This is a genomic window from Streptomyces sp. NPDC015220 (assembly GCF_043079345.1).
Lineage (GTDB): Bacteria > Actinomycetota > Actinomycetes > Streptomycetales > Streptomycetaceae > Streptomyces.
The window spans coordinates 166,227-209,427 of record NZ_JBIBUK010000014.1; the positions used below are offsets into that span (position 1 = coordinate 166,227).

At 72.0% G+C, this 43,201-nt stretch carries 37 protein-coding genes, 4 pseudogenes and 1 riboswitch (1 of these 42 running past the window's edge); of the genes and pseudogenes, 16 read left to right on the top strand and 25 right to left on the bottom strand.

The features are described from left to right. The 3 genes from ACF061_RS25690 to ACF061_RS25700 all read right to left on the bottom strand — a co-directional run. Nucleotides 1-2,901 carry the 5' portion of an FAD-binding and (Fe-S)-binding domain-containing protein gene (locus tag ACF061_RS25690; RefSeq protein WP_392269320.1) on the bottom strand. Its footprint begins 177 nt before the window's first position, so the window shows 2,901 of its 3,078 coding nt (coding positions 1-2,901); it begins with the start codon at nucleotides 2,899-2,901; its stop codon lies beyond the left edge, outside the window. A gap of 323 nt (nucleotides 2,902-3,224) precedes the next feature. Then, on the bottom strand, nucleotides 3,225-3,905 hold the full coding sequence (locus ACF061_RS25695) for an ABC transporter ATP-binding protein (RefSeq protein ID WP_392269321.1): 681 nt from the start codon (nucleotides 3,903-3,905) through the stop codon (nucleotides 3,225-3,227). Then, nucleotides 3,902-5,014 (bottom strand): ABC transporter permease, encoded by a 1,113-nt coding sequence (locus ACF061_RS25700; RefSeq protein WP_392269322.1) that lies wholly within the window; start codon nucleotides 5,012-5,014, stop codon nucleotides 3,902-3,904. Before ACF061_RS25700 ends, ACF061_RS25695 begins: the two co-directional genes overlap by 4 nt. A gap of 451 nt (nucleotides 5,015-5,465) precedes the next feature. Between ACF061_RS25700 and ACF061_RS25705 the strand changes: the two genes are divergently transcribed. Then, nucleotides 5,466-6,071, top strand: a complete 606-nt coding sequence (locus ACF061_RS25705) for a TetR/AcrR family transcriptional regulator (protein ID WP_392269323.1) — start codon at nucleotides 5,466-5,468, stop codon at nucleotides 6,069-6,071. A 107-nt stretch (nucleotides 6,072-6,178) separates the two neighbouring features. On the opposite strand, the gene ACF061_RS25710 is transcribed toward ACF061_RS25705, so the two are convergent. The 4 genes from ACF061_RS25710 to ACF061_RS25725 all read right to left on the bottom strand — a co-directional run bounded on the left by ACF061_RS25710 (nucleotide 6,179) and on the right by ACF061_RS25725 (nucleotide 10,570). Further along, complete coding sequence (locus ACF061_RS25710; protein WP_392269324.1) at nucleotides 6,179-7,207, bottom strand: cytochrome c oxidase assembly protein; 1,029 nt, start codon at nucleotides 7,205-7,207, stop codon at nucleotides 6,179-6,181. Between the two features lie 207 nt (nucleotides 7,208-7,414). After that, complete coding sequence (locus ACF061_RS25715) at nucleotides 7,415-8,992, bottom strand: carbohydrate-binding protein (protein WP_392269325.1); 1,578 nt, start codon at nucleotides 8,990-8,992, stop codon at nucleotides 7,415-7,417. A gap of 372 nt (nucleotides 8,993-9,364) precedes the next feature. Continuing rightward, nucleotides 9,365-9,970 (bottom strand): TetR/AcrR family transcriptional regulator, encoded by a 606-nt coding sequence (locus ACF061_RS25720; protein ID WP_392269326.1) that lies wholly within the window; start codon nucleotides 9,968-9,970, stop codon nucleotides 9,365-9,367. Between the two features lie 18 nt (nucleotides 9,971-9,988). Continuing rightward, nucleotides 9,989-10,570 (bottom strand): sugar O-acetyltransferase, encoded by a 582-nt coding sequence (locus ACF061_RS25725; protein ID WP_392269327.1) that lies wholly within the window; start codon nucleotides 10,568-10,570, stop codon nucleotides 9,989-9,991. A 242-nt stretch (nucleotides 10,571-10,812) separates the two neighbouring features. Here ACF061_RS25725 and ACF061_RS25730 point away from each other — a divergent pair, with 242 nt between their 5' ends. Continuing rightward, on the top strand, nucleotides 10,813-11,559 hold the full coding sequence (locus tag ACF061_RS25730; RefSeq protein WP_392269328.1) for an FAD binding domain-containing protein: 747 nt from the start codon (nucleotides 10,813-10,815) through the stop codon (nucleotides 11,557-11,559). A gap of 220 nt (nucleotides 11,560-11,779) precedes the next feature. Here the strand turns inward: ACF061_RS25730 and ACF061_RS25735 are convergent, their stop codons facing one another. Continuing rightward, the gene (locus tag ACF061_RS25735) at nucleotides 11,780-12,370 is read right to left on the bottom strand and encodes a cysteine hydrolase family protein (RefSeq protein ID WP_392269329.1); all 591 of its coding nucleotides are present in this window, start codon (nucleotides 12,368-12,370) and stop codon (nucleotides 11,780-11,782) included. Nucleotides 12,371-12,517: 147 nt separating this feature from the next. Here ACF061_RS25735 and ACF061_RS25740 point away from each other — a divergent pair, with 147 nt between their 5' ends. Then, nucleotides 12,518-13,510 (top strand): GlxA family transcriptional regulator, encoded by a 993-nt coding sequence (locus ACF061_RS25740; protein ID WP_392269330.1) that lies wholly within the window; start codon nucleotides 12,518-12,520, stop codon nucleotides 13,508-13,510. A 70-nt stretch (nucleotides 13,511-13,580) separates the two neighbouring features. On the opposite strand, the gene ACF061_RS25745 is transcribed toward ACF061_RS25740, so the two are convergent. From ACF061_RS25745 to ACF061_RS25760, 4 genes are all read right to left on the bottom strand, one after another. Next, nucleotides 13,581-14,003 carry a PPOX class F420-dependent oxidoreductase gene (locus ACF061_RS25745; protein ID WP_392269331.1) on the bottom strand — a complete coding sequence of 141 codons (423 nt, stop codon included), beginning with the start codon at nucleotides 14,001-14,003 and terminating at the stop codon, nucleotides 13,581-13,583. A 161-nt stretch (nucleotides 14,004-14,164) separates the two neighbouring features. After that, a complete protein-coding gene (locus ACF061_RS25750; RefSeq protein WP_392269361.1) occupies nucleotides 14,165-14,686 on the bottom strand; it encodes a DoxX family protein in 522 nt (173 codons plus the stop codon). Nucleotides 14,687-15,424: 738 nt separating this feature from the next. Then, nucleotides 15,425-16,162 carry a helix-turn-helix transcriptional regulator gene (locus ACF061_RS25755; RefSeq protein ID WP_392269332.1) on the bottom strand — a complete coding sequence of 246 codons (738 nt, stop codon included), beginning with the start codon at nucleotides 16,160-16,162 and terminating at the stop codon, nucleotides 15,425-15,427. A gap of 156 nt (nucleotides 16,163-16,318) precedes the next feature. Beyond that, nucleotides 16,319-16,693: a 5-carboxymethyl-2-hydroxymuconate Delta-isomerase gene (locus tag ACF061_RS25760; protein ID WP_392269333.1), complete on the bottom strand. Its 375-nt coding sequence runs from the start codon at nucleotides 16,691-16,693 to the stop codon at nucleotides 16,319-16,321. A gap of 1,010 nt (nucleotides 16,694-17,703) precedes the next feature. On the opposite strand from ACF061_RS25760, the gene ACF061_RS25765 reads away from it, so the two are divergent. The 3 genes from ACF061_RS25765 to ACF061_RS25775 all read left to right on the top strand — a co-directional run bounded on the left by ACF061_RS25765 (nucleotide 17,704) and on the right by ACF061_RS25775 (nucleotide 20,935). Further along, nucleotides 17,704-18,426 carry a hypothetical protein gene (locus ACF061_RS25765; RefSeq protein ID WP_392269334.1) on the top strand — a complete coding sequence of 241 codons (723 nt, stop codon included), beginning with the start codon at nucleotides 17,704-17,706 and terminating at the stop codon, nucleotides 18,424-18,426. A 130-nt stretch (nucleotides 18,427-18,556) separates the two neighbouring features. After that, nucleotides 18,557-19,267: a class F sortase gene (locus tag ACF061_RS25770; RefSeq protein ID WP_392269335.1), complete on the top strand. Its 711-nt coding sequence runs from the start codon at nucleotides 18,557-18,559 to the stop codon at nucleotides 19,265-19,267. A gap of 1,083 nt (nucleotides 19,268-20,350) precedes the next feature. Next, the gene (locus ACF061_RS25775; RefSeq protein ID WP_392269336.1) at nucleotides 20,351-20,935 is read left to right on the top strand and encodes a histidine phosphatase family protein; all 585 of its coding nucleotides are present in this window, start codon (nucleotides 20,351-20,353) and stop codon (nucleotides 20,933-20,935) included. Between the two features lie 65 nt (nucleotides 20,936-21,000). Here ACF061_RS25775 and ACF061_RS25780 read toward each other — a convergent pair whose 3' ends face one another. Continuing rightward, on the bottom strand, nucleotides 21,001-21,681 hold the full coding sequence (locus ACF061_RS25780; protein WP_392269337.1) for a TetR/AcrR family transcriptional regulator: 681 nt from the start codon (nucleotides 21,679-21,681) through the stop codon (nucleotides 21,001-21,003). Between the two features lie 101 nt (nucleotides 21,682-21,782). Here ACF061_RS25780 and ACF061_RS25785 point away from each other — a divergent pair, with 101 nt between their 5' ends. Continuing rightward, a complete protein-coding gene (locus ACF061_RS25785) occupies nucleotides 21,783-22,748 on the top strand; it encodes an NAD(P)-dependent alcohol dehydrogenase (RefSeq protein WP_392269338.1) in 966 nt (321 codons plus the stop codon). 20 nt (nucleotides 22,749-22,768) lie between these two features. On the opposite strand, the gene ACF061_RS25790 is transcribed toward ACF061_RS25785, so the two are convergent. The 7 genes and pseudogenes from ACF061_RS25790 to ACF061_RS25820 all read right to left on the bottom strand — a co-directional run bounded on the left by ACF061_RS25790 (nucleotide 22,769) and on the right by ACF061_RS25820 (nucleotide 27,340). Next, the gene (locus ACF061_RS25790) at nucleotides 22,769-22,972 is read right to left on the bottom strand and encodes a hypothetical protein (protein WP_392269364.1); all 204 of its coding nucleotides are present in this window, start codon (nucleotides 22,970-22,972) and stop codon (nucleotides 22,769-22,771) included. After that, a pseudogene (locus tag ACF061_RS25795) lies at nucleotides 22,949-23,125 on the bottom strand (transposase); the annotation flags it as partial. The pseudogene ACF061_RS25795 and the gene ACF061_RS25790, both read right to left, overlap by 24 nt. 354 nt (nucleotides 23,126-23,479) lie before the next feature. Then, nucleotides 23,480-24,232 carry a CbtA family protein gene (locus ACF061_RS25800; RefSeq protein WP_392269339.1) on the bottom strand — a complete coding sequence of 251 codons (753 nt, stop codon included), beginning with the start codon at nucleotides 24,230-24,232 and terminating at the stop codon, nucleotides 23,480-23,482. A gap of 22 nt (nucleotides 24,233-24,254) precedes the next feature. After that, nucleotides 24,255-24,476, bottom strand: coding sequence for a CbtB-domain containing protein (locus ACF061_RS25805; RefSeq protein WP_392269340.1), 222 nt, complete (start codon nucleotides 24,474-24,476; stop codon nucleotides 24,255-24,257). 61 nt (nucleotides 24,477-24,537) lie between these two features. Next, a riboswitch (cobalamin riboswitch) is annotated at nucleotides 24,538-24,613 on the bottom strand. Nucleotides 24,614-24,723: 110 nt separating this feature from the next. After that, nucleotides 24,724-26,085 (bottom strand): Nramp family divalent metal transporter, encoded by a 1,362-nt coding sequence (locus tag ACF061_RS25810; RefSeq protein WP_392269341.1) that lies wholly within the window; start codon nucleotides 26,083-26,085, stop codon nucleotides 24,724-24,726. Continuing rightward, a complete protein-coding gene (locus ACF061_RS25815; RefSeq protein WP_392269342.1) occupies nucleotides 26,082-26,330 on the bottom strand; it encodes a hypothetical protein in 249 nt (82 codons plus the stop codon). The genes ACF061_RS25810 and ACF061_RS25815 overlap by 4 nt, the downstream gene beginning before the upstream one ends. A gap of 101 nt (nucleotides 26,331-26,431) precedes the next feature. Continuing rightward, nucleotides 26,432-27,340, bottom strand: a complete 909-nt coding sequence (locus ACF061_RS25820) for a manganese catalase family protein (protein ID WP_392269343.1) — start codon at nucleotides 27,338-27,340, stop codon at nucleotides 26,432-26,434. Nucleotides 27,341-27,792: 452 nt separating this feature from the next. Here ACF061_RS25820 and ACF061_RS25825 point away from each other — a divergent pair, with 452 nt between their 5' ends. From ACF061_RS25825 to ACF061_RS25840, 4 genes are all read left to right on the top strand, one after another. After that, nucleotides 27,793-28,509: a BTAD domain-containing putative transcriptional regulator gene (locus ACF061_RS25825; RefSeq protein WP_392269344.1), complete on the top strand. Its 717-nt coding sequence runs from the start codon at nucleotides 27,793-27,795 to the stop codon at nucleotides 28,507-28,509. Nucleotides 28,510-28,949: 440 nt separating this feature from the next. Beyond that, nucleotides 28,950-30,188, top strand: coding sequence for a GAF domain-containing protein (locus ACF061_RS25830; RefSeq protein ID WP_392269345.1), 1,239 nt, complete (start codon nucleotides 28,950-28,952; stop codon nucleotides 30,186-30,188). A gap of 305 nt (nucleotides 30,189-30,493) precedes the next feature. Further along, a complete protein-coding gene (locus ACF061_RS25835) occupies nucleotides 30,494-32,011 on the top strand; it encodes an aldehyde dehydrogenase family protein (RefSeq protein WP_392269346.1) in 1,518 nt (505 codons plus the stop codon). 359 nt (nucleotides 32,012-32,370) lie between these two features. Continuing rightward, complete coding sequence (locus ACF061_RS25840) at nucleotides 32,371-33,141, top strand: transposase (RefSeq protein ID WP_392269347.1); 771 nt, start codon at nucleotides 32,371-32,373, stop codon at nucleotides 33,139-33,141. Nucleotides 33,142-33,611: 470 nt separating this feature from the next. On the opposite strand, the gene ACF061_RS25845 is transcribed toward ACF061_RS25840, so the two are convergent. Continuing rightward, complete coding sequence (locus tag ACF061_RS25845; protein WP_392269348.1) at nucleotides 33,612-34,793, bottom strand: hypothetical protein; 1,182 nt, start codon at nucleotides 34,791-34,793, stop codon at nucleotides 33,612-33,614. A gap of 431 nt (nucleotides 34,794-35,224) precedes the next feature. Continuing rightward, a complete protein-coding gene (locus tag ACF061_RS25850) occupies nucleotides 35,225-35,470 on the bottom strand; it encodes a hypothetical protein (RefSeq protein WP_385427153.1) in 246 nt (81 codons plus the stop codon). Between the two features lie 702 nt (nucleotides 35,471-36,172). Here ACF061_RS25850 and ACF061_RS25855 point away from each other — a divergent pair. Continuing rightward, nucleotides 36,173-37,011 (top strand): annotated as a pseudogene (locus tag ACF061_RS25855) (SDR family oxidoreductase). Here ACF061_RS25855 and ACF061_RS25860 read toward each other — a convergent pair. Together ACF061_RS25860 and ACF061_RS25865 are read right to left on the bottom strand one after the other, a co-directional pair. Beyond that, nucleotides 37,003-37,569, bottom strand: a complete 567-nt coding sequence (locus ACF061_RS25860) for a transposase (RefSeq protein ID WP_392269362.1) — start codon at nucleotides 37,567-37,569, stop codon at nucleotides 37,003-37,005. The pseudogene ACF061_RS25855 and the gene ACF061_RS25860 sit on opposite strands and share 9 nt — an antisense overlap. Continuing rightward, nucleotides 37,485-38,024: a winged helix-turn-helix domain-containing protein gene (locus tag ACF061_RS25865; RefSeq protein WP_392269349.1), complete on the bottom strand. Its 540-nt coding sequence runs from the start codon at nucleotides 38,022-38,024 to the stop codon at nucleotides 37,485-37,487. Before ACF061_RS25865 ends, ACF061_RS25860 begins: the two co-directional genes overlap by 85 nt. A 257-nt stretch (nucleotides 38,025-38,281) precedes the next feature. Between ACF061_RS25865 and ACF061_RS25870 the strand changes: the two genes are divergently transcribed. Further along, nucleotides 38,282-38,770: a hypothetical protein gene (locus ACF061_RS25870; protein WP_392269350.1), complete on the top strand. Its 489-nt coding sequence runs from the start codon at nucleotides 38,282-38,284 to the stop codon at nucleotides 38,768-38,770. Between the two features lie 3 nt (nucleotides 38,771-38,773). After that, complete coding sequence (locus ACF061_RS25875; protein WP_392269365.1) at nucleotides 38,774-39,475, top strand: hypothetical protein; 702 nt, start codon at nucleotides 38,774-38,776, stop codon at nucleotides 39,473-39,475. Between the two features lie 441 nt (nucleotides 39,476-39,916). Here the strand turns inward: ACF061_RS25875 and ACF061_RS25880 are convergent. Next, nucleotides 39,917-40,150: pseudogene (locus ACF061_RS25880) on the bottom strand (SpaA isopeptide-forming pilin-related protein); the annotation flags it as partial. Nucleotides 40,151-40,245: 95 nt separating this feature from the next. On the opposite strand from ACF061_RS25880, the gene ACF061_RS25885 reads away from it, so the two are divergent. Continuing rightward, complete coding sequence (locus ACF061_RS25885; protein ID WP_392269363.1) at nucleotides 40,246-41,970, top strand: type I restriction endonuclease; 1,725 nt, start codon at nucleotides 40,246-40,248, stop codon at nucleotides 41,968-41,970. Nucleotides 41,971-42,010: 40 nt separating this feature from the next. Beyond that, nucleotides 42,011-43,201, top strand: a pseudogene (locus tag ACF061_RS25890) (hypothetical protein); the annotation flags it as partial.

A 43,201-nucleotide genomic window follows, 5' to 3' on the forward strand; every position in this document is an offset into this window, starting at 1 on the left:
CACCTCGGCCAGGTGCAGGGCCCGGCGGCCGGTGTCGCCCTGTTCGATCTGGGTGCGGCAGCTGAAGCCGTCGGCGAGCACCAGCGCGTCGGGGGCCGCCTCGCGGACGGCGGGCAGGACGCCCTGTTCCGCGACGGCCATGGAGACCTCGTGGTGGCCGCGTTCGAAGCCGAAGTTGCCGGCCAGGCCGCAGCAGCCCTCGTCCAGGACGTCGGCGTCGAGATGGGCCCGGCGCATCAGTTCCCGGTCGGCGTCGAACTTCATGACGGCGTGCTGGTGGCAGTGGGTCTGCACGGTCGCCTGCCGGGCGAGGCGCGGCGGCCGCCAGCCGTCGGGCGCGTGGTGCACCAGATGCTCGGCGAAGGTGCGGACCTGTCCGGCCAGCCGCTTGACGTCCTGGTCGGCGGGCATCAGCTCGGTCGCGTCGGACCGGAACACGGCGGTGCAGGAGGGTTCCAGACCGATGATCGGGGTGCTCGCGTCCAGGTAGGGCCGCAGTACGTCGAGGGTACGCCGCAGCACCTTCCGCGCGGTGCCGAGCTGCCCGGTGGAGATCCAGGTCAGGCCGCAGCACACGGGTTCGGTGGGGACGGCCACCCGGAAGCCGGCGTCCTCCAGGACCCGTACGGCCGACTTGGCGATGGACGGGTGGAAGTAGGTGCTGAACGTGTCGGGCCAGAGCACCACGGTCCGCGGGTCGGCCGGGTCCGGATCCTCGGTGTTCCGTGCCCGCCACCACTGCACGAAGGACTGCTCGGCGAAGACCGGCGCCTGCCGCTCCCCCGCCACGCCCGCGAGCGCCTTGCCCGCGCGGGCCAGGCCGGGCGCCCGGAGCAGGGTGTTGACCAGCGCCGGGGAGATCCGGGAGAGCCGGGCCCACAGCGGCAGCCAGCCCATGGAGTAGTGGGCGGGCGGGCGCGGCCGTCCCTCGTAGTGGTGGGAGAGGAACTCGGCCTTGTAGGTGGCCATGTCGACGTTGACGGGGCAGTCCGACTTGCAGCCCTTGCAGGCCAGGCACAGGTCGAGGGCGTCCTTGACCTCGGTGGAGCGCCAGCCGTCGGTGATCGTGGAGTCCGGGTGGCCGCCGAGCATCTCGAACAGCAGCCGGGCCCGGCCCCGGGTGGAGTGCTCCTCCTCCCGGGTGGCCCGGTAGGACGGGCACATCACGCCGCCTTCGTGGCTGCGGCAGTTGCCGATGCCGACGCAGCGCATCACCGCGCGGGTGAAGGAGTGATCGTCCTCCGGGTAGCCGAAGTGCGTCTCGGGCGTGGCCGGGCGCCAGTCGGCGCCGAGCCGCAGCTGTCCGTCGACCGGGTTGGGGTCGACGACCTTTCCCGGGTTCATCCGGTTGTCCGGGTCGAACAGCGCCTTCATTTCCCCGAACGCGGTGACGAGCCGCGGCCCGAACATGCGGACCAGCAGTTCGCCGCGGGACTGGCCGTCGCCGTGCTCGCCCGACAGGGAGCCGCCGTAGGAGGCGACGAGGTCCGCGGCGCGTTCCAGGAAGCGGCGGAAGTCGGCGACGCCCTCGGCGGTCTTCAGGCCGAAGGGGATCCGGGTGTGCACGCAGCCCTGCCCGAAGTGCCCGTACAGGGACGGGTGGTCGTAGTCGAACTCCTCGAACAGCTTCCTCAGGTCGCGCAGGTAGTCGCCGAGTCGTTCCGGCGGGACGGCGGAGTCCTCCCAGCCCTCCCAGGTCTCCCGGTCGTCCGGCGGGCGCGCGGTCACCCCGAGCCCGGCCTCGCGGGCCCTGAGCATCTTCTGCTCGCGTTCGGGGTTGTCGGAGAAGGCCACGCCGGGGTCCTCCTCGCCGCGGCCCAGCGCGCGCAGCAGGGCGTTCGCCTGCTCGTCCACCTCGTCCTGGCTGTCGCCGCTGAACTGGACCAGCAGCCAGCTGTCGCCCTCGGGCAGGACGGCGAGGGAGTCGAGGTAGGCGCCCTCCTCGCGCATGAGCTGCGCCATCCGTCCGTCCAGCGCCTCCAGCTGGCTGGGGTCGCAGTGCTCCAGCAGCCGGGAGACGTCGTCGCCGGCCCGGCAGATGTCGTCGTAGCCGAGGACCAGGATCGACTGGTGGGCGGGCACCGGCACCAGTTCGAGTTCGGCGCGCAGGACGGTCACCAGGGTGCCCTCGCTGCCGACCAGGGCGCGGGCGACGTCGAAGCCGTTCTCGGGGAGCAGCGAGTCGAGGTTGTAGCCGGAGACCCGGCGCGGGATCTTCGGGTAGCCGCGCCGGATGTCGGCCAGGTACTCGCCGGCGATGCGGTCCAGCCCGGCGTAGATCTCCGCCTTGCGGCCGCCCTCGGCGGCGATCCGGGCCCGCTCGGCCTCCGACGTCGGCCCGACCCACGTCCGCAGTCCGTCGTAGGTGAGGATCTCCAGCCGGCGCACGTTGTCGACGGTCTTGCCGTACGCCTGTGCGGACGCGCCGCAGGAGTTGTTGCCGATCATGCCGCCCAGCGCGCAGTGGCTGTGGGTGGAGGGCTTCGGCCCGAACTGCAGTTTGTGGTCGGACAGCCGGTCGTTGAGTTCGTCCAGGACGATGCCCGGTTCGACCACGCAGGTGCGGGCGTCGGGGTCCACGGAGACCAGGGCGTGGCAGTACTTGGTCCAGTCGATCACCACGGCCGTGTTGGTCGACTGCCCGGCGAGGCTGGTGCCGCCGCCGCGGGAGAGGACCGGGGCGCCGAAGCGGGCGCACACCTCGACGGCCCGCGCTCCGGCCTCCACACTGCGTGGGACCACCACGCCGATCGGCACCTGGCGGTAGTTGGAGCCGTCCGTGACGTACGCACCTCTGCTCCCGGCGTCGAACCGGACCTCGGCGTCCACGGTCTCGCGCAGCGCCGCCTCCAGGGCCGGCACGTCCACCGCGGGGTTGTCGAGGGGGGGTGTGCGACTCATCAGGGGCAACCGCCTTCCGGGATCCATGGGACCTGTGCGCCGTACGCGCCGCGCACCGCGCGGCGCGTACGGAGGCGGCGGGCCGGACCGCCGTCGCCGGGCCGGGTACCCGCCCTTGCAGTGTGCAAGGGTGCCTTTCGCCGCGCGCGGCGTGCGGGGGCGGGCGGATCGCGTCCGGTGCGGCGCGGACCGCGCGCGCCCGCGGCGGCCCCGGCCGTCCCGAAGCGGCCGGGGCCGCCCGGCGGTCCGGACCCGCTCGTGACCCGTGTTGGCCCGGTCGGGTGACGGCTTCGGTCCGGTCGTCGTCCCGGTCGTGGCGCCGGTCAGGCCCGGGGGCCGGCGGCGGCCCGCAGCCGGGACATGTCGACGACGCGGTCGGCGGCCTCCTCCACGACGGGGTCGTGCGTGGCGACCACGGTGACGCAGCCGTGCCGGTGCGTCGTCCCGGCGAGCAGGTCGACCAGGCCGGCCGCCCGCTCCCGGTCCACGGCGGCCGTGGGCTCGTCGACCAGCAGCAGTTCCGGTTCCAGGAGCAGGGCCCGGGCGATGGCGATGCGCTGCCGCTCGCCGCCGGACAGTTCGTCGGCGCGGTGCCGCAGCCGGTGCGCCAGGCCGACCTCCGTCAGCAGTTCCTCGGCGCGGGAGCGCATGCCGCGGGGCGGGCGGCCGGCGATGGAGGCCGCGGCGAGGAGCTGTTCGAGGGCGGTGAGGCCGCTGAGCAGGTTGCCGCTCTGGAAGACGTAGCCGACGCGCTCGCGGCGCAGCCGGGCCTGCTCGGCGGAGGACAGCCGGGCGATGTCCCGGTCGCCGAGCAGCACCTGTCCCGAGTCCGGCCGCAGCAGCGCGCCGGCGACGGCGAGCAGCGTGGACTTGCCCGACCCGGAGGGGCCGACCAGTGCGGTCAGGGCCGAGGGGGCGAAGCGGACGCTCACCTCGCGCAGCGCGGTGGTACGGGACTCGCCGCGGCCCAGGGTCACGGTGACGTCGCGCAGTTCGAGGCTCATCGGCCGGCTCCCAGCATGGTCATCGGGTCGACGGTGGTCACTTTGCGGAGGGTCACGGCGGCGCCGGCCAGACCGACCAGCACGACGGAGGCCATGGTGGTGGCGAGCGCGGTGCCGGGCAGGCTGAACGGGACCTCGGAGCCCACCAGCACTCCGAGCCCGGCGGCGAGGGCGGCGCCGACCGCCGTGCCCGCGGCGACGACGATGCCCGCTTGGGCGAGGGTGTGGCCCAGGAGGCGGAGCCGGGAGGCGCCCAGGGCCCGCAGCAGGGCCAGTTCGGGCCGGCGCTGCACGGTCCACACCGCGAAGAAGGCGCCGACGACGAGCGGGGCGATGGCGTACAGGAACGCCTGGATGGAGGTCATGGTCACGCGCTCGCCGGTGTAGCCCGGCGCGGCGGCGTAGGCGTCCTCGACGGTGCGGGTGCGGGTGCCCAGGGCCCGGTCGGCGGCGGCGAGGTCCGCTCCCGGCCCGGCCTTCAGGGCAACGGCGCTGTACTGGCGGGGCGGTTTCGCGGCGGCGGCGCCGGGTGCGGCGAAGCGGATCCGCTGCCAGGTCGTCACGGGCAGGTAGGCGACCGCCACGTGGCCGTAGGAGGAGCGGCCGGTGGTGCCCCTGACCTTCAGGGTGACGCCCAGCCGGTCGACGGTGAGGGTGTCCCCGACCCGTACGCCGTCCTTGACCAGTTGCCGGGAGACGACGACGCCGTCCGGTTCGGCGGCGGACAGGGCGGCGCCCGAGGAACTGCCGGGGTCGAGGAAGGAGCGCGGCTCGATGCCGAACGCGGCGAAGTCCACCTCCACCTTGCGGTTCGTGGTGCCGCGGGCGATGGAGACGCCCAGCGGGGTCGCCTCGACGTCCTCGCGGCCGCGCCAGCCGTCCAGTTCGCCGCCGCCCACCAGGCTGCGCGCGAACTGGTCGGAGTCGGCGCCGCGGGCGAAGGCTAGGTGGGTGGCGGGGAGTCTGCGCAGCGCGGAGATCGTGTCGTCGCCGAGTCCGGTGGTGAAACCGCTGACGATGCCGACGAGTGCGGCGACGAGGACCACGACGCTACCCATGAGGAGAAAACGGCCGCGGGCCGCCTTCAGTTCGAGCAGGGCCAAGTACACGGGGTTGCCTTCCAGGGGGTCTTCGGTCTTGGGGACACTGTGTCCCCAAGACGATAGGAGATGGCGACAACGCGTCCCCAAGCGGGGGTGCCGAGTGCACTCGGGGGAAGACGGCCCCCGGGCGGGCGGCCGGGCCCCGTCCGGTCGTGCGCGCCGAGAGCACACACCTGACAGGGCGGGGCCCCGCCCTGTAGGGCGCACGGCGGGGATCGTCCGGAGTACTCCCGGTGCCGCGGCAGGCGGTTCGTCCGTCGAGGAGCGGTGTCCGGTGTGTGGCCCCCCGGCCGCATGCTCGGGCGTGCCGGCCGGAGGCCCTCGTACCGGATGTGTTCGAACTTCCGGCCGGTGCGGCGGGCGGGGGGCCTCCCTGCTCGAACGGCTCGGGGAAGGCCTGCCGGGCGTCGCGACGGGGCGGACCTCGCCTGTCGCGGCACTGGCTAGACTGGCGTGCGTGCCCAAGATCCGTGCCGCCTCCGTCGCCGACCACCGGGCCCAGCAGCGCACGGCGCTGGTCCTCGCGGCGCGCGAGCTGCTTCAGGAGGGCGACGCCTCGGCCGTCACCTTCGCGGCGGTGGCCGCGCGCACGGGTCTGGCCCGCAACAGCGTCTACAAGTACTTCGCCGACCGCCGGGAGCTGCTCGCGGAGGTGGTGCGCGAGGCGACGCCCCGGTGGACGGCCCGGATCCGGGCCGAGATGGCGGCCGCGCACACCCCGCAGGACCGGGTGGCGGCCTATGTGCGCGCGCAGCTGACCCTGGTGCGCGACGGCGAGCACAGGATCGCGCAGGCCCTGGCCGGGGACCGGGACGCGGCGGTACTGCGCGAGGGCGCGGCCGAGGCGCACGCGGAGATCCTGCGGCCGCTGATCAACGCGCTGGACGAGCTAGGCGACGACGCCCCGCACCGCACCGCACGGCTGCTCCAGGGCTTCGTCAACGCGGCGACGACGGCCGTCGAGTCCGGTGACGACTTCGCGGCGGTGACGGAACGAGCGGTCCGCCTGGCCACGGCGGCCGTGGCCTCGCTCGCCGACGCCCCGGCCCCCGGCCCTCGCTGAGGCGCCGCAGCGCCCCGGGGCCGGACCCGGACGCCGGGTGGGCATGGACGTGCCCGCGGCCCAGTGCGGCCACGGGCGGGGGCGAGGGCGGCGGGCCGCCGCCGGGGTCAGCCGTCTCCACGCCGGCGGCGGATCCGGTCGGCCACCTCGTTGCGTTCGGTCTCCCACCACGGGCGTACCCGCTCGGCGGCCGGCGCCGACGGCGCGAGCGGTTCGCCGGCCGGCGGGGCGACACGGGCGAGTTCGGCGTCCAGCCGGCGGTCGAGGACCGCGTTGCCCACCCGCTCGGCACGGGCCCACTGCACCAGGATCGCCAGCAGGAAGGGCAGTGCGACGAGTTCGGCGATGCCGAGCATGGCGCCGCCGCCGATCTGCTGGTCGTGGCGGACGTCCGGGGACCAGGCCGGGGCGTGGTGCAGGTACCAGGCGCCCGCGATCAGCGTGCCGTGCGTCATCACGACGACGCCGGGGACAGCGTCGACGATGCCGTCCAGGAACACCAGCGCGGCCCGCACCGGATGCGTGCACCAGGAGGGCAGCGCCTGCTCATGGGTGAGCACCGGTACGACGAACAGACAGCCGGCCGTCAGCAGGTGCAGATACATCAGCTCGTGCAGCCAGCCGACGCGCAGCGCGGTGGCGAAGTACGGCGTGAAGTAGACGACCAGTTCGGTGGCCAGCACCAGAGCCGTACTGACCAGCGGAAACGTCAGCACCCTCACCACCCGGCCGGAGACCGCCCGCCGGACGCGGGCCGCCCCGCGCTCCGGCAGCGCCTCGACGGCGAGCCGCAACGGGTCGCCGAGGGCCAGGCCGAGCGGGGCGAGCAGATCGAGCAGCACGTTCTGCACCGCGGCGGGCCAGAACAGGACGTGGTCGTAGACGGCCAGCGCCGACATCGTGGCCACCACCAGCGCGCCGAGGCCGAGCACCGCGAAGGCGGCGGTGCGGGCCGGCGGCCAGGATTCGCCCCGGCGGCGCAGCCGCAGCACACCCCAGCCGTACAACGTGCCGAGGGCCACCACCAGCACCAGCGCGGGCACGTCCGGCTGCCAGGAGGACAGCAGCCGGCCCACTCCCGGCGCCGCGGCGCTCCCGGCCGACGGATCGGTCACCGCATCGGCGATCACGCGCATCGTTCTCCTTCTGCCCACCGGGGGACGAACCGGCACAGGTCCACTGCGCGACGGTAGCCCCCCTCGGCCGCTCGCCCGGCGGCGGGGGGTGCCCGCCGGACGGCCGGGCGGCCGCCCGGCCCGGCCGCGGTCCGCCTCCGGCCGGAACGGCAGCGGGGCGGACCGGAGCGCGGTGGGCGGCGGACCACTGCCCGGCGGCGGAGCCGGCTACGGCGTCACGGGCTTGCCGCCGAAGGTCACCACCAGGCGGCCGTCGGCGGCGTACGACCACGCCAGGGCGCCGCTGTACGAGGAGCACCGGGACCCGTTCGAACCCGTCCAGAACTGGTTGGAGCCGTCGGCGTCGCCCACGATCTTGTCGTTGGAGCCGCTGCCGCCGCGGCAGGAGGTGTCGTCGCGGAACACCGAGGTGCCCTCGTCGAACGAGAAGTTGCGCTGGGCGTTGTCGATGCTGATGTCGTCCGACAGCGTGATCGTGCCCGGGTTGCTGTTGTAGGTGAACCCGTGATGGCCGTTGTGGTAGGCGATGCTGCGGCGCACCACGTGGTCGACGCCGATGTCGGAGCCGCCGAGCTTGTAGCCGTTGCGGTCGCCGCTCTTGTTCTGGGTGCCGTCGGTGAGGGTGCCGTTGTCGTAGGAGAGGGAGTCCTCGATGGTCACCGGGCCGATGGCGCCGGTGTCGCTCTTGGTGAAGAGGTCCCAGCCGTCGTCGATGTTGTTGTGGGAGACGTCGTAGCGGAAGACGTTCCCGGTGCCGACGGTGAGCTTCGCCGCGAATCCGTCGGCGTCCTCGCCGTCGGAGTCGGCGTTGTCGTGGGACTCCGCGCTCAGCACCAGGTTGTCGGACGGCCACTGGCCCCTGGGCGTGCTGGAGGCGATGCGCGAGATCTGCAGGCCGGTGTCGCGGTTGAAGCGGGTCACCGTGCGCTCGACGACGTTGTGGCTGCCGCCGACGAAGATCCCGTTGTCGCCGGCGTGCTGGACGACGATGCCGTAGACGTGCCAGTAGTCGCCGTTCAGGGCGAGGCCGCGGTTGGCGGGGTCCTCGGTCATGGCCGAGAAGTCCAGCACGGGGGTCTCGCCCGGATAGGCGGACAGTGTCGTACGGGCGCCGGCGGTGCCGTTGGCGCCCGGCGGCACGGTCACCGTCTGGGCGTAGTCGTAGGTTCCGCCGCGCAGGTAGATCGTCCCGCCGGAGGTGACGCGGCTGATCGCCGAGGCCAGCGTCGTGGGGTCCGACTGTGTTCCGGCGGCGCCGGCGCTGCCGTTCGGCGCCACGTACAGGGCGGAGCCCGACGGCGGCGTGGTGGTGCCGCCGGCCACCTCCGCGTCGAGGTAGTCGATGTTGGCGAGGCCGGCCGAGGTGGTGGGGCTGAGGCGGACGGTGTTTCCGCCCGCCCTCACCGGCACCGTGAGGGTCTTCGTCACCCAGGTGTTCCAGGCGCCGGTGGCCTCGAACGACGCCGAGCCGGCCGCCGAGCCGTTCACCGTCACGTCCGCCGGGCGTGCCGCGGTGGTCCCGTTGGCGAACCGGACCTTCAGCGTCGCCGTGCCCGCCGTGGCCGCGGTGACGGTGAACTGCGCCGACGCGCCGACCGCGTTCGTGCCGTTGCAGAACCCGCTGCCGGAGTAGCCGGACCAGTCGGAGTCGATGGTGCCGGTGCAGACCGCTGGGGAGCTTTCGGCCTCGTAGCGGGTGGCCGCGGCCTGCGCCGTGGTGCCGGACAGCGCGACGAGCGCACCGGCCAGCAGTCCTGTGGACGCGACGACAGCTCTGAATCGCATCGTGTTCCCTCCGGATCGACGGGGGTGATGGGTGGGTGCGGGAGACGTTCGGCGAGGCGGACGACGGACGGTGACCGGTCACCGTGCGGCCGCACGGGGAAAGCGCTTTCTGGCACGCTAGAAGCTTGCCGTGAACGCGTCAATGGATGCGTACATGATTCACATTCAGGTACGTGAATCGCATCGCATGCCGGAGCCCGCACCGGCGTCGTGGCCGGGCCGCACGTCTCACCCCCACTCCCCCGGCGCCGGAGCGTGCGGATGGACGGGGCAGGTGGGTCCGCGCGGAACGGACCCACCCGGGTGGCGTCCACGTCACCTCGAAGCGGCACCCGCGGGGGACGTCCCGGTTACCCGGACAGGGCCTCCGCGTCACTCGGGCGGGGCGTCCGCACCGTCCTGACGGAACGTCCGCGTCACCGCGGCGGGCCGGTCACCGCCCGCGGTGATGCGGGCGACGGCTTCGAGGGTGAGGGCGCGGTCGTGGGGTTCGCTGGTCAGGGCACGGTGCAGTGTCAGGCCCTCGATCAGGGCGTCGAGCTGGCGGGCGGTGTCCGGGTCGAAGTGCTTCTCCAGGTGCGTGCGGCTGCGCCGCATCCATTCCCGGGTGAGTTCCCGGTAGACGGGGCGACGAGCGGCGAGGGTGTAGAGCTCCTGGGTGAGGACCAGGTCGCGCTGGGCCCCCTCGGACAGGCCGTGCACGAGGTCGGCCACCGCCGCTCGCGCCTCGCCGGGGTCCGCCGCGCCGGCCAGGTGCGCGTCGAAGACCGCGACGATGTGGTCGGTGAAGCGGCCGAACGCCTCGCGGAGCAACTGGTCGATGCCGTCGAAGTGATAGGTCATCGAGCCCAGGGGCACCCCTGCCCGGGCGGCGATCCTGCGGTGGGAGACGGCCGCGAGACCCTCGTCGGCGATGAGGTCGAGGGTGGCGTCGATGATGCGCTCGCGGCGCCGGGGGTCGGCGTGTCCGGTCGCCATGGCGGGAACCTCCGCGACTCAGAGGGCACGTACCGGCCGGGCGGGGTTGCCCACGGCGACGACGTCGGCGGGGACGTCCTTGGTGACCACCGCGCCGGCGCCGATGACCGAGTTGTCCCCGATGGTCACGCCGGGCAGCACGATGGCGCCGCCGCCCAGCCACACGTTGTTCCCGATGGTGATGGGACGGGCGGCTTCGAGCTTGTCCCGCCGGGCCTGGGGCTCCAGGGGGTGGGTGGGGGTGAGCAGTTGGACGTTCGGGCCGATCTGGCAGTCGTCGCCGATCACGATCGCGGCGACGTCGAGGGCGGTCAGGTTGTAGTTGACGAAGGTGCGCGCCCCGATCGTGATGTTGCTGCCGTAGTCGACGTGGAGCGGCGGCCGTACGTGCGCTTCCTCGCCCAGGGAGCCGAGGAGCTCCGCCAGGACGGACCCGGCGGCGTCGGCGTCCTCCAGGTAGGCGGCCTGGTACCTGGCGGCCAGCCGCACCGCCCGCTGCTGCCGGCGGGCGATCTCGGGGTCGTCGGCGATGTAGGGGTCACCGGCCAGCATGCGTTCCAGGTTGGTCCGGGGATCGTTCGCGAAGTGGTCGACAGACATGCGTACGATCGTACACTCGCTGAGTGTACGATCGTACGCTCTCGACTCGCCGGGGCCGGCGGACCCGGCCGCCCGGCGCGCCCCGGAGCCCGGCCCGGCTCCCGCGAGGGGCGCACGGGGAGCGGCGGTGAGCCCTGTACGCGCCGCCGCGTCCGGCGGAACAATGCGCCACGGTCATCGGCCGCTCGGCCGGTGCGCCGCGCTGTCCGTCGCCGGGGCTCCAGGAAGGCAGGTCGGTCACCGTGCTGCTGCGTCTGCCCACGACCGTGTCCGAAGCACAGGAGTGCGTCGCCGCGGGGGCGGTGCCGATAGGCGGGGCCACGCTGGTGTGGGCCGGCTGGCAGCGGGACGGCTTTCCCGAGCAGGCCGTGTCGCTGCGTGATCTGCCGGAGGCCAACGTGCTCGGTCCCGAGGAGCTGGGCGCGGCGGTCGTCCTGCACCGGATCGACGACCGGGTGCCCCAGGTGTTGCGCGAGGCGGCGGCCGGGGTGGGGACGGGCGCGGTGCGCCGCACGGCGACGGTCGGCGGCAACCTCGTCGGCAGCGCCCTGCGCTGTCTGCTGCCCGCCGCGCTGGTACTGGACGCCCGGGCCACGGTGCTGGGACCGGACGGCGTCCACGAGGCCGACCTGACCGAGGTGCTGGCCAAGCGTCCCGTCCTGCTGGATCTGCGCTGGCGCGCACCGGTCGCCAGCGCGTACCGCAAGCGGGCCGGTGCGGCGGGCGGCCCTCCGCCGCTGGTCGTCGCCGCCGCCGTGCACCGCGAGGACGGGACGCCGGCCGGTACGACGCACCGCCTCCGGGTCGCCGTGCGCGACGGGTACGAGGTCCTGGGCGGCAGCGCCCCCTGCGACGCCGACGCCGAAGGCGTCCTCCGCGCCCTGCGCCACTCGGCTTTCGGCACACTGCGCCCCACGGCCTGGGAGGAGGTCCACCGCCATGTCGCCGGCCTGCTGGACCGGATCACCGGGGGCGCCGACGCCGGGTGAGGACGCCGGGAAGGCCGGGGCGACGGGCGAGAGCGCCGGGGACACCGACGCCGGGTGAGGACGCCGGGAAGGCCGGGGCGACGGGCGAGAGCGCCGGGGACACCGACGGCCGGCGCGGACGCCGCGGTCGCCGCCGACACGGAGTGGGAGCGCCGCGGCGCCGGGTGCGGACGTCCGCCGCCCGCACCGCCCCCCTCGGCAGGACGACGTCGCCCCGCCGTCAGGCCAGGGACTTCTCCGACTCGACGACGATCCCGTAGAGGTCCGCGATCGTCGCGAGCGCGCTGTGGTGGATCTGCGAGGCGGTCAGTTCGGTGCCCACCGCCCGCAACGGCCGCGTCGCGCAGGCGTCGGCGACCACCGTGGGACGGTTGCCGCGCAGGAACGCGCCCTCCACGGTGAACGTGACGCACATGTGCGTCATGAACCCCGCCACGACCACGTCCGTGTTGCCGGCGGCGTCGACGTGCTCGCCCAGGTCGGTGCCGACGAACGCGTTGGGCGCCTGCTTGACGACGACGGGCTCGCCCTCGACCGGCGCCACGCTCGGGTGGATCCGGCCGATCTCGGACCTGATGTCGTACGGAGTGCCCGGGCCGCCGTCGTTGACGACGTGGATGACCTTGGCGCCGGCCTCCCTGGCCCTGCCCAGCAGCGCGGCGGCGGAGTCGAGCGCGGCCTGCCAGCCCTCCAGTTCCATCACACCGCCGACGTAGGTGTTCTGGTAGTCGACCAGGATCAGGGTCGAATCGGCGAGCGCGGCGGGTGTCTCGTCGAAGCCGTTCAGTTCGCGCAGTGTCGTCGTAGCCATGGGTCAACCACCTCGGGTCGGTTCCGGATCTCGTCGCCCGCACGCGCGGCGGGCCCCGTCCGGAAACCTACGGGCGACCCGGGAGTGTCGGCAATGACGTCTAACATGCAGATCCGGACATCACCGCCGCCGGACTGACGGAGGATCATGAGCACCGCCGAACGACTCGTCGTCGTCGTTCTCTTCGAGGACGTCGATCTGCTCGACATCACCGGCCCTCCGGAGGTGTTCTCCCTGCTGCGGCGCGAGACCGACGGCGCGGCGGGTTACGAAGTCCTCCTCGCCGCCGAGACGATGGCCCCCGTCACCACGTCCGCCGGGGTGCGCGTCCTGCCCGACGTCACCTTCCGGGAGGCGTCCACCCGCGGCATCGACACCCTGTTGGTGCCCGGCTCCGTCGAGGTCGACGACCGCGGTCGCGTACACGCCCTCGCCGACCCCGCGGTGGTCGACCGGGTGCGGACACTCGCCGGCCGGGCGCGCAGGGTGGCGTCCGTCTGCGTCGGGGCGCACATCCTGGCCGCCGCGGGGCTGCTCGACGGCAAGCGCGCCACCACCCACTGGTCGACCGCGCGACAACTCGCCGCCGAGCACCCGGCGGTGGAGGTCGATCCCGATCCCATCTTCATCCGCGAGGGCGCCGTGTGGACCGGCGCGGGCATCAGCGCCTGCCTCGACCTGTCGCTCGCCCTGGTCGCCGACGACTTCGGCGAGGGCGTCGCGCTGCGCGTCGCCCGGCAACTGGTGATGTACCTGAAACGGCCCAGCGGGCAGAGCCAGTTCAGCGTTCCCCTCGAACCCGTCTCCGCGACCCGGCGCGTCGAGGACCTCCGGCACCACATCACGGACAACCTCGGCGGTCGGCTCACCGTCGCGGACCTCGCCGAGCACGCCCACGTCAGCGAGCGGCAGCTCACCCGGATCTTCAAGTCCGAACTCGGCACGACGCCGAGCGCCTACATAGAGACCGCCCGCGTCGAACGGGCGCGCGGCCGGCTCGAGTCCACCGACGACACCCTCGAACGCGTCGCGTCCGTCTGCGGGTTCGGCACGACCGACACCCTCGTCCGGGCGTTCCGGCGCCGGCTCGGCACGACTCCGACGGAGTACCGGTCGCGGTTCCGCGCCGGCCGTGCCTGACCGCGGCGGCGCCTGGCCGGGGGCCCGGCCGGGGGCCCGATGCCGCGCTCACGGCATCGGGCCGCCGGCCTCAGGTGGACGCCTGGTCACTGTCCTTCAGCGCGCCCCAGCCGTGCCAGCGGTCGACCTCGATCCAGGCGCTGACCCGGGCGCGGACACGGTCCGGGTAGGGCCGGCCGGTGTAGTGGGTGGAGAGACGGTCGATGTCGGCCAGACCGTCGTCCGCGTGCATCCCGACGACCCGGCCGATGAGGGTGACGTGCGTGTACCAGTCGTCCCCGGCGAGGACGGTGAGGGTCACGCGCGGGTCGCGGCGCAGGTGACGCAGGCGGACCCGTCCCTCGTCCAGGCTGATCAGGACGCGTCCCTCCTCCCACAGGTACCAGGTGGGCGTGGAGACCGGCGCGCCGTCGGAGCGCAGGGTGGCCATCACGCACGGGTTGGGGCTGCGCAGCAGTTCCACGGCCTCGGGCGGCAGCGGGGGCTTGGACATCTGGTTCCTCCGGTTCACGAAAGGGCCCGGGCGCCGGTCGGGCGCCGGGGCCGATTCTGCCGGACGCGGCGTGGGCCGGGCCGTCCGGCCACGCCTGGTGGCCGTTGCTCATCGGGGCCGGCGGACGGCGGGGTCGCCGGTCGGCGCCGGCCGGATCGTGGTCAGAGGTTCAGGGTGATGGCGGCGCCGACGCCGCCGAGGCCCAGGGCGAAGGCGCCAGCGGCCCAGCCTCCCGAGGCCCAGCGGAAGAACCGGTCGACGGCCCATCGGCCGGGGCCGATGAGCGCGATGCCCAGGGCGACGGCGGAGATGCAGACGCTGTACTCCACACCGCCGTCCGTCTCCCACAGGCCGTGCGCCGCGGTGACGGTCACCATCGCGTTGATCATCATGCCGATCAGGGCCGCGGCGGCCAGCGGGGTGAGGAATCCCATCGCCAGTCCGAGGCCGCCGAGGGTTTCCGACAGACCGCCGATCGCGGCGAAGACCGCCCCCGGGCGGTAGCCCAGGGCCTCGAACGCCCTGCCGGTCGCCGCCAGGCCGCCGCCGCCGAAGAGGCCGAACAGCTTCTGGGCGCCATGTCCGGCCATCAGCAGTCCGAACGTCAGCCTGATGAGGAGGAGCCCCCAGTCGGCAGCCGACGACCTGGCCACGTCAGGGGGGTGTGCCGTCGGTCCTGCCATGACCGGCGGCTGGAACAGGATGTGTTTGACGACCATGTGAATGCTCCGGGAAGGAACGCCGGAACGGGTACGACCCCCAGCTCGGCGGGACACCGAGTCACCGGTCGGCGGCGGGCCTCGCGCGACGGCGCGGAGCACCTGCCGCCCATGACTCACGCTTCCGCAGCGGCGGCGACCGCGCACCCCGGGCGGGCCGGCCGGCCGTCGGGGCCGGTGCCGCGGCAGGCGGCGTCCGCCCGTGGAGGAGCGGCGTCCGGTGCCTGCTCTCCGGGGGTGCCCCCTGCTCGAAGAGCCCGCGCGCCGCACCCGCACGGAACGCCGGCGAGCCGATCGGCCTCCTGACGGGAATCGGCTCGAACAGATGGCCGGACGGCCCGGCCGGCGCACCGCCGACCGGCCACTCCGCCCGGCGCGGAACCCTGAGATCGCTGTACGCCGTCATCCGCGGCACCTCGCCCGGGAATCGCGCGGGAGGTGTTTCTCCAACGATTGTTTGCCTTATTCCCGAGCCGGGTCAAGTGCCGCCGACCGGAGCGTGCGCGGTCATCACCAGGGCGACCGCGCACCTCCGACCGGGCCGGACCCCCGGCCGCACCGCCGCCGCACTCGGCGTCCCGCCGGACCGAACCCGAGCCACGCCCGGGCCCGCCGAGCCGCCGCCGGCCGCGGTCCGCCCCGAGCGTCGCCATACGGGCGGGGCCGCGGCCGCCCCCTCGGCGTGCCGGAGCCGGACTCGGCTCAGCGCCCGCAGGCGGCGCCGAGCCCCGACGTGCCGTCGGCCCCGTCCACACCGCGCAGTTCGACGCAACACGAGCCCGGACGCGGGGCGAGCACCGCCATGGTCCGGTCGCTCCCCAGGCCACGCAGGCAGCCCGCCAGGAACGCCTGGTTGACGCCGCACACCAGTTCAGGGGCCTTGGCCGCCAGCGGGTGGAAGGGGCAGTTGCGCAACCGCAGCACCGTGGGTGCGGCACGCTCCGGCTCGAAACCGAACTCCTCGAGAATCCCCGCGGCCACGCTCAGCCCGCGCTCGGCGCCCAGCCGCCCGGGACGGATCCGCTCGCGCTCACCCGCTCCGAGGGCTTCCCCGCGCCGGAACGCGACACGGAACGCGGCCTCACGGGCCGACTCGTCCGCCGCTTCCGTCAGCACGGCTTCGGTGAGGACGTCGGCCAGCATGGCGTACCGGCGCTCCGGAATGCTGACGGCGACGGCATCGGCCGTCGGCTCGTACAGTTTGGGCTTGCGGCCGACCTTGCGGATGCCCGAGGGGGACTCGTAGTGGGCCTGGAGCAGTCCGGCCGCCACCAGCTTGTCCAGGTGGAAGGCCGCCAGCTTGCGGGAGATCCCGAGCGCGTCGGCCACTCCCTCGCGGGTGACCGGGTGCCGTTGCTGCCGGATGAACTCGAACATCCGGCGGCGAGGCTCGTCGCCGAGGACGGCCAGGGCGGTCAGCGAACCGTGGTCCAGTCCCATGCCACCATTGTATCGGCCACACATGTGGGTCGAAGGACCTCGCCCGCGCAGTCCCGCGCGTCGTCCCCCCGGTGGCCCCGCCGGTGGGAACCGCGCTCCGCGAAACGGGCTCCTCGGGTGGTTCGCGCCGGCTGCCACCAGGATGGAGCAGCCCCGTCAGCCACCCGAGCCGGACCGCGCGGCGGGGATCAGACGGTAGGAGCTCGCCAGCTCCCTCACCTCCACCGAGACCACGGCTCCGTCCGCGCCGCCCGCGGGCAGGTGCCTGGCCAGCAGTTCCAGGATCCTCTCGGACAGGTGCGCCTTCCGGGCCTCGGAACGTCCCGGCATGAGGCCGACCTCCACGTGCACGAAGACCCTCTCCTCGCCCAGCCGGTCACCGACATACGTCTCGGCCGGGCGGAGGAACGTCTTGCACACACCCGTCGAACCGGATTCCTCGAGCACGAGCGGGTGCAGCTCCTTGAGCAGGGCGACCCGGTCGAAGCCGTCGGTCAGTTCCGCGGAGTAGTCGATGGTGAGGTGCGGCATGCAGGACCTTTCACGCATTCTGGTTTTCCAAGGCAACCATTTTCACCCCATCCCGGTGCCCGCTCCGCCCCACCCCCGGCGCCGCGGCTCGGTCACCCTCGCGTCCGGTCCGGCGGGCGGCCACCTGGCGCCCGCGCCGGGCGCCGGACCGGGCGCCTGACCAGGCCCCTGAGCAGGCACCGGCGGGCGTCCTGACGCTGGATCGCGCGGCGCCACGGACGGCTGGATCCGGCCCAGGGGATCGGTCAGCGCGTCGAGGCGCCGGCCCCGCTGCCGCCCGGAGCGGGTACGGCCACTCCTCGGCCCCGGCCGGCCGGGCCGTTTCCGAACGAGAACGAGGCGGACGGTCCCGCCGCGCGTCTCCGCGCACCTCGGTGCGACTGCGCGCGGCGTCACTCGGTGCGGCGGCGCGCAGCGTACGGCGGCACGCACCGTCACCGGATGCCCGGCGACCGCCGGCCTGCCCGGCTCCGGCATCCCGGCCGTCTCTCCAAGCGACGGGTCCCTCCCTCGGACGGTTCGAGCGGCTCGCGCCGGGCCGGCCGCCGCCCCGGCCACATCGGTGGCCATGATCGGAGTATGCGCCGGAAACCTCCGGCGCGACAGTTCCCGGTGGCCGGTGCTGCCGGAAGAACCCGGCCCCGGCCCCGCTTCCACCGCGCCCACCACAGACCCGATCCGACGAACGGTCGGCACGGTGAGCCGCAACTTCCCCGCGGCGCGGTCGATTTGAGGGCGCGCCGGGTGACTGTGTCACCGGCGGACGGGTGAATCCGCGCCGCCGCGCGACTCGTTGCTCCGTGCGGCGGTACGGGACGACCTGTCCGGCGGTACTGAAGCGGGAGTGCGGGTACGCCGCCCGTGGCCGTCACGGCCGGCGTCCGGGTAGCCCAAATGCTGCGCTCCAGTGGCCGGGCCCGGATTTCCTGCCGAATGTGATCACGTCACCGCTGTGATCCAAGTGAGCCGGCGGAGTGCCGGCTCTCGCAGTGGCGACGGAAGGAACACCCATGCGCATCACTCGTAGTCTGTTCACCGCCGCAGCGATCGCCACGACCGTGGCACTCTCCGCTCCCGCTGCCGGCGCCATCAGCCTTGCCCCGCTGAGCTCCCCACAGGGAACGGTCGCCGACCGTGGCGGTTCGCACGAGGACCGTCAGGGTGGCGACTCGGAGGACAACGGCCGGGACGAGGGCAACTCGTCCAGGGGCGACAATTCCGACGACAACTCGTCCCGCGGTGGCGGCCGCGGCGGCGAGCGTGGTGAAGACCGCGGTGAAGAAGGTGGCTCGTCGCGGGGCGAGGGCCGCGGCGGGGAGAGGCCGCGCGGCGGCGTCCACGCCGGTGGCGGCGCGCTGGCCCTGAAGAAGAGCGAGGGCGGCGACCGTGGTGAGGACGGCGGCCGCGGCAGGGGCGGGGACGAGGGCGGCCGCGACGACGAGGGCGGCGGCCGCGGTGAGGACGGCGGCCGTGACAGGGGCGGGGACGAGGGCGGCCGCGACGACGAGGGCGGCTACTCCGGGCGCGGCGGCGACCGCGACGAGGACGGCGGTTCGTCGCGGGGCGAGGACCGTGGCGGGGAGAAGCCGCGCGGCGGCGTCCACGCCGGTGGCGGCGGTCTGGCGGATGCCGACAGCAGCCTGAGCCTGGGGGCCGCGCTGCTCCTCGGCGGGCTGGGAGCCGGAGCCTACGTCCTGCGCCGTCGCAAGGCGTCGAACGCCTCCGCCGCCTGACCGGCCACATCCCTCTCCACCGGCTGCCGCGCTGTCGCGGTCTCCGTCGCCCCGGGGTGACGGAAATCGCGACAGCGGCCTCCCACCGTCGGTGTGGCTCACCGTCACGCGTTCATGAAAGGCACCGCGCATGCCCCTCTCGCAGCCGCCTCCGACGGAGCAGCCCGCCGCACGGCCCCGCCGGAACAGTCTGGTGTGGGCGGCCGCGGCCGTGGGGCTGGGGGCTCTGCTCGTCAACCAGTCCCTGGGCAGCCCCGTCAAGAGCCTCGGCAACCCCAACCAGGCCCACCCACCGGCCTCCTCCGCCTCCGCCCCCGCTTCTCCCCCTTCCGACTCACCGCGTCCCACGGCCACCCCCGACGACGACGAGGCGCTGCCCCGGTCAGAGCCGACACGCATCTCCATCCCGGACATCGGCGTGGACGCGCCGTTCACGAAGCTGTCCCTCGGCCCGTCCGGGCAGCTCGAACCGCCCCCCGTGGGCGACAACAACCTGGTCGGCTGGTTCCAGGGCGGGGCGTCCCCCGGCGAGCGCGGCTCGTCGATCGTCGTGGGTCACGTCGACACCACCAGCGGACCGGCGGTCTTCGCGGAACTGGACTCGCTCGACACCGGGAAGTTCATCGACATCACCCGCGCCGACGGTGTCGTCGCCCGCTTCGAGGTCGACGCGGTCGAGACCTACAGCAAGGCCGCCTTCCCCGACGACAAGGTCTACGCCGACACTCCCAAGCCCGAACTGCGTCTGATCACGTGCGGGGGCACCTTCGACCGCACTTCCAGGGACTACAAGGACAACGTGGTCGTCTTCGCCCACCTGGAGTCGTCCCGGCCCGAGTGACGAGCGGCGGTCGCGACGGCACACGCCTTCCGGGCACGGCGTTCTCGGCTCCGCGTGCGGACCGGCGATCGGCGCCGGCCGTCGACGGCCGGCGCCGGCCACGGCCCGGCGTCCGCCCGCGCCGTCGCCGGCCGGAGCCGTCGGCGGTGGCCGCGGGCGCCGGCTCCGTTCCCGGGGCGCGAAGACCGTCCTCCCCCTGCCCGGCGCCCCCGGCGAAGGCGGTGACGAGCAGGGCCAGGGTGTGCGTCACCATGACCACGACGCCGCGCCCCGTGAAGTCGTGCCCCGCCGCGCCGAGCCCGACGAGCCCGACGAGCAGGTCGGAGCGGACGAACACCAGCCCGCCCCGGGTCCCGCGGCTGCCCAGCACCCGCGCGGTCAGGGCCATGGCGACCAGGACCGGGGCGTACCCGGCCACGGCGACGCCCATCACCGGCCCGAGCGCGGGGGCCAGGACGGCGACGGCGGCGGCCCAGGCGACGAGGTGCGCGGACGTCGCGCCAGGCGGCCGCGTACTCGTGGAAGGCGACCCGCAGCGGATTGTGGGTGCCGATGTTCTTCGTCAGGCCGTACACCACGCGCTCGCCCTCGGGTTCGAAGGTGCCGAGGAGCCGGTTCCAGACGATGAGGATGCCGCCGTGGTTGCGGTCCAGGTAGACGTCGTTGGAACCGTGGTGGACGCGGGCCGACTGATCAACTGGTTGGACCAACCTTTCCCGACACCCGCCGGGAACGCCCCGCGCCACGTCGTCGATGACGCCGGACGTCCCGCCCCGCCGTCCGGACGGCGGACGCGTCGCTCCCCGCGACGCGGTTCCCGTCGGTTCCGGGTGCCGCGCACCGCGGGCCGGGTTCGCGGACGCGCTAGGCTGCGGGCCGCGGCACGCGCACCTGCTCGGCCGCGCCGAGGGCGTCGCCCTGGACGGTCCCGGGCCGTGACCCGCGCCGCCCCGGGCCGCCGGATCAGCGACCGCCGCGCCCCGGCCCGGCGAGTCCGGCAGGAAGCCACCGGCCCCGACCGGTGGACGTACGCGCCCCGGTCGGGTCCCCGTACCCCGTGACGACGACAGCAGGAGCGACCGCGTGACCAGCCGAGTCCTACTCGTCTCCCCCGCGACGAGTGCGTCGTCGCGCCAGGCCCGCTTCGACGACGGCGGCTCGATCGACGACATAGGGGCCGCACGGGCCCGGGCGGCGGCCGGGTCGCTGCCCGTCGCGGTCCGGGTCCTCACCTCACCGGTCGCACGCTGCCGGGAGACGGCCGCGGCACTGGGCCTCGACGGCGTGCCGGCGCCCCGTCTGGCGGGACTCGACATGGGCCGCTGGCGGGGGCGCACCCTGGACGAGGTGGGAGCCGCCGAGCCGGAGGCGGTGGGCCGCTGGCTCACCGACCCCGGCTGCGCGCCCCATGGCGGTGAGTCCGTCCGGGACCTGTGCAAAAGGGTCGCGCGCTGGCTCGCCGACGCGCAGGCCGTGGCCGGCCGTACCCTCGCCGTGGTCGAGCCGGAGGTGGTACGGGCGGCGACCGTGAAAGCGCTGGACCTGCCCGTGGCGGCCTTCTGGCGTCTCGACGTGCCGCCGCTGACGGTGACGGAGCTCAGCGGCCGCTCCGGCCGGTGGAATCTGCGACTGGGGCGTCCGCCGGCAGCGCCGGACGCCGACTACTAGCTAGGGCCTGCTGCGAGAGTGGAGTTGTCGGACTGGACGTGCCCTGCGGCAGGTACCGTTTCATGTCAGGCTCTGGGGGACCGCTGCCCCTGGGGACCGTCAGTTGCAAACGGGAGGCTGCGCAGCGTCAGTGCGGCCGGTGGGGGCAGCGGTTCGTCGGCCGTGTCGGTACGGAACGACTGGAGCACATAGGCCACCAGGCGCCGGGACGCCGCACCATCATCCGGCAGGGCGGTCACCAGACCGCAGTGTGCCAACAGGACCACCGCTAGGTCGGAAGGGTGGAAATCGGCCCGCAGCGCGCCAGACGCCTGGGCCCTGCGTACCAGAGTCGTGAAGTCCCGCTCGGCTCGGTGCCGGTACTGCGCGTGTTCCGACGCGGTTTCCGGGAAGGCCGCGACGAACGCGGCCGGGAACCCGCGTTCCTCCCGTTGCAGAGCGCAGATCGTCTCGACCAGATGCTGGAAGCCCTGCCACGGGTCAGGGGCGGCCAGAGCCTCGGTGAGTGCCCGCGCGCAGGTCTCCATCTGCTGCGCGAACGCGCCTCTCACCAGGGCGTCCCGGGTCGGGAAATGCCGGTACAGCGTCGCCACGCCGACCCCGGCCCGTCGGGCCACGGTCGCCATCGGGGCGTCGATCCCGTGCTCCGCAAAGACCGCACGGGCGGCGACGAGGACGCGCTCCCGGTTGCGCCGGGCGTCCGCCCGCACTCCGCCCCGGGCTGTGATCCGAGAGGATTCCGCCATCACTGTCTCTCGCTTCCGGTCCAAGTGGACGATTGCGTCCACTTGAGAGCTTACGGTCGGTGCCAGATCCCTGTACGGCCCCCGGCGGCAAAGGCAGAACGATGAACGACCGCATGATGAAGGCAGTGCTCTACGACCGCTATGGCGGCCCCGATGTGCTCTACACGGGCCGCGTGCCACGCCTTGAGCCGGCCCCCGGGGAGATCCTTGTGAAGGTGCGCGCGTTCAGCGTCAACGGCGGCGAACTGGCAGCACGTGCCGGCCGTCTCCGCCTCCTGAGCGGCCGGAAATTCCCCAAGCGCGTCGGCTTGGACTTCACCGGCGAGGTCGCCGCACTGGGGGCCGGAGTCACACGGTTCGCGGCCGGCGACCGCGTATGGGGGGTCTTGGGCCGCACCTCCGGGTTCGGCAGCGCCGCCGAGTATGTGACCGTACCCGCTGAGCGGGTCGGCCGGCTCCCCGACGGCCTTGACCTGGTGGACGCCGCCGCGCTGCCGGTGGCCACCACGGCCATCACCGCGCTGCGGGACAAAGCCGGGCTGCGACCCGGCGAACGACTCCTCGTCCGGGGCGCGTCGGGCGGTGTCGGCAACGCCGCCGTCCAGCTCGGACGGGCGTACGGCGCCGAGGTCACGGCCCTGGCCCGTGCAGCCAACCTCGACTTCGTCCGCGGGCTCGGCGCGCACAAGGCCGTCGACCACCGGACCGTGCGGCCGGCGGAGTTGGGCCGCTTCGACGTGGTCGTGGACACCGCGGGGACCGACCTGCGGGCCTTCCGGCGCCTACTGAATCCGGGCGGGCGCATGGTCACCATCGCCTTCGACCTGAAACGGCCTGCGGCGTCGCTCGGCTACCTCGCGGCCAGCACGGTCCACGGACATGGCCGGGTGCGTTTCTTCAGCGGCAACCCCACGCGGGCGGACTTTGACGACCTCGCCCGCCATGTGGTCGAGGGCAAGCTGAGCCCTGCGGTGGACACGGTCTTCCCTCTGGAGGAGACAGCAGCGGCACACCGGGCGCTGGAGGCGGGTGGCGTCCAGGGCAAGTACGTGGTCAGGGTCGCGTAGGACGTCTGTGGAGGTTCTGATCACAGCCACTCGTTGATGGCGGCGATGAGGACGGTCGCCTCGTAGCGGACCGCCGGCTTGTCGTATCGCGTGGCGACGGCGCGGTGCCTCTTGAGGCGGTTGATCCCGCACTCGACCGCGTGCCGCTGTTTGTAGTCGTCCTTGTCGAACTTCGGCGGCCGGCCGCCACGCGATCCATTCCATGGTCCGTACTCGACGGGCACGTCCCGCCACGGAACTCCCGTCCGGACACGAAACCGTATGCCGTCGATCAGCGGCCGCCGAGGCCAGACGGGTGGCCGCCCCGTCCTGGCACCCTTCGGCAACACCGGCTCCAGCACCGCCCACTGCTCGTCCGTGAGATCTCCCCTACCCATAAGCGGTGATCATTCACAGCCCCGAGATCCACTTTCGGTACATGGCCGTCCGCCGGCAGCGCCGGACGCCGACTAGCGCCTCGACGGCCGACGTTCGCCCCGTCGCGACGCCCGGCACCTCTCCCCCGGACAGCGGGCCTCCATCCCCCGCACCGGCCGAACGCCCGGGTACGTCCGGTACGAGGACTTCCGGCCGGCACTCCCCCGCGCTCTTCGAGCCGTGGGACCCCGCGGCACGCACCGGTTCCCACCGCTCCCCGTGCCGTTTTGGTGGTGCCGTGCGCCTCGGTGTCCGGGATACGCCAGAGGGCCCCCCGGGTGGTTCCGGAGGGCCCTGTGTTCGTCCGGACGGGATCAGCGCGCGGCCGGAACCGCTCGCCCGGCCGCGGCGGACGCCGGCTCGGGGTTCAGCAGACGTTCGGCCAACTCACCGAAAGCCAGGCCGAATCCGCCCCACAGGACGGTCTGGATGGCCAGCGCGGAGAGCCGGAACCGCCAGAGCAGGGTGGCCGGGAAGTCCGCCGGCACCTCGTTGACGGCCGGCAGGAACCGGTAGGCCAGACCGATCACGACGGCGAACGCGGCCACCGCGACCACCGTCGCCCACCACGTGCCCAGACCGGGCGCCAGGCGCCTGCCCAGGATCGTGACGGCGACCGCCAGCAGGACGCCGAGCAGCATCATCAGGAAGTACAGGGCGGTCCGCCTGCCGATGGTGTCGGGTTCGCCGACCGACGGCGGGTTGGCCGGGTACTTCAGGAACGGCACGACGTACACCGCGAGCAGCGCGCAGCCCGACAGCAGCAGCGCCGTCGCGCGCGGACCGAACCGGCCCACGCGGCCCAGCGCGAAGCAGAAGGCGAGCGCGGCGATGCCGCCGAAGGAGACGCCGTAGACCAGGACGCCGGTGGCGAGGCCGGCGGTGGACTGCAGGGAGCGGGAGACGACTTCCGTCTCGTGCTCGTGGGAGTGGGCCTCCTCGAAGCCGATCGCCTTGTCGACGCTCGGCTCACCGAGGAAGTAGGCCACGACCAGGGCGAGCACACCGGCGGCGAGGCCGGCGAGCATGCCCCGCACGAGAAGGTTGCGTACGGTTGCGGAGTTCATGGGCGCGGTGGATCCCCCGGCGTCAGTGGCAGGGGAAGCCGAGCAGGTGGCGGCCGTCGTGCAGCCACTCGTGGACGTCCGTGCCGTTGAACACGGAGGTGGCGCCCTGCTCGGCGCCGACGAAGTACAGCAGGACCAGCATCAGGATGCCGAAGAAGACCGCCCAGGGGGCTATCGACTTCAGCGGCAGCTTGGCGGGAACGGCGGGGGCGGTGGCTGTCGGCTGGGCGACGGTCTGCGCCATGGCAGGACCTCCTCTGGGAGTTCGCGTCCCATCTCGGTGGTGCACAGGACGACGGCCACGGGTCTGACTCACGCGACGCCCCCGAAGAGGCGCCGCGCACACAGTGGCGCGACCGTGCCGGGTTTCCACCGGCTTCCGTCTCGCCGTCGTCGATATCGCACAGACGGTACCGCGTGACGCGCGCACGACCAAGACGGCCTGAGCAGCCGAGGCTCCCGCTCGCTGCTCGCGGGCGTCGGCCGCGCGCCTACCCGGACACGGCCTGGCCGACCAGGACGATGTTCAGGACGCTGACCGCGGCGCAGACGGCCACCGCGCATCCGGTCGTCACTCCTCGATTGACCAACGGGCCCATCAGCGAGCGCCGGGCGGTGAACCACAGCAGTGGTGCGAGGGCCAGGGGAATGCCGAAGGAGAGCACGATCTGGCTGAACACCAGTGCCCGAGTGGGGGCGACTCCCGTCGCCAGCACGGCCAGTGGCGGTGCCATCGTCAGCAGCCGGCGGACGAGCAGGGGCACCTGCCGGTGCAGGAAGCCGCGCATGATCACCTGTCCGGCGAACGTCCCCACGCCGGCCGAGGCCAGGCCCGAGGCGAGGAGGGCCAGCGCGAAGGCGAGGGCCGCGCCGGGGCCGAGTGCGAGCCGCAGACCGTCGTGGAAGTCCTCGAGGCCCTCACCGTGGCTGCCGGAGCGGTGCAGCGTCGCGGAGGCGAGGGTGAGCATGCCCGCGTTCACCAGGCCGGCCAGCCCGAGGGCGGCGACGAGGGAGGTCCGGTGCGCCCGCAGTGCGCTTCGCTTTCCCGCCAGTGAGGTCGCGCCGGGCAGCTTGCCGAGAAAGGACTGCAGGTAGATGACGTGTGGCATGACGGTGGCGCCGATGATGCCGGTGGCCAGCAACAGGCTCTGCGTCCCGGCCAGTTCGGGTCGCATCCCGGTCAGGGCACCGCGCCATGAACCGGCCCGTACGGACTGGTAGAGGAAGCCGAGCACGAGCACCAGCAGGAGCAGCGCGGTGACGGTCTCGAAACGGCGCCGGCCTTCGGGGGCCACGGCGAGCAGGAGGAGGGACAGCGCGGCGACCAGGACGGCGGCGGGCAGGAGCGGTATCCCGAACAGCAGGCGCAGTGCCACCGCCCCGCCGACGAACTCGGCCAGGTCGGTCGCCATGGCCACCAGTTCCGCCTGCACCCACAGGCCGTAGGCGACCGGCCGTGGCGTGTGTTCGCGGCACAGTTCGGGAAGGTCCTTGCCGGTGGCGACGCCCACCTTGCAGGCGAGGTACTGCACGAAGATCGCCACCAGGCCGGCCAGGGCTGTCACCCACAGCAGCAGCGGTCCGTAGCGGCTGCCGGCGGTCATGTTGGTGGCGAAGTTCCCCGGATCCACGTAGGCGACGGAGACCACCACCGCCGGTCCGAGCATGGCCAGGCCGACGCGGGCGCGGCCCGTGCTCCGCGGCGGGGCGGGTGGCCCGGGGCGGTGCCCGCCGGTGGGGTCCTCCGGTCGGCCGGTGGGGTGCTCCGGCGCGTCCGGGACCGGTCGTCCGCCGGTGTCCGGTCGCAGGGTGCCCGAAGGGGGGTGCCGGTAGGACCGTGGATCGAGCATCATGGCCGGCTCCTGTCGCTGCTGGGCGGCCGGTCCTGCCGACGCCCCGGCCCCGCTCGTGCCGGGCGCCGGGACAGTGCCGTGCGGTAGCCGACGGCGGCCAGCAGCACGGGCGCGATCAGGCGCTGCGGCCAGTCGCCCAGGACCAGGAGGGTGGCCGCCGCGGTGAGGTGAAGGCAGAGCAGCAGGACGCGTGCGGGCGACGGGCGGGCGCGGTTCCGTGCCGCTGCCGGGGCGGGGACTGCCATGATCACTCCTCCGGTGCGCGGAGCGGGGGGTGCCGATGTGCCCGCCGTCGGGGTGCGGCGGGCGGCAGGACCCGCCGCCTGGCGGGCCCTGCCGGCTGGCCTCATTCGTCCGGGGTCAGCGCGTCCTTGATCTTGCCCTTGATGCCGGTCTCGGTCCCCAGGACGGGGCCCTTGGGCTTGCCCTGGCTGCCGTCGTAGGTGGCGAAGAGCCTGGGGTCGGGCGCGGGCGCCATGCCGATGTCCCCGAGCGGCTGCGGCGTCTGGAGCAGGCTCAGTTCGTGTTCGCCGTCGGGTGCGGGGCCACTGGCCCACAGCCCCTGGCCCGATTCGGCGCCGTCCGAGAGGTGCCAGAGGGTCTGCGCGTGCTCCCGGTACTCCTCGTCCTCCAGTCCGCCGGGGACGACGACGCCCTCCAGTCCGTCCTCGCGGAGCTGCTCGATGGCGGCCAGCCACTGGTTCTGGTGCACGGTGTCCCGGGCGAGGTTGAACTTGAGCATGTCCCTGACGCCGGGGTCGTCGGTCATGTTGTACAGCCGCGCGGTCTGCAGCCGGCTCTGCGCCTCGGCGGCGACGTTGGCGTAGAAGTCGGCCAGCAGGTTGCCGCTGGCGATGGCGTAGCGGCCGTTCCACGGGTAGCCGTTGCTGTCGGCGGGCAGGGCCGCGCCGCCGGCGATGATGGCCTGCTGGGGGTCCATGCCGCCCATGACCGCCCCGATGGCCGGGTCACTGACGGCCGTCTTGGTGGTGGCGGTCGCCGGCGCGCCCTCCAGGAGCCTGGCCACCATGGTGGCCAGCATCTCCACGTGGCCGATCTCCTCGGTGGCGATGTCCATGATCAGGTCCTTGTACTTGCCCTTGATCCGGGCGCTCCAGCCCTGGAACAGGTACTGCATCATCACCGACATCTCGCCGTAGGCCCCGCCGACGAGTTCCTGGAGCTTGTGCGCGTAGACGGGGTCGGGCTTCTCCGGCTTGGCCTCGAACTGCAGACGTTGCGTGTGGGAGAACATCGTCGCTCCTGTGGGGTTCGCGGTCCGGCCCTGAGGCGGTCGGCGCCGGCGCTCAGGCGGCCGGGATTCATGAGCCGACGCTAGGCGGCACCCGTCACCTGAACGTCCCCGCCGGCCTACCGGGCGGGGTGGGACCGTGTGATCGCCGCGCCGGACCGGCTGCGTGGCGCGGACGGTCCACCGGTGCGAGCCCGGCCGGCCGGCGTCCGCGCCGCGCCGGTCCACCGGGAGGAGCCCGGGGTGACACGACGGTGACGGCGTCCCCGCGAAGCGGCGCGGCGACCGGGCCGGGCTGCCGGGCGCCCGTCACGGTGGCGGCCGTTTGACGGGTTTCGGACCCGGTTACCTGGCTTGCAGCAGTCGTACGACACACGAGGTGCGCGGTGATGCCTCCAGAGACCCACAGCTCCCGAGCCGTGACACACGGCTCCCCTGCACACCGGTCCCCTGCCGTGTCCCTGCGGGTGCTGGGCGGCTTCGAACTGCGGATCGACTGGCATGCGGTGTACCTGCCGCCCGCGGCGCAGCGGCTGCTGGTCTGCCTCGCCCTGCACGCGCACGGCGTCCCGCGCGAGCACGCGGCGGAGCTGCTGTGGCCGGATCTTCCCCTCGCCCGGGCGGGCGCCAGCCTCCGCTCCACCCTGTGGAGGATCTCCCGGCGCAGCGATCGGCGCTTGGTGGACCTGCGAGCGGCACGGCTGGCCATCTCCGACCAGGTGGACGTCGATCTGCACGCCGCCACCGGCTACGCCGCCGCACTGGCCAACGGTTGCGCGAGGGACGCGCCGAGCACGGAGGTTCCGGCGCTGCTCCGCGAGGAGTTCCTGCCCAGCTGGTACGACGACTGGCTCACGGACACGCGCGAGCACTTCCACCAGACCCGGCTGTACGCGCTGGAAGCCGTCAGCCGCCACCATCGCCGTCACGGCCGCATGTGGGCGGCCATGATGTACGCCATGGCGGCCGTCGAGGCCGAACCCCTGCGGGAGAGCGCGCACCGCGAGATCACCGCGACACATCTCGCGGAAGGGAACGCCGCCGAGGCGCTGCGGCACTTCGAGTGCTACCGCCGGCGGCTGCGCAGCGAACTCGGCCTGTGCCCCTCCACGGACTACCGCCGTCTCCTGGCGCCGTATCTGGGGCGCGTGTCGGGCATCCGGCAGCGATGACCCGTCCCCGGCCCGCGGGGCCGGCGGCCCCGGCGCGGCGGACGGCGGGAGCCCCGCACCGGCGGCGCACACGGTCCCGGCGCACCGCGCGACACCGGCGTCCGGGTGCGCGGCCAGGCAGTGGACGGCGTCGCGTTCGCACGGGGCCGGGGGCCGAGTGGGGCGACGGACTCCTCGACGACCTCGCCCGCGAACGCCCGTTCCCGGTCCGCGGGGGAATTCACCCTTGATTTCGCCGCCCGCTTGACCGATAACACTGTCGTCGGACCGCGGACCGAGCCGGGTGCGGTGGTCCCGTGCGGGACACGCGTCCGTTCGGACTCCGCACAGGGCGCACATCCGTTCGGACTGGCAGACCGGCTCTATCGGTCAGGCGCACCGGCCGGGTCCTCGCGGACGACAGGCGACCCGTCCCCGTTCGACGGCAGGGGAAGACGTAGATGTCACAACGAAGTGACCTTCAGCGCCACCGGGCCAGGCTGGAGAACGAGTGGTCCCGTCTGGTTCCGCGACTGAGGAGCTCGGGGGCGGCGCCGGGCGGCGCGGAGGCGTTGCGCCACGAGGTGACCCAGTCCTGGGCACGCTCGCTCAGCAGTGTGGACCCCGGCCGGGACAGCGCTCCGGTCACCGACGGCGGCACCGTGCGCCACCGCTGGTCCGACTCGCCGCTGCGCCGGCCGATCGACGATCTCACGGACGAGCTGCGCAGCATCGCCGACGACGCCGGGTTCGTGACCGCCGTCACCGACGAGTCCGGGACGATCCTTTGGACATGCGGCGGCCGGGCCATGCGCAGCCGGGCCGAGAAGGTCAACTTCGCGCCCGGCGGCCGGTGGGACGAGCAGGCCATGGGCACCAACGCCCTCTCCCTCGCCCTGCGCACCGGACGCCCCAGCTCCGTCTTCTCCGCCGAGCACCTGGTGAGCGTGCTGCACGGATGGGTCTGCTACTGCGCCCCCGTGCACGGCCCGGACGGACGCGTCCTGGGCGTGCTGGACATGTCCACCACCTGGGACCGTTCGAACCCCCTGGCCATGTCCACCGTGCGCTCGCTGGCGTCGGCCATCGAGGCCCGGCTCCGCGCCGAGCCGCCCCGCCGGGCCCCCGACACCCCGGATCCCGTGCGTCTGATCTGCCTGGGCGCCGACCGGGCCGTGCGCGCGGGCCGGTCCTTCCCCCTGCGGCCGAGGCAGGTGGAGATCCTGACCCTCCTCGCACTCGAACCGGACGGTTTCTCACCGGGACGTCTCCGCGCGGCCCTGTACGGCGACCGGCCCGTCGGCTCCTCCACGTTCAAGGCGGAGATCTCCCATCTGCGCCGGGCCCTCGGGGGCGGTGTCGCCACCCGCCGCTACGCCCTGACCGTCCCCGTCTCCTGCGACGCCGTGGACGTACTGCGGGCGCTGGAGACCGGTGACGCGGAGACCGCCCTGCGTCTGTACCGCGGCCCGCTGCTTCCCCGCTCCACCGCGCCGGGCATCGAGGAGTGGCGCAGTCGGCTGGAAGTGACCGCCCGCGAGGCGGTGCTGTCGAGCACCCGTCCGGAGCACGCCCTCCGTTACGGCGAACGCGCCCCGTACGACGCGGAGGTGCACGAGCACGCGCTGCGCCTGCTCGGGCAGGGCGACACGCGCCGCGCCATCGCCGCCGGGCGGCTGGCGTCGGCGCTGCGCGAGTGACGTCGAGCCCGCCGCGCGGCGCCGAGGCAGGCCGCGGGACGTCAAGGCCGGACGGCGCGGCGCCGAAACGGGCCACCGGTCGTCCACGGGCCCGTCGGAGCCGGCCCCTCCCCAAAGCTCCCGGCCGCGACGGAGGACTGCCCCGCGTCGTCGCGGCCGCACGGCGGGCACGGTCCGCCGCCCCCGAGGGCGCCGCGGAGCCCGCGCCAACCCGGCGCCAACCTCCGTGGCCCACAGTGGGCGCCGACGCGGCGGCACGGGCCGTCGCGGCACCGCACTCGCCACCCCTTTCGAGGAGAGCCGCCATGGTGTACGCCCAGCCGGGGACCGAAGGCAGCATCATCGACTTCGCCCGCCGTTACGACAACTTCATCGGCGGCGACTGGGTCGCCCCCGTGGAGGGCCGCTACTTCGACAACCCGTCCCCGGTGGACGGCAGGGTCTTCTGCGAGGTCGCCCGCTCCTCCGCCGCCGACGTCGAACTCGCGCTGGACGCCGCCCACGCCGCGGCCGACCGGTGGGGCCGTGCCTCCGCCGCCGAACGGGCCACCGTCCTCAACAGGATCGCGGACCGCATCGAGGAGAACCTGGAGAGGATCGCCGTCGCCGAGACCTGGGAGAACGGCAAGCCGGTCCGGGAGACCCTGAACGTCGACATCCCCCTCGCCGTCGACCACTTCCGCTACTTCGCCGGCGTGGTGCGCGGCCAGGAGGGAAGCATCGGTCAGATCGACGAGGACACCGTCGCGTACCACTTCCACGAGCCCCTCGGCGTGGTCGGCCAGATCATCCCGTGGAACTTCCCGATCCTGATGGCGGCCTGGAAGCTCGCCCCCGCCCTGGCCGCCGGCAACTGCGTGGTCATCAAGCCGGCCGAGCAGACCCCGGTCAGCCTGTTGAAGGTCGTCGAGCTGATCGCCGACCTGCTTCCGCCGGGCGTCCTCAACGTGGTCAACGGCTTCGGCGTCGAGGCCGGCAAGCCGCTCGCCTCGAACCCGCGCATCGCCAAGATCGCGTTCACGGGTGAGACCACCACCGGCCGGCTGATCATGCAGTACGCCTCCGAGAACATCATCCCGGTCACCCTGGAACTGGGCGGCAAGAGCCCGAACATCTTCCTGCCGGACGTCATGGCCGCCGACGACGCCTACCTGGACAAGGCCGTCGAGGGCTTCGTGATGTTCGCGGTGAACCAGGGTGAGGTGTGCACCTGCCCGTCCCGGGCCCTGATCGCCTCCTCCATCTACGACGAGTTCATGTCCCGCGCCCTGGAACGCACCCGGGCCGTCAGGGGCGGCGACCCGCTCGACCCGCAGACCATGATCGGCGCCCAGGCCAGCAACGACCAGTACGAGAAGATCCTTTCCTACATCGACATCGGCAGGCAGGAGGGCGCCGAACTCCTCACCGGCGGCAAGCCGCGCGGCGTGCAAGGACTGGAGGGCGGCTTCTACATCGAGCCGACCGTCTTCAAGGGCACCAACGACATGCGGATCTTCCAGGAGGAGATCTTCGGTCCGGTCGTCTCGGTCACCACCTTCGACTCCCCCGAAGAGGCCGTCAAGATCGCCAACGACACCCTCTACGGCCTCGGCGCCGGCGTCTGGTCCCGCAACGGCAACCTCGCCTACCGCCTCGGCCGCGAGATCAAGGCCGGCCGGGTGTGGACCAACTGCTACCACGCCTATCCGGCGCACGCCGCCTTCGGCGGATACAAGAATTCCGGCATCGGCCGAGAGACCCACAAGATGATGCTCGACCACTACCAGCAGACGAAGAATCTTCTGGTGTCGTACTCGCCGAAGAAGCTGGGCTTCTTCTAGACACATGCGAAAAGGCGCCTGACCTGGGTTTTCACCCGTCAGGCGCCCTTCGTGCAACCCGTTCTGGACCGGGCCCGGCTTGCGTGCTAACTCCCAATTCCTCCCACGACTGCACCCCTCCTGACCAGTGCTTCCGGACCAGTCACGGACCAAACCCCCGGTTCAGCCCTCGGGTACGTCACCCTGACTGACGCGCTGCCACTCGTTCATGGACTGCTCGATGAGACGGTTCGCCTGCTCTCGAAGGCCGTCAAGGAACTTGGCGTAGTGGCGAAAGAGAACCTCGATGCTCTGGCCGGCGCGGCGGGCGCACTCAGCGTTGTCCCGTAACTGCTGCTCACAGGTGAGATGATCTTGGTGTGGCTGGTGTGATCACGGCGTCGGAGCCCTCCTGGATAGCCCCGTTCACCGGGCTGAGTCCGCGGCAGTTCGGCAAGCTCGTCACCGCGCTGCGGCGCGAGAGTGCGGACCCGGTGCGCAGGGGCCGGCCGTGGAGCCTGCCGCTGGAAGACCGCGTGCTGCTGGTCGCCGCGTACTGGCGGACCAACCTCACCCTGCGCCAACTGGCCCCGCTGTTCGGGGTGTCCAAGTCCGCGGTCGACCGCATCATCGACCACCTCGCACCCTCGCTCGCCCTGCAGCAGCGCAAGCGGTTCCGCAAGGACACAGTGCTGATCGTGGACGGGACCCTGGTCCCCACCCGCGACCACCAGATGGCCGAGCAGTCGAAGAACTACCGGTACTCCACCAACCACCAGGTCGTGATCGACGCTGACACCCGGCTCGTCGTCGCCGTCGGCCGGCCGGTACCCGGCAACCGCAACGACTGCAAGGCGTGGGAGCTGTCCGGCGCCAAGGACGCCGTCGGCAAGACCACCGTCATCGCCGACGGCGGCTACCGGGGCACCGGCCTGGTCATCCCACACCGCCGCGAGCCAGGCCAGGCCGACCTCCTCGGCTGGAAAGAGGAGCACAATGCCTCCCACCGCAAAGTCCGCGCCCGCGTCGAGCACGCCTTCGCCCGCATGAAGACCTGGAAGATCCTCCGCGACTGCCGCCTGAGAGGCGACGGCGTTCACCACGCCATGCTCGGCATCGCCCGCCTGCACAACCTCACCCTTGCCGAGTAACGGCGAGACAAGCAGGTCAGCGGACACGTCGTAGATCATTTACGGGACAACGCTTAGCCTGACTGCGTCCGGCTATGACTGCACCACCGGCGCCTAGGACAGCTCCGCCGAACGCCGCTCCCGCAGCGATCAAGCCGAGCAGGAACTCGCTGTTCACACGCCCTCCAACTCGTCACGAAAGCTACCACGGATGACCATGCTGATCATTTGGGTTTCGGGCAGATGCGCCTTACCTCAGTAATCAGGCGACGTCGAATGCGTGCTGAACCGGCGAACGCTCTCGGTATCACGCTTCGGCACGGCGAGGTCGCCGAAGATCAAGTGTGGTCGAGGCGCCAGTTGTCCGACGGGGTAGAAGCCCGTGATGTGATAGCGGACCTGGTTGTGCCACATTTTTGAGATCTTGGTCGCCAAGTTAGCGCAAGGAGGCTAGATCGGGCGCGCGACGTGGACCTGGGCCGCCAGCCTGTCTACTCCAGCAGCTCTGCTTGGATCCGGTCCCAGCTCGGCCGCGGGCTGTCGACCGGGTGCACGATGGTGAGGAGGCGGCCTTCGAGGAACACGTCGAGCCGGTCGGCCGCCGGAGCGGCCAGTCCACGACGCTGGGCCCGGTGGTCCAGCGGCACTCGCTCTCCCAGGACGCCGAGCAGCACCTCATGGTGTGCCGGGCCGACAGCATCGCCGCGGATCCACCGGCCGCGCACCTCGACGCCGGAGAAGGTGCCGAGTGTGTCCTCACGTCCGAAGGACCGGTTCATCGCGGCCTCGACCACCGGTTCGGCCCGTCTGACCGCCGTCCCAACGTGGGCCCCGGCTCCATCGGCCGGACCCTCGTCACTGGACCCAGGCACGTCATCAGGCCAGGTCAGGAGAGGTTCCTCCGACTCCATGCCCGCTCGGCGACGAGGATCGGGCCGGGGAACACGGAATCGCCAGGGAGTTGCGCTGCCTGGCGCGTCGATCCACTCGGTCCTGAGCCCGGCCATAGCCGGGGAGCCGTCGGGCAGGAAGATGTCGACGTAGACGCCGCCCGTGCCGAGCCAGACCCAGCTCATGAAGTAGGCGTGATCGTCGTGATCGACGGACCACTGCGCGAGCTTCTCCAAGCGTGTCTTCTGCGGCTGGGTGCCTTTGCCGGCCGGGAACATCTGCTCGTGGTCGCGGCGGCGGCCCCGCGCCTCTCCGGCGAGCGGACCGGCGGCCAGGTCGTACAGCAGATCCGGCCGCACACCCTTCTTGGTATAGGTGCCGACTAGTTTCCCAGGCAGGACGTCGAAGCTGCTGAGACCGTTGGCTCCAGGCTCCCAGTCGAAAAGGGCCTCGCTGACAGCGGTCATCACCCCGAGCCCGGTGCACTCGCTGACAAAGCGGCGGATGTGGAGGGAGCTGGAGTCGAGGGCGGGGCAGTCGACCCCGAGCGGACCAGTACCCGGGCTGCCGACGATATAGCTGAGCAGGAGGCTGATCTCGTGGTCGCGCACACGCTGATCGACCGTCTTGCGCAGGTCGCAGGCAAGGGCGTTGATGTTGACCACGGCAGCCAACGACACTGGCAGAGAGCCCTGCCCGATCTCAACGGCCTGGACAGCCTCAGCGCCGGCCATTCCCTTCTCAACCGTGAAACGCCACACTCGGGCGCGCACCGAACTCATGAGGGAAGCCTATGGCCGCTCTCCGACAGTGCGGACCACTCCGGCTCCGCAGGGCCCTTCAACACGCGGGCCAAGGGGCCAATCCCGGCAGCCGCAGACTCAATTGAACGGCGAAAAAGATGACTTCACCGCCAACGGGGACGAACTGACTGATACAACAAGGCACTAGCTCCGTACTTCGCGGGTCACTCTTTTGCACAGCCTCAGAGCTTGATCACGGTCCTCAGGTGATCGTGCTTCGGCGGGTTCTGCAACTCGGACCGCTGCGCTGATCGGAGGCTGACCCGCTGCGATCTGTTGATCTTCCCGAATGGATGACCTGCGGAGAACGGATCTAGCGCCGGGCTGGGCCGACACCCGCTCGACCTTCCAACGGCATCGAGCGCCGGGGCACCCGTCCACCAATGGCACTACCCGCAGTACGCCCTCACTCAGCAGTCGTAGCTCTTGAGCGTCTTCGAGGCACCGGTGGCCGACTTCAGGTAGTCGTTCTCCGACTTCAGGCTCTCGTTCTCCGCCGTCGACTCCGCCAACTGCACGACCAGTCCGGCAGCCATGGACAGGAGCCCCTCGTGCTTCGTCTGGAGCTCCTCGTGCTCTTCCTGAAGCCCCTTGTACTTCCAGGCGAGGACCCCGATGGTGGTGGCGGCCAGAACGCTGGCGCCGGCCTTAACCACGACCCTGGCTTTGCCGAACTTACCTCCGGCTGGCCCGGCACCGTCCTTGCCGATGCAAACGTGGCCCGTCTGGTGCGAGTGCTGTTGAGCCTCGCCGAGATGGTCACTCTGATACGAGCACGATCCGCATTGGTAATGGGTCATCAGTCGTTCCTCTCCCCCAGGGAGATGAGCTTGCCACAGGTCACGTGCCTCCGACGACCACTTGGTCATCCTCCGTACGCCCACCGACACTGAGGGAAGGACGCGCCCTTACGGGCGTGTGCGCCCGCTGGTTGTGGGCTATGCCGTCAACGCTCCCAGGAGGGCCCCTGGCGCGCCACGGGTAGCTCGTTCAGGTCTCTGGCCAGCGGGGATGCGTCGATTCCAGGCCGAGGAGGTCGAGGGGATGGAGCTGGACGCCGCGGCTGATGACGATGATCGGCGGGTCGTGGCGCCGACGAGGCGTAGCCGCAGGCCGGAGAGATGGTAGAGGATCATCCGGCCGGTGGGCCGGACCTGCTGGTTGCCGGGATAGAGCCCGGGCATCTTCTGGTCGCTCCCGAGGGCCCGGTGAACCTGGCGCTCGACCAGGCAGAACACGAGCAGGGTCAGGACTGGTTCCCGCACTGGAGTTGGGGAAGGGGTATGGCTCACCGCCGTTCGAGTCCTTCGGCCCGGTTCTGCCCCGAGAGCAGTGCAGCACGCCTTACCGTGAGCGGCGTGACGGTCCTGATCACCGGCGGCAGCGGGTTTCTGGGAATGGAGTTGGTCCGCCGAGCCACCTCGGCGGACGCCGAGGCTGCCGCGACGTTCGCCACTACCCGCCCCGGCACCGTCCCGGGGGTCATCTGGCGTACGCTTGACGTGCGAGACCCCGCGCAGGTCGCCGGGGTGATCAGCGAGGTGTCCGCCTCAGTCGTCATCAACGCATCGAGCGGCGGAGCCGACTGGGAGGTCACGGCGGAGGGCTCGATCCACATCGCCATGGCGGCGGCGCGGCTCGGCGTCCGCCTGGTCCATGTCTCCAGCGACGCGGTGTTCTCAACAGCTGGTGTCCACTATGCCGAGTCCTGCCTTCCCGACCCGGTGACCCCGTACGGTGCCGCGAAGGCCGCCGCTGAGACGGCCGTACGGCTCCTGGTGCCGAGCGCCGTGATCGCCCGCACCTCGCTGATCATCGGGCACGGCCGGACGTGCACGAGCGTACGGTGCACGCTCTCGTGGCCGGCACACGTGAGGGTGTCTTGTTCACCGACGACGTCCGCTGCCCGGTGCACGTCGAGGACCTGGCTGCCGCTCTCTTGGAAGTCGCGCTGTCGGATGCGGCAGGTGTGCTCCACCTTGCCGGGCCGGACGCCCTCAGCCGTCACGACCTCGGCCGGCTGATCGCCCAGCGCGATGGACTGGATGCCACGCGGCTGTCCGCCGGGCGCCGGGTCGATGCCCCGTTGCCCGGAGCCCTCGACGTACGGCTCGACGGCCGCGCTACACAAGAGCGCCTGGGGACCAGGATCCGCGGGGCCCGCGAGTTCCTTACTGACTTCGGCTGGTCAAGGTGACGTTGTATCGCTGAGGGTCAGGCCGGTGCCTGCTATGAAGCCGTCGAGGGTGTCGGGCCGGTACTGAAGGCGCTTGAGCCGGTTGCGTACGAGGACCTCAAGCCGGTCGAGGGCGACCACGGCGAGGTTGGCCAGGCTGCGCTTGACGTGTGCCCATACCCACTCGACCGGGTTGAGATCGGGCGAGTACGCGGGCAGCAGGAACACCGTCAGCCACTCGCGCTCTGCGATCAGCTCACGCATGACGCGGGATATGTGAGTGTTCAGCCGGTCCCACACCAGCACGATGGGCGCCTTGACGAGCTGGTGGACGCCGTCGATCCACGCGATGAAGTCGCGCTCGCCCATGCTGCGGCGCTGGCCTGGGCCCGCTCGGTGAGTGCGCAGACGGTGGCACAGCCGGGTGCGGGATCCGGGCCGCATGGCGATCAGCCCGGCCACCGACAGGCGCCCCGAGCGGCGGCCGCTCACGGTTACGACCGGGGTGCGGCCGCGCCGGCCCCAGGTACGTCCTTTGGGCGGCCGTCGGGTGAACCCGGCTTCGTCCTCGAAGCAGATGTAGCCTCCGCTGGCCGCCCGGGTCCTTTTACCTCGGCCCAGGTCGCCTCCTTCCATGCGGTGACGGCCTGCTCGTCGCGTTCGGCGACCCGCCGCGCGGGGACCTGCGGGCTGAAGCCGAGCCGGTGCATCAGCCTCGTCGCCCCGGAGACGCTGTAAGAGACGTGGAACTTCCTGCCGATCAGCGTGGCCACCCTCGCCGCGGTCCACACCTGGTCCTCGACCCAGCCGTGCGCGGCCGGGCCCTGCTCGAGGTACGCGGCCAGTCTCTCCAGGCAGCGCGGGGAAAGACGGCACCGGGATCCACTCGGGCCGCGGGAGGCCAGCGCCTGCGCGCCGCCGTTCCGCCACAACTGATGCCATAGGTAGGCCGACTTCGCACTCACCCTCAGGCGCCGTGCCACCTCCAGCGGCTTGATCTTCTGCTCGAACAGCTCGGCCGCCTGCATCCGCACCGACTCCCGACGCTGCCGTCCCGCAGGAGTCAGCCCGCCTCCATCCGCATATCTCACACACCACGGAATACAGGCACCGCTCCAGGCCCATCAGAGACTTCGAGCAGATTCACCCCGACGAGCCGAACTCAGTAAAGGAAACGGCCGCGTCATCGTCGATTCGCGCACGCTCCCCCGGCCGCTGTAAGTCGCTTGCGCGCGGTCCTTGCGCTGCCCCAAGGTGTTATTGGTCAGGACAGAAGGGGCAGCGGGGGCACGTGAAGATTACCAAGGACGAAGTGAAGCGTCGCCTGCACCTCGACGAAGTCGATACCGACGAGCTGCTCGAACTCCTCTTCCAGCTTGTTGGCGGCTGCCAAAGCCTGGACGACCGGCGGCTTGTCCTTCCCGAGCCGGCAACTGGCCCAGCCCGGCTCGTGCTGCACTTCACCGCAAGCGGCAGGCTCTGCGACGTGCAACCGGGGGAAGCCCTGACCGAGCAGCATCTGACCGAGATGGAGGAACGGATCCGCCTGCAGTTGCTGGCGCCACCCGTGCCTCGCCTGGTGAGGAAGATTCTCTTCTCCACCCAGCCGAACGACGGATACTGGCGCTTCGAGGACCGGCTCGTCCTGCGTCCCCTGCCCGCGGGCAATCCGGCAACACCCTGGATCGCCGAGACCCACCCGCTGATCTTCGAATGCGCCTATCCCGGCACGGAGGACACACTGCTGTCCCTGTCACGCGGCGACCGGATCGCCGACTAGTGGATGAGCGTCCTCGGGCTCGCTGCCGCGCACCTGGTTCTTCCCGTGCGGGGGCCGGTCCGCGGTAGGTGGGCGACGGCGGCATTCCGGCATCCGGGACAAACAGACCATCCCAGCGGCGAATGGGTTCACGACCAGTTCTGGCCGGCCAACTGGGGCGGAGCGCCCGACAGCCTGTGTGAGCGGGGCGAACTGGGTGATATTCCGGTGACGGACGAACACACGGGTTTCGTGAGGTGCGAGTCCCCCCTGCACCTGCCCACCTACCTCACGCGCTGCCTCCGCGCCTTCGGCTCCCTTGATGTCACCGACCGACGAACCCTCCTCCGGGCGACACACTGGTTCCACCACGCGGCGCAGGTCAGCAATCTGTCGGCATCCGCCGCGTACACGGCCGTCGTCCAGAGTATGGAGGTGCTGGTGGACGCCCCGGGCAGCGAGAGCACGACTTCGGCCTTCCGGGCGTTCGTCGATCAGTACGCCCCGGCGACGAGCGACGTGATGCGGAAGATGCATCGAAGCCTGTACAAGATCCGCAGCCAGATCAGCCACGGCACTCGGCTGTTCGTCTCCGATCTCGAAGTGCGCGGTATGCCGAATCCTCAGCGGTGGCACGAGGAGCAGCTCCTCGATCATGCAACGGTCGTATGCCGAACGGCGATCATCAACTGGCTTTTGTCCAGGGCGGCGAGACCAGTCGGTTGAGTCCGCCGGCCGGGTACGCAAACGCCCTCGGAATCGCGAGGACTCCGAGGGCCTGGCGGCTGCTGGCTGGGCTGCGTCACCCCTGGGAGGGGCCGTTGGGGTCGTCGATCCGGTGGCGTCGTGCTGCGTGCCGGCGGCGAGTAGGAAGCTGGTGCAGCCGATCAGCCAGGGGGTGGCGTCGGCGCCGGTGTGGGCGAGCGTGCCCTCGACCGTGGAGGCCGAACTGCTCGACATCGTCGGGTTGGCGACCTCCGTGTCGGACCGTGAGGAGGACGTGCTGCCGCCCGTGGCCTGGGTCGACTGGTCCGATGCGGACTCGGCGGCGCCCGGCTTGCCCGACGACTTCTCGGAGGAGTCGGACCTCGGGGTCGAATTGGTGGTCTTGGTGTTGGTGACGGTCACGGAGACCGGGCTGCCCGGCTTCGCGGTGAAGCTCTTGGCGAGCTTGGAGAGGTCGTATCCGGTGGGCGCCTTAATCTCCTTAACCCAGAACTGCGTCTTCCGACTCGACACCGGCAGTTCTCCGGAGGCCGTGCCCTTGGCGCCGGTGGTCAGGGTGAGCAGCGTCGAGTCGCCGGTACCGATCTTCACGGTCGCGCCGGGCAGCAGCTTGCCGGTCCTATCGTCCTTGGCCTGCAGGAGGACCTTGGCGGCCTTGAACGGGTCGGTGATCACCAGTCGTGTGGTCGCACCCAGGGTGACGATGACGTCCTAGTCGGCGACGACCTCGTGGAGCGGGCTGCCGGAGGTCGCACGAGGGGCTGCCCGCGCTGGTACGGCTGGTCGACTGGGAAGGACTCGCGCCTGGCACCAATGACTTCCGGCTTGTGGCCGAGCGCCACGTCGGCGATGCGGCTGTGCCGGACGTGCTGCTTCGGGTGAACGGGCTGCCCTGGGTCGTCATCGCGCAGGAGCCGGACGCGCGGGGTGTCATCGACTACCTCATCCACCGGATCCGGAACCTCGCTGGGGCCAGTCGCGACTCCGCACCGGCGCGGCCCGAACTGGCCCGGTACGCCCAGCTCCTGGTGGTCATGGATGACTCGGATGCCCGGCTGGGCACCATCACCTCTGCGGCGTGGGAGTTCGATCGCTGGCGCACCGTGGCGCCGGCGACGGAGGAGCAGGTGCGCGCCGAACTCGGATGCCCGGTCGAGCGTCCGCTACGCCCGTGGGAGGCCCTGACCGCCGGTGTCCTCAGGCCGTCCCATTTGCTCGATCTGGTACGAAACTTCGTCCAGGAGAGGGAGTGGCCGCCGTCGGGCTACGGGCAGCAAGGGACGGTGGTCAAGACGGTCGCGCGCTATCCGCAGTACCGCGCGGTTCACCGGGTGATCGACCTGCTCGTCGACCGGATGGACGGCCGATCGGGCAACACCCCTGCCTGGCACGGCGGATTGGTCCGGCACTTCGCGGATTCGGGGGCGGAACGGACCATGAGCTTCCTGGTGCGTCGACTACGGGCGCATCCGCAGCTCGCCGGTCACAAGATCATTGTAGTCGCCCAGCGCCGGGAGCGGGAGCACCGCATCGCTGACGACCTCGCGCAAGGCGGTGAGGGCGTGGTCAGCCCGCTCTCGGCGCACAGGGCCGCCCAAGCCCTCGCCCTCGATGTGCCGGACGTGCTCGTGCTCACCCTCCAGAGGCTCGTCGGCGTACGGGACGCGACCGAGCCGCCGTACACCGACCTCGAGGATCCGCTGCCCGCCGCCGTGAACACCCGGAGCAACATCCTGGTAATCCTGGACGAGCCGCACGACCTCACCGTTCACCACGTCCGGCTGCGCGAGATCCTGCCCAACGCGGCCTATCTCGGTTTCGCGGACGCCCCCGTGCCGAGAAGGTCACAGGCCGCCGTCCAGCACCTGTTCGGCACCCCCGTTGACGTCTACACCGCCCGGGACGCGCTGGCCGACGGCGTGCTGAGGCCCGTGCTGTACGAGAGGGCCGCGGACGACGGCAAGGCCGACATCGACGCCCTGCATGTCGGTGCGCCGGGGCCCGCGGTCCGGACGTCCGATGCGAGCGGCGACGACCTTGCGGCCAAGGCCGCACGGATGTTTCGGCACTGGGCCTTCACCGGGCTGCGGCACGGTGTCGCTGCGCAAGTCGTCGCCGCCTCACGGGCGGATGCGGTCCGGTACTGCCCCGCCCTGATCAAGGCTCGCGACCAACTCCTTGCGGACATCGAGGGCCTGGACCCCGACCTCCTGAGCGACCCGGACGTGGAGGACTACGCCACCGAGGAGCAACGGGCCCTGATCGCCCTGTGGTCCTATCGCCATGTACTGAAGAGGATCGCCCCGCGCGCAGCCATCACCATGGGCGGGACGGAGCCGCCGGAGTGGCGCCGCTGGACCCAACCCGTCGGTGGCAGGGCGGGCAGCGGGCCCAAGGGCTTAGCCGAGGCCGTCGCCGAGCCTCCGCCGGCCCTCCTGGGGAGCGGACCCGCATGGCGGAGCGACGCCGGGCGCCCCGCATACCGCCCCCCGTAGCCTGACCGTTTTCACCGTGGTGCGGTCCAGGCTGGAGGAGGTGGACAACGGCGGCAACGGGCACCTGGTGTTCCTGGACCGTGGCATCACTACGGCCGAGCTGCGGCAAATCATGCGCGCCCGGCGCCCGGGCGACGCGCTACACCACGTTGTCGACCATGCGGACGCCCTGACGAGCCTGGAGCAGGCGTTCGCCCGCTACGACGCCGATCATCTGCGCGAAGTACTGGGCGTCGACGAGGCGCCGCACTGGGGCCTGTGCAAGGACCGTGACCACGCTGTGGCCGAGGTGCTGTGGCTCGTCGACGGCGAGCTTCGGGAATTCCTCACTGCAAGAGCCCCTACGTGCAGGATCGACACCCTGCGCGCCGAAGCTCCTCGGGAGGACCTCCTCGCGGCCCTCGCCGATCCGCTCACCCATGCCCGATTCATCGGCCTGGTCCGACAGTTCCTCGTGGCCCTCAACTCGGCACTGCCGACCAAGGCGGAGCCCCGACACGTCGAACTCGCCAAGTGGCTGGGCGTGGTCCAATACGTGGCGTGGAAGCGCCACCACCCCGACTCTGAATACTTCAGGCCGCGCGCCGCCGGTGCCCATGTGGATGATTTGATCGAGCGGTGGCTTCAGGAATCAGGTGCCCGTCACCTTGTTCCGCCGGAGCGTATGACGGCCCCGGACTTCCTGGACCAGGTCATGGCGAACGCCGACCCCCGGGCCCGTACCGCCTATCTGTTGTTGGCCGTGTCTGACCAATTGAACTCCCGTCCGCTGGCCAATCCGCTGCGACAGCAGTGGTTTGAGGACCGGCTGAAGGCGATCAGAGAGTCTGCTGAGTCCGGTTTGGAGCGGACAGCGGATGCACTGCTGGCTCTGGCCCGGGACATTCTGGCCGCGGAGCGCGACCATGCCCGGGCTACGTCCAAGCCGATGCTCACGCCCGTACAGCGGGTACTCCTTCTGTTGGAGCAAGCCATTCCTGGTCAGCGGCGGTCGGACGGGACTGCGCCAGCCCCGGTGCGAGAAGCTGCCGAGGCCGTTACGACCAAGATTTTTCACGAGGCCCGGCTCCCGCACCTCGGCTCCCTGGAGACCGCACGGAACCGGCTGCGTAAGGAGCTACGGCAGCTGCTGGAGCGTAGGCGATCTCCTCGGGCCTTCTCAGGCTGCGGCGAGCCAGTGCCCACCGACGACGGACCGGGACCTCGCCCTGGTAGTCGAACTCGGCCACCG

Excerpts from the sequence above, each read along its gene's own strand:
- ACF061_RS25725 (WP_392269327.1), bottom strand. The coding sequence starts at position 10,570 with ATGTCTGTCGACCACTTCGCGAACGATCCCCGGACCAACCTGGAACGC.
- ACF061_RS25755 (WP_392269332.1), bottom strand. The coding sequence starts at position 16,162 with ATGGGACTGGACCACGGTTCGCTGACCGCCCTGGCCGTCCTCGGCGAC.
- ACF061_RS25745 (WP_392269331.1), bottom strand. The coding sequence starts at position 14,003 with ATGTCCAAGCCCCCGCTGCCGCCCGAGGCCGTGGAACTGCTGCGCAGC.
- ACF061_RS25780 (WP_392269337.1), bottom strand. The coding sequence starts at position 21,681 with ATGGCGGAATCCTCTCGGATCACAGCCCGGGGCGGAGTGCGGGCGGAC.
- ACF061_RS25740 (WP_392269330.1), top strand. The coding sequence starts at position 12,518 with ATGAGCACCGCCGAACGACTCGTCGTCGTCGTTCTCTTCGAGGACGTC.
- ACF061_RS25800 (WP_392269339.1), bottom strand. The coding sequence starts at position 24,232 with ATGAACTCCGCAACCGTACGCAACCTTCTCGTGCGGGGCATGCTCGCC.
- ACF061_RS25810 (WP_392269341.1), bottom strand. The coding sequence starts at position 26,085 with ATGATGCTCGATCCACGGTCCTACCGGCACCCCCCTTCGGGCACCCTG.
- ACF061_RS25785 (WP_392269338.1), top strand. The coding sequence starts at position 21,783 with ATGAACGACCGCATGATGAAGGCAGTGCTCTACGACCGCTATGGCGGC.
- ACF061_RS25715 (WP_392269325.1), bottom strand. The coding sequence starts at position 8,992 with ATGCGATTCAGAGCTGTCGTCGCGTCCACAGGACTGCTGGCCGGTGCG.
- ACF061_RS25760 (WP_392269333.1), bottom strand. The coding sequence starts at position 16,693 with ATGCCGCACCTCACCATCGACTACTCCGCGGAACTGACCGACGGCTTC.
- ACF061_RS25765 (WP_392269334.1), top strand. The coding sequence starts at position 17,704 with ATGCGCATCACTCGTAGTCTGTTCACCGCCGCAGCGATCGCCACGACC.
- ACF061_RS25735 (WP_392269329.1), bottom strand. The coding sequence starts at position 12,370 with ATGGCTACGACGACACTGCGCGAACTGAACGGCTTCGACGAGACACCC.
- ACF061_RS25720 (WP_392269326.1), bottom strand. The coding sequence starts at position 9,970 with ATGGCGACCGGACACGCCGACCCCCGGCGCCGCGAGCGCATCATCGAC.
- ACF061_RS25710 (WP_392269324.1), bottom strand. The coding sequence starts at position 7,207 with ATGCGCGTGATCGCCGATGCGGTGACCGATCCGTCGGCCGGGAGCGCC.
- ACF061_RS25805 (WP_392269340.1), bottom strand. The coding sequence starts at position 24,476 with ATGGCGCAGACCGTCGCCCAGCCGACAGCCACCGCCCCCGCCGTTCCC.
- ACF061_RS25875 (WP_392269365.1), top strand. The coding sequence starts at position 38,774 with ATGAGCGTCCTCGGGCTCGCTGCCGCGCACCTGGTTCTTCCCGTGCGG.
- ACF061_RS25695 (WP_392269321.1), bottom strand. The coding sequence starts at position 3,905 with ATGAGCCTCGAACTGCGCGACGTCACCGTGACCCTGGGCCGCGGCGAG.
- ACF061_RS25750 (WP_392269361.1), bottom strand. The coding sequence starts at position 14,686 with ATGGCAGGACCGACGGCACACCCCCCTGACGTGGCCAGGTCGTCGGCT.
- ACF061_RS25770 (WP_392269335.1), top strand. The coding sequence starts at position 18,557 with ATGCCCCTCTCGCAGCCGCCTCCGACGGAGCAGCCCGCCGCACGGCCC.
- ACF061_RS25845 (WP_392269348.1), bottom strand. The coding sequence starts at position 34,793 with ATGAGTTCGGTGCGCGCCCGAGTGTGGCGTTTCACGGTTGAGAAGGGA.
- ACF061_RS25830 (WP_392269345.1), top strand. The coding sequence starts at position 28,950 with ATGTCACAACGAAGTGACCTTCAGCGCCACCGGGCCAGGCTGGAGAAC.
- ACF061_RS25815 (WP_392269342.1), bottom strand. The coding sequence starts at position 26,330 with ATGGCAGTCCCCGCCCCGGCAGCGGCACGGAACCGCGCCCGCCCGTCG.
- ACF061_RS25835 (WP_392269346.1), top strand. The coding sequence starts at position 30,494 with ATGGTGTACGCCCAGCCGGGGACCGAAGGCAGCATCATCGACTTCGCC.
- ACF061_RS25820 (WP_392269343.1), bottom strand. The coding sequence starts at position 27,340 with ATGTTCTCCCACACGCAACGTCTGCAGTTCGAGGCCAAGCCGGAGAAG.